Consider the following 57,671-nt stretch of genomic DNA (forward strand, 5'->3'; position numbering starts at 1 on the left):
TCGGGCCGGCCGCAAGACCGGAAAACAAAAAACCCAAGGCCCCAGGCCCAGCCCGAGCCCAACCCCTGAGCCCGAGCCCCTCGGCCCAAGCCCCCGAGCCCGAAGCCCAAGCCCTCAAGCCCTCAAGCCCAGGCCCCGAGCCCCAACCCCAAACTCACGCCCCATACACAGGCGTCGGCGTCGGCGCTTCGTCGATCAACTTCGCCACCACCGGACCGAGCTCGGCCGGCTCCCAGCGCCGACCCGCGCTCGCCTCGGGACCGTGCTGCCAGCCGGTCGCGACCGAGACCTTGTCGCCCTCGACCTCGAACACCCGCCCGGTCACCTCACGCGACTGCGCCGAGCCGAGCCAGACCACCAGCGGCGAGATGTTCGCCGGGTCGTAGAAGTCGAAGCTGCCGTCCTCGGGCTTGCGCACCATGTCCGGCATCGCTTCCTCGGTCATCCGGGTCCGCGCGGCGGGCGCGATCGCGTTGGCGGTCACCCCGTACCGGCCCATCTCCACCGCCGCGATCTGGGTCAGGCACGTGATGCCGGCCTTGGCCGCGGCGTAGTTGCCCTGCCCGACCGAGCCCATCAGGCCCGCGCCGGACGTGGTGTTGATCAGCCGCGCGTCGATCGTGTCGCCCGCCTTGGCCCGCGCCCGCCAGTACGCGCCGGCGTGCCGCATCACCGCGAAGTGGCCCTTGAGGTGCACCCGTACCACCGCGTCGAACTCGTCCTCGCCGAGCGAGACCAGCATCCGGTCGCGCAGGAAGCCCGCGTTGTTGACCACCACGTCCAGCCGGCCGAACGCGTCGATGGCGGTCTGTACCAGGCGCTCCGCGCCCGCCCAGTCCGCGACGTCATCCGCGTTGATCACCGCCTTGCCGCCCAGCGCCTCGATGTCGGCCACGACCTGCTGGGCCGGCCCGAGCGAACGGCCGTCGCCCTGGCGCGAGGCGCCGATGTCGTTGACCACCACGTGCGCGCCCTCACGGGCGAACGCCAGCGCGTGCTCGCGCCCGATGCCGCCGCCGGCACCGGTGACGATGACGACGCGCCCCTCGCAGATCCCACTCATTCCAGGCCCCTCCGGTGTACTGACGACGTGTGCCGACGCGAGTCGGAATACCTCGGAAGCGGCCCGCCGAGAATTCGACGAGCCGCCCCTTGCCGCTGAACCCAAACCCCGACCGAACCCGACCGGGTCCGCCGAAAACCCGGGCCCACCGAAAACCGACGAGATCCCGAGGAATCCCGGCGCGAACCCGACTCAGACCGCGGTCGCGGCCACCCGCCCCTTGTCGAAGTCGAGGTCGAGCATCCGGATCGCGTTGCCCCGGATGATCTTGTAGACCGTCTCCTCGCTCAGCCCGGCAAGGTGCTCCTCGGCGATCTTCTTGGTGTGCGGCCACGTGGAGTCGACGTGCGGGTAGTCGGTCTCGAACGTGACGTTGTCCTCGCCGATCACGTCGAGCGAGTTCACCCCGTGCCGGTCCCGGAAGAAGCACGCGAACATGTTCCGCCGGAAGTAGTACGACGGCGCCTCGGGCAGCACCTCACCGGTGACGGCCCACGCGCGGTGCTCCAGCCAGACGTCGTCCATCCGCTCCAGCGCGTACGGGATCCAGCCCATCTGGCCCTCGGAGTAGGCCAGCTTGATCTTCGGGAATCGGGCCGGGATGCCCGCGAAGATGAAGTCGGCCATCGAGGCCATCGCGTTGTTGAAGCTCAGCGACGCCTGCACGGCCGCGGGGGCGTCGGGCGAGGCGGCGGGCATCGTCGAGGACGAGCCGATGTGCATGTTGATCGTCACGCCCAGGTCCGCGCAGACCCGGAAGAACGGGTCCCAGTAGCCGGTGTGGATGCTGGGCAGGCCCAGGAACGCCGGGATCTCGGAGAAGCACACGGCGGTGACGCCGCGCGCCCGGTTGCGCTCGACCTCCTCGACCGCGAGCCGCACGTCCCACAGCGGGATGATGATCAGCGGGATCAGCCGACCCCCGGAGTCGCCGCACCACTCCTCGACCATCCAGTCGTTGTAGGCGCGCACGCACGCGAGCGCGACCTCCTTGTCCGCGGCCTCCGAGAAGGTCTGGCCGCAAAAACGCGGGAAGGTCGGGAAGCACAGCGAGGCCTCGACATGGTTGACGTCCATGTCCTTGAGCCGCTCGGCCGGGTCGTACAGCCCGGGGCGCATCTCGGCGCGCGTGATGCCCTCCAGGGTCATCTCGTCGCGACTGAAGCCGACGGCGGCGATGTTGCGCTTGTACGGGAAGCGCAGGTCCTCGTAGAACCACCAGTCGGCCGGCGGGCCGTCGGGGTCGGTGGTGATCTTGTAGCTCGCCCCGGTGTACTCCAGCGTGCCGATGCCGGTGGTGACCGGCTTGGGGCCACGCTCGTGGTACTTCTTCGGCAACCAGCGCTCGAACAGATGTGCCGGCTCGATGACATGGTCATCCACGCTGATGATCTTCGGCAGTTCACCGAAGGAGTTTCCGGACCGCGTGGCAGCCTGTCCGGGCTGGTTGGTGCTCATCGGCCCCTCCCGCTCACTGAAATCTGATGGACCGTCAGATTTAGCGTAATCTCTGGGCGGAGGGAACCACAAGCTGACTCAACGTCAGGAGAATCACGGATGGCCCTGCGCCTCGAAGAATTGATCGCCCCCGGGCACACCGCGTTGATCACCCAGGAATGCCAGAACGGAGTGATCGGCGCGCACGCGGTATTCCCCGCGCTGACCGCCCACACCGGGGAGCTGATTCCGGCCGTCGACCGACTCGCGAAGGCCGCCCGCAGGGCCGAACTCCCGGTCGTGCACTGCCTCGCGGTCCGCCGTCCGGACGGTCTGGGCGCCAACACCAACGCCCGGATGTTCGGCGCCGCGGCCAAGGCACCGATCCTGTTGGAGCCGGGTTCACCGGCCGCCGACGTGGCCGACGGAATCGCCGTCGAGCCCTCCGACCTGGTGCTTTCCCGCTATCACGGGCTCGGCCCGATGGCCGACACCGGATTGGCCGCGGTACTGCGGAACATGGGCGTACGCACGATCGTGGGCGTCGGCGTCTCGCTCAACGTCGGCATGCTCAACTTCGCGATGGACGCCGTCAACGCCGGATTCCAGTTCGTCGTCCCGCGCGAGGCGGTGGCCGGATTCCCTCCCGAATACGCCGAGGCGGTGCTCGCGAACACCTTCAACGCGATCGCCACGATCACCACGGTGGACGCCGTACTGGCCGCCTGGAACTGAAACCTGATGCCCCGTCATCGTGTCGGTGACGGGGCATCAGGCGAATCGCGGATCGCCTGATCCGAGAAACATCCGATCCGGGGAACACCCGATCGGGGGAACGCCGATCCGGAGCAGACCCGATCGAAGAGCGCCCGATCGAAGAACCGCTCCGGACGGCTACGGCTGACCGACCGTCAGCGACCGGGCGTCCAGGGCTTCTTGTCGTACTCCTCACGAAGCTTGAACTTCAACACCTTGCGCAGCGTCTCGTTCCGGGGCAGCGCGTCGACCAGTTCCAACTGCTCCGGGATCTTCTGTGTCATCAACCCGGCCTCGCGCAGGTATCCGACCATCTCGGCGAACTCCAGGTCGGCCTCACCCGGTTGCCGCTCGACCACGGCGCACACCCGCTCGCCGCGCTCACGATCGACCAGACCGATCACCGCCGCGTCGGCGACCTTCGGGTGGGCGAAGAGCAGGTCCTCGATCTCGCGGGCCGAGATGTTCTCACCCTTTCGGATGATCACGTCCTTGAGCCGACCGGTGAGCGAGAGGTGTCCGTCGGCCCGCAGCCTGCCCAGGTCGCCGGTACGGAAGAAGCCGTCCTCGTCGAACGCGTCGGCGGTCAGCGCGGGGTCGGTGTACCCCTTGAACACCATCGGCCCACGCAGCCGGACCTCGCCCTCCTCGCCGGTCTCCGCGACACTCCCGTCGGCCCGGGCGATCCGCACCCGGATACCGGTGACCGGCTTGCCCTCGGTGTACGAACGCTGGTCCTCGGAGTCGTGCGGGCCGCCCTGGGCGATCATCGGTACCTCGGTCATCCCGTACCCGTGGCACAGGATCGCCCGCATCTCGTCGCGAACCTCGGCAACCAGTTCCGGCGGCTTGGGCGCACCGCCGCCCGAGACGATCCGCAGCGTCGGGATGATCTTCTCGCCGGGCTGCTTGCGCTGTTCGTTCAGGAACGCGACGTAGAACGCGGTCGAGCCGCCGACCATGGTGACGCCGAGCCGCTTGTACACGGGCACCACGCCGGCCGGGTCGAAGTTCTCCACGATCACGGCCGGGAAGCCGGAGGCGAGCACCGTGACGATGTAGTCCGGGCCCGCGATGTGCGCGTACGGGAAGGCGATCGAGCCCACGTCGGCCTGCGACATGTCGAGCGCGACGGCCAGGCCCTTGCCGCCCGCGAGCAGCGTGGAGTCGCTGTGCTGCACGCCCTTCGGGTCGGACGTGGTGCCGGAGGTGTAGTAGAGCCAGCGCACCTCGTCCCCGTCGGTCGGTGCGGCCGGCAGCCCGGCCGGGTCGCCCTCGGGCAGCTCGTCGTACGCCACCAACACGGTCGGCGGCTGCGCCATGTCCTTCGCGAGCGACTCGCCCATCGCCAGGAAGTCGAAGCCCTTCCAGCCACGCGGACACAGGAAGAACTCGGCGCCGGTCTGCCGCAGACAGAAGCCGACCTCCTTCTCCCGATAGAACGGGATGATCGGGTTCTGCACCGCGCCCAGTCGAGCCAGCGCGAAGGAGACCACGATGGACTCGATCCGCGTGGTCAACTGCCAGGTCACGCGGGTACCGGCGGTGACACCGAGCGCGTGATAGCCCGCGGCCACGCGCTCCGCCCACGCCTTGAACTCACCGAAGGTGACCGTACGGTCCTCCGGGTCGAGCAACATGGGCACATCGGGAGTCGCCGCCGCGCGGCGCTCCACCAGCTCCCAGAGAGTGGTGGCGTCGTAGATCGGGTCAGACACGTGTCCTCCGCGCGGGAAGCCGGGGCCGGGGGTACGGTGCCCGGGCATGGCGGGGCCAGCGCCCGGGTGCTGACCTGACGGTACGTCAGAAGCTTTGCGGGAAGAAAGACTTCGCGTGGTCACGCGCATCACAACCGGATCGTTCGCAAGCTTGATCGAGTGCTGGCCAACCGGCCCGGGACTGCCTAGCCTGGGGCGGTACCGCCTACCCCGGGGGCAAAATGTCACCCTTCCGCCGGGAGCGCCCGCCGGTGTGCCTGGGCCCGCTCACGAGCCTCCCCGAGGACGTCCCGACCCGGGTCGCCACCAGCCCCCCGGTCGCGATCCTGCGCCACGGCGACACGGTCCACGTCTTCGAGGACCGCTGCCCCCACGCCGGCGCGATCCTCTCCAGAGGCACCCTGACCAACGAACACCTCACCTGCCCGGCCCACAAAGCCACCTTCGAACTGGCCACCGGCCGCTCCACCGGCCAACTCCCCTGCCGCCCCCTCCACACCTACACCTCCTGGCTCCAAGACGGCCTCCTCTACCGCTCCCCCACCCCCCGCCCCACCCGCAAAGCCCAAAAGTCCCCCTGCCCCAACCCCACCCCAACCCTCGACTCCCCCTGACCCCCAAACCACGGCTCCCCACCACAAACCAGCAACGAGAAGCCGACGGCCGGCAAGCACCAGGGCCACCCCACTCAGCCCGGCCGGCGTTCGAGGCCACCCCAACCCAACCGACGCCCCACTCCAGCCAAGCCACGCAGCCCGGCCGGCGTTCGAGGCCGACAACGGCGCGCGCTCAGACCGCGGTCGAGTGCGCGGAAAAGGCGCCGCAGCCCTTGGTCCAGGCTCCGGAGAGATCCGCACCCGGTGGAAAGCGGCCGGCCAGTTCCAACGCGACCATGCCGTGGGCGAAGCCCCATACGGCGCGCGCGGCGTCGGCGTCGCCGCCCACGGCTCGCACCAGTGGTGCCGCCGCGCGAGCCTCCAGTCCCGCCGGCAACGCGCCGCGGTCCAGGGGCCGGTCACTCATCAGTCGATACAGATCCGGATGGGCCAGCGCGTACGCGCGGTACGCCCCCGCCAGCGCCGCGATCCGCCCCTCACCCCGAACCACGTCGGCCACACCACCCGCACTCGCCGCTCCGGACGAGCCGACCCCAGCCGCCGCGCCACTCACCCCACTGCCCGCCCCGTCGCCCGCCTCGGCCCCGCCGACCACACCATCGGCCCCCCGATCGCCCGGACCGTCCGCCACCTCGACGGCCTCCAGCGCCTCCGCGAGTTCGGCCATGCCCTGGGCGATCAGTGCGTTCTCGACCGCGGACTTGTCCGGGAAGTGCTTGTACAACGACGGCGCCTTGATGCCGATCCGGTCCGCGATCCGCCGCATCGACACCGCGTCCGGGCCCTCCCCTTCCAGGAGTTCCCGCGCGGCGACCACGATCTCGCGGGCCCTGGCGCTGAGGGGCGGTGACAACACGTCAGACATGCTTGCGGAATCCTTCCGGAGTGCGCAGTCCGTACCCGGCGGCACGGTCCATCGCGATGTGGGTGAGCCAGCCGAGGCCGGCGGTGAACAGTGGCGGCCAGACGACGGGCGTGACGGTGTACGCGACCAGCACGATCAGCGGGACCCATGCCCGGTGCAGCGCGTTGTAGAACGGCACCGCGCGCGGCTGGAGCCGACCGGGCTGGTGCGTACCGTCGCGCGCCGCGTCCTTGGCGCCGATGAACATGGTCAGGTCGGGCAGCACGAAGAAGAGCAGTGCCGCCGCCGAGGTGACGAATCCGTACTTCACGCCCTCGAACACCGCGAAGGCCGCCAGGAACAACGTCAGCGCGATCCATGCTCCGCGTCGGATCCGTCGGACCACGGCCGAGCCGCCGATTCCCGTGTGCGCAATGGTGCTCATGCCGCCGCCTCCGTTCGCCTGAGGCTAACAATGTTAGCCGCTTGCGTCCATCATCCGGCTAACACCGTTAGCCGTCAAGTCTCGACGGCATTCTCGTCCCTTCAGAACGTCGCGCGCGCCCACCGGCTCCCGATCCGGGGACGACGAGCGCCACCGACCCGATCGAAATCAGCAAAGCCGGCGCGAGTCCGATCACCAATCCGGCAATCGGCCACTGCGTCGACCCCACCGGCACCCCTGCCCGCAATACCCCCACCACCGACCGAACCGACTCGGCCGCGTCACCGGAACCACCCACTCGACCGAACTCCGCATGCCCGTCCACCACCGGAACCACCACCAACCGCACCCCCGCATCCACAGCCGGCGCGTCAAACGGCCGCCGCCCGAACCCACCCGACACCGCGTCCGACCCGCCCGACACCACCGGCCCCGGCCCCACCACACTCCGCCCACCGGCGGCGCCCTCGACCAAACCCACTGCTCCGGCCTCCGGCACCGACGCAGCACCCGCCCGCGAATCCGACTTCCCGGCACCGCCAACCGACTCCCGCGAGGCGGCCGCACGCCACCCCGACCCGAGCCACAGCCGATCCACGACTGGATGCGCGACCCCCGCGCGCCCCGCAGCCCCACTCGCCGCAGCCTCGTCAGCCGCCGAGCCTCCACGTCCATCCGGCCGGCCGCCCTCTCCCCCGGCCCCACCCCCCGCGTCGCCCCCGACCCCCACCGACCCCACGCCCACCTGCGAATCCGGCGACTTCGGCACCGACACCCGCTCCGGCACCCACGCCGACGATTGCGGCGGCTCCAACACCAACAACCGCAGCGTCGACCACTTCGACACCGGCGGCTTCGGCACGGGCGGCTTCGGCGGTTTGGTCGCCGGAGGCCGAGGCGGCCGTGGATTCGCCGGTTTCGTCGGCGGTTTGGTGACACCCGCGACCCTCACCACCGGCCCTCCACCACCCCGAGCCCCCTCGAAGCGCTCACTCCCCGGCGCGTACCCGGCGCCCGTCCGCCCGACCCGCACCTCGTACCGCGCGCCCCCCGAACCCCCACCGGACTCGACCTTGACGGCCGCCCGCCCACCACCCTCCGCGCCCGCCGTACCGCAGGCCCCGACAGCCGGCACGCACACACATGCCACCAGCAGACACCGCGCCGCGAACCGAGAGTCGGCCATGGCGCAAGGTTGGCGCCGCCCAGTGGATCACCCCGAACGAACCCCCGAAAATCCCACGTACGAGTGACCCACCCCAGCCCAAGCCCCCGGGCCCGGGGCCGAACAACCGGCACAGCGGGCGCAACGGGCCGGGCCACCCGGCCGGTTCACCCCGACAACCTCACTCGACCACCCCACCCGGCACCAGCCATCTCACCCGGCGACCACCTCACCCGCCCACGCGATCCACAACCTCACGCAGCCCGGTCGCGAATGCCCGCGGGTGGGTCAGGTTGCCGTTGTGACCGCCCGGAAACGACGCCGCCTCAACGCCGACGAGTTCCGCCAGCGCCACCGCACAGCGCCGGGTGAAGACCCGATGTCCCGTGGTCGCGCCCAGCCCCGGGATGATGCGCGTCGTCGAGGAGCGCAGCAGATCGAGCGAGAGCGTGTCGTCGACGACGGCGGGGAATTCCCGGCCGATGAAGAAGTCGAAGTTCGCCACCCGCCGCGCGGTCATCGGCTGCGGAGTCAGGTCCGGCTCACGTTCCTCGACGCCCGGCTCGATGCCCAGGTGCGCCGTGATGGCGGGGAACGCGCCGGCCATCCCGGCCCGCGCGTGCTCCTCCCGGATCGCGGTCAACTCACCGCGATGCGCCTCGCGTTCGGCGTCGGGGAGCAACCACGGCGCGACCGGTTCGTGGGCGATCAGCGTGTCCAGCAACTCGGGTCGGGTCGCGGCCACCCGCAACCCGATCAACCCGCCCATGCTGAGCCCCAGCATCAGCGCCGGCCGATCGGTGAGCTCGACCAACAGCCGCGCCACGTCGTCCGCGTGGTCCTCGATGCTCACCGGTGCGTCCGGGTCGGTCAACGTACTGCGCGAGAGCCCCCGCCGGTCGTACGTCACCACGGTGTGGTCCGCGACCAGACGATCGACCATGTCCACGCTGCGCCCGGCGTCGCCCTCCCCGCTCTCCCCGATCAGCAACAACGGCCCGGAGCCGCGCACTTCGTAGTACAGCTCGGCACCCGGCACGGACAGCGTGGCGCCGGTGGTGATGTGCGCGGCCATCGGATTCCCCCAAGAAGTCGTCGTACGTCGCGTGGAGCCAAGCCGGGCCCGGTAAAGAGCCGATCCGAGCCGAGCAGCCCCGAAGCCACCCATCTCCGCCTCCACACCCACGACCATAATCCATCGAATTCGATACATCAATATCGATGCATCTTTTCCGATGTACTATCCGGCCATGACCTCCCCCATGCCCATGACGCCCGTCGAACTCTTCCTCCTCGGCCGCACCCTGATGAAGATCGGCGAGGACGCACTCCCAGCCCCCGAAGCCGGCGCCGCCCCTCATCCCGGCAGCGTGCGCCCGGTCCTGATCGCCCTGAGCGACATCGTCGCCCACCCGGACAGCGCCATCGGCGAGATCGCCCGCCGCACCGGCCTCCCGCAAAGCCAGGTCTCCACCGCCGTGGCCCGCCTCAAGGAAACCGGTTCGATCGAAACCACCCAGGACCCCACCGACCGCCGCCGTCTCCTGGTCCGCCCGGCCGCCGACCCCTCTCCACGAGTCGCCGAAGTCCGCGCGGCCGGCATCGAAGAGTGCCTGTCCAAGGTCTTGGACCCGACCGATCCCAGGGCCGTCGAAGAGGTCACCGCCGCTCTGGCCACCCTGGCGCGTCACGTCACGCCCGCGACCCTCGCCCGCCTCAACCGCCGCCCGGAACCCGACGCACGGTGACATCGGCTCCGACCACGAAGCCCTTCAGTGGACCGCCCGCCACGCCCACGGGAACCCCGTACGCCGCCCGCGTCTCCAGCCCATAAGTGCCCCCGGCGACGTTCGGCGCACCGAGCACCGTCACGACACCGTCCCCGTCGGAGTCGTCGACGATGACATACGCACCGATCCCCGCCCGCGCGTACGCCCGACGCTTGCGGTCCCGCTCACCGGCCGGACGCTCCGGACACACCACCTCGGCCACCAACACCACCCCGGACGCGAGTGCGCCGATGCCGTCCGCGTCGCCGACGTGGTCCAAATCGTCGGGCGCCACGAACACGTCCGGCATGTAGAGCTCTCGACCGGAGACGACGGTGCCCGCCATATACGCCGCCCATGGCCCGTTGGCCAGGTGCTCGGTCAGCGCGTTGCGCAGTCGGTTGGCGAGCACGGCGTGCCGCCGATCACCCATCGGCGAAAGCACGATGGAGCCGTCGATGATCTCGGCACGAAATCCCTCGGGGACGGTCATCGCCCGCCAGGTGCGCCGGAGGACCCGGTCGCGTTCGGCCATGGTTCGTGTCACGCGCACATCGCGACGGTAAGTCCGCACCCGGCCGAGCCGCGCGCGCTTCCCACGCGCCCGACCCGATCGAGTGAGCCGGGCCGCATCGGCCGGCCCAGACGAGCCGGCCCCACGAACCGCCCCCGATCAGCGCAGCTTCCGCGCCACCTCGGTAGCCCAATACGTCAGGATCGACGAAGCCCCCGCCCGCTTGACCGAGGTCAGCGTCTCCAGCACCACCCGGTCCCGGTCGATCCAGCCGTTCGCCGCCGCCGCCTCGACCATCGCGTACTCGCCGCTGACCTGGTACGCCGCGACCGGCACGTGCACCTCGTCGGCGACCCGCCGGACGATGTCCAGGTACGACATCGCGGGCTTGACCATCACCAGGTCCGCGCCCTCGGCCACGTCCAACAGGACCTCGCGCACGGACTCCTCGGCGTTGGCCGGGTCCTGCTGGTAGGTCATCCGGTCGCCCTTGAGCGTGGATTCGACCGCCTCGCGGAACGGGCCGTAGAAGCCCGACGCGTACTTCACGCTGTACGCCAGGATCGACACGTCCTGATACCCGGCGCCGTCCAACGCCCGCCGGACCACCCCGACCTGACCGTCCATCATTCCGCTGGGACCGACCATGTGCACGCCCGCGTCGGCCTGTACGACGGCCATCCGCGCGTACGCCTCCAGCGTCGCGTCGTTGTCCACCGAGCCGTCCGCGGCCAGTACACCGCAGTGCCCGTGGTCGGTGAACTCGTCCAGACACAGGTCGGACATCACCACCGCGTCGGCGCCCACCTCGGCCACCACGTCGCGGATGGCGACCTGGAGCACGCCCTCGGGGTCGAAGCCGGCCGAGCCGACCGCGTCCTTGACCGTCGGGATGCCGAACAACATCAGCCCGCCGACCCCCGCCGCGACCGCGTCGTGCGCGGCCTTGCGCAGCGAATCGCGCGTGTGTTGCACAACGCCCGGCATCGACGAGATCGGCACCGGTTCGCGCACACCCTCGCGCACGAACAGCGGCAGGATCAGGTCGGCGGGATGCAGCCGGGTCTCCGCGACCAGGCGGCGCACCGCCGGGGACGTGCGCAACCGCCGGGGACGGTGCGCGGGAAACCCTGACGATGCGTCAGCCTGGTACGACATCGGAACTACTCGGCCTTCCTCATGAGAGGTGTGCGGGCCACCCCACGAAGCCTGAGCGCCACTCCACGAGTCCCGAGGGTCACCCCGCGAGCCCCGGAGTCACCCCGCGAGCCCTGAGAGGCACTCCACGAACCCTGAGCGCCACTCCCACATAACCTACTTTGCCTTCCGTCGCGACCCGGGCCGCCGTTCACTCGGGCGGGTGACGGGGTCGCCCGCCTCCACCATGGCGGCCCGCCGTGCCGTGCCGAACTCCGCGAGTGCCTCGGCCAGCGCGGACACCGACGGCTCGGGAGCCATCACGTCCACGCGTAGACCGTGTTCCTCGGCCGTCTTCGCGGTCGCCGAGCCGATACACGCGATCACCGTCACCGCGTGCGGCTTGCCCGCGATGCCGACCAGATTGCGCACCGTCGAGGACGACGTGAACAGGACCGCGTCGAAGCCGCCGCCCTTGATCGCCTCACGGGTGTCCGCCGGCGGCGGCGCCGCGCGCACCGTGCGGTACGCGGTGACGTCGTCGACCTCCCAGCCCAACTCGACCAGACCGGCCACCAGGGTCTCGGTGGCGATGTCGGCGCGCGGCAGGAACACCCGGTCGATCGGGTCGAAGACCGGGTCGTACGGCGGCCAGTCCTCCAGCAACCCGGCGGCGGACTGCTCGCCGGACGGCACCAGGTCCGGCTTGACACCGAACTCGACCAGCGCCCGCGCGGTCGCCTCACCGACGGCCGCGACCTTGATCCCGGCGAAGGCGCGCGCGTCCAGGCCGTAGTCCTCGAACCGCTCGCGCACCGCGCGCACGGCGTTGACCGACGTGAACGCGATCCACTCGTAGCGGCCGGTGACCAGGCCCTTGATCGCCCGCTCCATCTGCTGCGGCGTGCGCGGGGGCTCGACCGCGATGGTCGGCACCTCGTGCGGCACCGCGCCGTACGAGCGCAGTTGCTCGGACAGCGTGACCGCCTGCTCCTTGGTGCGCGGAACGAGCACCTTCCAGCCGAACAGCGGCTTGGTCTCGAACCACGACAGGGTGTCGCGCTGGGCGACCACCTCGCCGACGACCACGACGGCCGGCAGCGTGATCTTCGCGGACCGCACGTCGGACGCCACCTGCGCGAGCGTGCTCACCAGGGTGCGCTGCTCGGTGGTGGTGCCGTTGACGGTGACCGAGACCGGCGTGGCCGGCTTGCGGCCACCGGCGACCAGTTCCTGTGCGATCTCGGCGATCGAGTCGAGCGCACCGCGCAACACGAGCGTGCCGTCGACGGAGCCGACCGTGGCCCAGTCGATCGAGGCCTCGGCCATGTCGAGGACGCGAACGCCACCGCTGCCCTTGGCCGCGTGCAGCGGGATGCCCGCGTACGTGGGAACGGCCGTGCTGACCGGGACACCCGGGACGACCTCGAAGACGATCTTCGCCTTCGCGACCGCGGTGATCTCGTCCGTGACCGACTGGTCCACGCACGGGTCACCCGCCACGGCCCGGACGACCTGCCTGCCCGATCGCGCGGCGACCACGACGACCTTGGCCCGGGCAACGGCCGACAGGAGTTCCCCGTCGTCGCCGGTCACCGGGTCGAGGACCTCGACGCCGCTCTTGCAGTGGAACAGGACCTGGCGCAGCGTCGCCTCGTCGGCGATCACCACATCGGCCTCGGCCAGCACCTCGATGGCCCGCAGTGTGAGCAGTCGCGGGTCGCCGGGACCGGCACCCACAAAGGTCACGATGCCGCTGGGCTTCTTCTTCGCTCTGGGGCTCAAGGGACGCGCTCCCCCATCAAACCGGAGGCCCCTCGGGCGAGCAGTTCGGTCGCGAGTTCGCGACCGATCTTCTGCGCCTCGTCGAGGGTTCCGGTGGCGGACAACCGTACGCTGTCGGTGCCGTCGACATTCGCGACTACGGCCCGCAGGTACAGCTCGGTGACCTGCTCGCCCTCGGCGACCTCACAGAGGGCGCCGACCGGAGCCGAACATCCGGCTTCCAACACGGCGAGCAGCGTGCGCTCGGCCAGTACGGCGGCTCGGGTGTCCGAGTCGTCCAAACCGGTGAGCAGTTCGACGAGGGCGACTTCGTGTGTCGCGCACTCGACGGCCAATGCCCCTTGACCGGGGGCAGGCAGCATGTGGAGCGGATCGAAGGTCTCGGTGACCTCCTCCGCACGGCCCAGGCGGCCGAGACCGGCCTTGGCCAGGACGACGGCGTCGAGTTCGCCGGACGTCACGAAGCCGACCCGGGTGTCGACGTTGCCGCGGATCGGCACGATCTCGTGGCCGAGCCCGAGCAGCAACAACTGCGCGGCGCGGCGCGGCGAACCGGTCCCGATCCGCGAGCCGGCCGGCAACTCGGCGAGCGCGAGCCCGTCCCGGGCCACCAGCGCGTCGCGCGGATCGTGCCGCGGCGGGACCGCGACCAGGGTGATGCCCTCGGGGTCGCCGGTCGGCAGGTCCTTGAGCGAGTGCACGACGAAGTCGACCTCGCCGGCCAGCAGCGCGTCGCGCAGCGCGTTGACGAAGACGCCGGTGCCGCCGATCTGCGTGAGCTGTTCCCGCGAGACGTCGCCGTGCGTGGTGATCTCCACCAGTTCGACGGCACGGCCGGTCAGGCGCGTGACGGCTTCGGCGACATGGCCCGACTGGGCCATCGCCAGCTTGCTGCGCCGGGTGCCCAGCCGCAACGGTGCTTCGGTCACGCCACACCTTCCACTGCGTCGGGGGCGTCCGCCCGGCGGACCACCTCGGGGGTGCCGGGGTCGAGATCGAACAACATCCGCAGCGCGTCCGCGTACGAGGAGCCGCCGGGCTCGCCGGCCAACTGCTTGACCCGCACCGTCGGCGCGTGCAGCAGCTTGTCCACCACGCGCCGCACGGTCTGCTCGACCTCGGCGCGCACCCGGTCGTCCATCTCCGGGACCCGGCCGCTGAGCCGGTCCAGCTCGGCCCGGACCACGTCCGAGCCCATGCTGCGCAGCGCGACCACGGTCGGTGCGACCTGCTGGGCCTGCTGCGCGGTCGCGAACGCCGCGACCTCCTCGCAGACGATCTTGCGCACCAGGTCCACGTCGGCCTCGCCGGCCGTACCGGCGGAGACCTCGGCGAGCAGTTCCAGGTCGATCAGCACCACGCCGTCGAGGTCGCGCACACCCGAGTCGATGTCGCGCGGCAGCGCCAGGTCGATCAGCACGAGCGGCTGCTCGACCCCGCGCTCGCGGCGCGCGGCCAGCACCGCCTCGATCTCGTCCCGGCCGATCACCAGACCGGCCGCGCCGGTACAGGAGACCACCAGATCGACCGAGCCCAGCGCGTCGGGCAGCGCGGACATCGGCACCGCCCGGCCGGCCACCGACTCGGCCAGGTGCTCGGCCCGCTCGTAGGTGCGGTTGGCCACCACGATGTGTCCGACGCCCTCGCGGTGCAGCGTCTTCGCGGCCAGCGCGCTCATCGAGCCGGCGCCCACCACCAGCGCCCGGCAACCCTCGATCGGGCCCATCGACAGCTCGGCCTGGGCCAGCCCGACGGTCATCAGCGACCGGCCGGCCTGGTCGATGCCGGTCTCGGTATGCGCCCGCTTGCCCACCCGCAGCGCCTGCTGGGTCAGCTCGTTGAGGACCCGACCGGCAGTGCCGTGGGTCTGCGCGAGCGCCAGCGCCGCCTTTATCTGACCGAGGATCTGCCCTTCGCCGACCACCATCGAGTCGAGCCCGCAGGCCACCGAGAACAGGTGCTGGACGGCACGGTCCTCGTAGTGCACGTACAGGCACGGGGTCAGCTCGGACACCGGGACGCCGGTGTGCCGCGACAGCAGGTTGCCCAGCTCGGTGACCCCGCCGTGGAAGCGGTCCACGTCCGCGTAGACCTCGACCCGATTGCAGGTCGACAGCAACACGGCCTCGCCGACCGGCTCGGCCGCGATCAGGTCGTGCAGCAGCGCCTCCTGGGCCTGCCCGGTGACCGAGACCCGTTCCAGGAGACTGACCTCGGCCGTCCGATGACTCAGACCGACCGCCAGGACACTCATGGTGTCTTCCTACCGTTGTTCGCCGTGTTCGCGGGCGCGACACCCACGCGACAACCGGTCACGCCGGCATCACCTCGGGGAGGTCGCCGCGTTCCCCCGGCTTCGAGGGTCGCGCCGGAACCGGTCCCGCGACGGGATCGAGACCGGACTTGCGCTGTTCGTGGAAGGCCAGGATCTGCAACTCGATGGACAGATCCACCTTGCGCACGTCCACGCCCTCGGGCACCGAGAGGACCGTGGGCGCGAAGTTCAGGATGCTGGTGATGCCGGCGGCGACGAGCCGATCGGCCACCTCCTGCGCGGCCGGCGCGGGCGTGGTGATCACGCCGATCGACACGTGGTCCTCGCGCACGATCTGCTCGAGGTCGTCCATATGGCGCACCGCCATGCCCGCGATCCGCTGACCGGTGACCGCCCGATCGGCGTCCAGAAGCGCCGCGACCCGGAATCCCCGGGAGGCGAACCCGCCGTAGTTGGCGAGGGCGTGACCCAGGTTTCCTATGCCGATGATGGCGACCGGCCAGTCTTGGGTGAGCCCGAGTTCACGCGAGATTTGGTACACGAGATACTCGACGTCGTAACCGACCCCGCGGGTGCCGTAGGAGCCGAGATACGACAGGTCCTTGCGCAACTTCGCCGAATTCACCCCGGCGGCAGCGGCGAGTTCCTCGGACGAGACCGTGGGAACACCCCGCTCCGACAGCGCACTGAGCGCCCGGAGGTACAGCGGAAGCCGCGCCACCGTCGCCTCGGGGATGCCACGTCCCCGTTGCGCCGGTCGCTCGGTACGCCCTGTAGCCACGCTGCTCCTGTGGGTGGGACCTGGGATTTCGATTGCCAGGTTAGGCTTTTGTGAACGTACGCACAAAGTAGGTGTCCGATTTGCGCGCCTGTCGTGATGCTCGTCACGCCTTGGTTCCGAATCGGAGCGTGAACTCGATCACACGAGGTGACCTTGGCGTGGTCCATGCGTAGTCGTGGTATCCGATCGCGCACGTCCCCTCACCGTACGTGTCGGCGATATTTCCCTCCGGCGGCCCCCTCGCCGGCCCCTCGCCCGGCGTCCGCCACGCGGCCGGGCCCGGGACCGAAGTCCGCTCAGCCGCCCAGTGCGCGACGCAGCCGCCGCTCGTCCACTCGCCAGAAGTCGTGCTGCCTGCCGTCCACCATGGTCACCGGGATCTGCTCCCAGTACTTGTGCTGCAGCTCCGCGTCCTGGGTGATGTCGACCTCCGTCCAGGTCACGCCCAGCTCCCCGGTCACCCGTTCGATGACGGCACGGGCGTCGTCACACAGGTGACAACCGGGCTTGCTCAACAGCGTCACGGTGCGGGTCGCGGCGTCGGTGCGGCGGCGGAAGAGATTCACGTCCTCGATTGTCACCCGCCGAGGGCGCCGGCCAGAAGGCCGCTCCCGGACCGGCTCGATCGGGTCGGCGACACGCCGGACGAGGCCGGGCTTCATCCGGGCGGCGCGCCGCCGCAAGACAACCGCCACACACCCGCAATACGCGCCTACTACGCTCGGCTCCATGGTTCTCTTGCGCCGGCGATCGACGACCAAGAACACCAACGACAGTGCCGTGCGGGCGGGCGAGGCCGCCGCCGCGGCGGCGCACGCGAGCGTCCCGCCACGCGCCCTCGGCGACGACGGCCTGCCACCGCGGATCGGCGCCGCGTTCTTCGACCTCGACAACACCGTGATGCGCGGCGCGTCGATCTTCCACCTGGCCCGGGGGCTGTACGCGCGCCGGTTCTTCGGCACCCGCGACATCGCCCGGTTCGGCTGGCAGCAGGCCCGGTTCCGGCTCGGCGGCGAGCACATGGGGCACGTCGGCGACGCCCAGGAGATGGCGCTGTCGTTCGCAAAGGGCCACACCGTCGAGGAGATCCGGGTGATCGGCGAGGAGATCTTCGACGAGTGCATGTCCGACAAGATCTGGCCGGGCACCCGGGGACTGGCCCAGATGCACCTGGACGCGGGCCGCCAGGTGTGGCTGGTCACCGCCGCACCGATCGAGATCGCCACCACGATCGCCGGCCGACTGGGGCTGACCGGCGCGCTGGGCACCGTCTCCGAGACCCGGGACGGCGTGTACACCGGGCGCCTGGTCGGCGAACTGCTGCACGGCGAGGCCAAGGCGGAGGCCGTCCGCGCGCTCGCGGTGAGCGAGGGCCTGGACCTGACCGACTGTTCGGCCTACAGCGACTCGGCCAACGACATCCCGATGTTGACCCTGGTGGGCGATCCGTGCGCGGTCAATCCGGACGCCCGACTGCGCCGCCACGCCCGGGCGAACGGGTGGCGTGTAAAGGACTACCGCACCGGTCGCAAGGCCGCCCGGATCGGGCTGCCGGCCGCCGCCGGCGTGGGCGCGGTCGCGGGTGCGCTGGCCGCCGGCACCGCCGTTCGGCGTCGGGTGCCGGGCCGCGTCTGAGCGGCCCGCCCGAACACCCCCACACCCCCCGCGACCTGCGGCGAGGGGGTCGTTCCCGGCTGTCCCGGGACACCCGATCGACGGCGAGTTGTCCGCATATAGCACACCCGACCCGTGACAACCCGGCAAACACGCAAAGAGCACACAACAGCGGTCCATCCCGGTAGCTTCACAACGCCGATGGGCACACTTGGTATCCCTTCCTTTACTAAGCGTTATTCTCGATCGGCGCACGGCGGTATCCAAGTTCCCTACTATGGGTGATCGATTCCGCACCGAACGTAATTACCGCTGAAGCAACAGGGAGTCCCGTGCACCGAATCGTCCGGGTTGACGTGTCCGGGCTGGCGACACTGCGTGCGGCGGTGTGCGCGAGCTTTGCCCCCCCGTCCGTCGGCTTCGCCGCCACCGCCGGTTACGGCGCGGGGGTCTGCTACGCGACCCCGGCCGGACCCGTGGGCTTCGCCCTCGCGTCGCGCGCCGGCACCACCGAACCGACCCGTCCGACCCGAGGATCCGGGTACACCCGGGGACCGGGTCCGGACGGCGAGGCCCGCCGCATCATGGCCCTCGTCGAACTCGCCCAGGACGGCGACGGCGACGCATTCGCCCAGCTGTACGACAACTACTTCGACACCGTCTACCGGTACATCTACTACCGGGTCGGCGGCCGCGCCGTCGCCGAGGACCTGACCAGCGAGACCTTCCTGCGCGCGCTGCGTCGGATCGGCACCTTCACCTGGCAGGGCCGCGACTTCGGCGCCTGGCTGGTGACCATCGCGCGCAACCTGGTCGCCGACCACTTCAAGTCCAGCCGGTTCCGCCTGGAGGTCACCACCGGGGAGATGCTCGACGCGAACGAGGTCGAGTCCAGCCCCGAGGACTGTGTCCTGGAATCGCTGTCCAACGCGGCCCTCCTGGACGCCGTGCACAAGCTCAACCCCCAGCAGCAGGAATGCGTGACCCTGCGCTTCCTGCAGGGACTCTCGGTCGCGGAGACCGCACAGATCATGGGTAAGAACGAGGGGGCGATCAAGACGTTGCAATACCGCGCCGTACGGACCCTCGCCCGACTGCTGCCCGAGGACGTGCGGTGAATCACACTTCCGTAACCTTCGGGGTCGCCGGATCGTTCTCCTCGATAGCGACCCCCTTCGGGGATCGTTGCGGCGGGGAGCCGCCCTGTGGCCCCCGACCCGGAGACTTCCCTGGACGGACATCCGGGGAGAGGAGGTGCGGCCTGTGAGCATTGCGGCCCTGGATCGGCGACCCGCGAACGCCTTCGCGCGAGCCCTCGACGAGAACGACCGCAACAACCGATCGGCAGAGCCCCCGCCCGGGCTGGCCCCGCTGCTGCGGACCGCCGAGCTGCTGCGCGATCGGTCCGAGTCGGCACCCGTGCCGAGCACGGACTTTCGAACCGCGCTCCGGCAACGGCTGCTGGACGAGGCCGCGGCGCTGCCCGCGACCGAGGGCAGTGCCACCGTGCCCGCGCCCCGCGGCGCGCACCGGCGCAAGGAGCTCGCGGCCCCGCCGCGCACCGTGCGCTGGCGCCGACGCGCGGCCATCGCGGGCACGTTCGTCGTGGTCACCGGCGGCGGCCTCGGCGGGGTGGCGTACGCCAGCTCCGACGCGCTGCCCGGCGACATGACGTACGGCGTCAAGCGCACGGTCGAAGACTTCAAGATCTCGCTCGCGGACAACGACCACGAACGTGGCGAGCGCTATCTCCAGCAGGCCGAGACCCGGATGGGCGAGGCCGAACAACTGCTCAAGCGGACCGGCCGGACCCCCGCCGACAAGGCGACGGTGCGGCACCTGCGGCAGGTGCTCGACGACTGGCGCGAGGAGGCCGACAAGGGCCGCGCGCTGCTCACCGACCACTTCCGCAAGAGCGGCAGCGAAGGCCCGATGCGCAATCTGGCCGACTTCGCCCGGTCCGGCCACGAGCGCATGGACCGGATCGGCGACCGCCTCCCACCGGAGCTCTCCTCCGAGCGGGACCGGGTCCGTACCCTGCTCACCGCGATCAACGAGCAGGTCGCCCCGATCGCGGGCAGCGCGGGCAAGACCTCGTCCGCACCCGCGGAGGGTGGGCGCTCCGGCGGCTCGCCGGCCGCTCCGGGCGCGAACCCGGGCGGCGCCCCGGGCACCGGGTCACACCCGCTCGCCCCGCAGGCGCCCGGCTCGGGCGGCACCGCGGCGAACGGCGCACCGCAGCCGAACGGCTCGGCGGCACCGGGCGGTTCCGCTCCACAGCAGCAGCCGCAGAACGGCGGCCTGCTCCCGGGGCTGAACATCCCGCTGCTCGGCGGCCCGCCCGCGCAGAGTCCCAGCGCCCAGTCCGGTGGCGCGGACACGACGCCGACCCCGGCGAAGACGCCCAAGGGTCAGATCCTGCCGCCGCTGCTGCCCGGCCTGCCGGGCATCGGGCTCAACCTGCTCGGCCCCGCGGAGGACGAACCGCAGGGCTGACCGACCGGGCCGACCCCGGTCGACCGGTGAAGACGCGAGCGGCTCGTGGACGAGTGTCCACGAGCCGCTCGCGTCGTGCGCCGAAGTCTGCGGCGCGCCCCGGAGGAAGACCGAAGCCGGAGCGCGCCCGCGAAGCCCCGGAACCCGCGGAGCCCTAGAAGAAGACCGACCGCCGCTGCATCAACAACCGATAGATGGTGTGCTGGATGGTCTCGCGCACCTCGTCGGTCAGGTTGAACACGACCATCGGGTCGTCCGCCGCCTCCTCCGCGTACGCGTCCGTGTGGATCGGCGCGCCGAACTCGATCCGCCACCGGGTGGGCAGCGGCACCAGGCCGAGCGGGCCGAGCAGCGGGAAGGTCGGCGTGATCGGGAAGTAGGGCAGGTTCAGCAACCGGGCCAGCGTGCGCACGTTGCCGACCATCGGGAAGATCTCCTCGGCGCCCACGATCGAGCAGGGCACGATCGGCACCTGGGTGCGCAGCGCGGCCGAGACGAACCCGCCGCGCCCGAAGCGCTGGAGCTTGTACCGCTCGCTGAACGGCTTGCCCAGGCCCTTGTAGCCCTCCGGCCACACCCCGACCAACTCGCCCTTGGCGAGCAGCCGTTCGGCGTCCGCGTGGCACGCGAGGGTGTGTCCGCTCTTGCGCGCCACCGAGCCCACCAGCGGCAACTGGAAGACCAGGTCGGCGGCGAGCAGTCGCAGGTTGCGTTGGTCGGGGTGGTGGTCGTGCACCGCCACCTGCGTCATCAGCGCGTCCACGGGCAGCGTGCCCGAGTGGTTCGCGACGATCAGCGCGCCGCCCTTGGCCGGGATGTTCTCCAGGCCGCTGACCTCGATCCGGAAGTACTGCTCGTACACCACCCGCAGCGCGGCCATCAGCTTGTCGTTGAGCTCGGGGTCGAAGCCGAACTCGTCCACCTCGTAGTCGCCGGTGATCCGCCGTCGCAGGAAGGCCAGCCCGTCCGCGGCCTTGTCCTCCCAGCCCGGCCCGGCCACACCGTCCAGAAGTCCGGCGGCGGCACCGCCCACGACCCCGCCCACCGCGCCCGCGAGCGAGCCGAGCAGCGAGCGCCCGGTCCCGGGCGCGCGCCTGGGCCCGGTGCCCGGCGCGTCCTCGCGTTCGCGAACCGTCCGCCCCTCGATCGACCGCACCGGCACCTCGCCCTCGACCGGCTCGGGCACCCGGACCGCCCGCGCGGATCGGGCGGGCCGCCGCGCCGACCGGGGCGCGGGCGTCCGCGCTCCGGAGGCGGCGCCGTCGAAGGGAATGATCCGGGCGTCACCCATCGGGGCTCCTCCTGGTGAGCAGCAACGTGGCGAGTCGATCGGGCACCTGTGCCAGGCGCCTCGGGTCGAGCAGGCCGGCCGAATGTCGACCCCAGGCATAGTCGGCGAACGTCTCGGCCGTGCTCCTGGCCGCGACGAAGCCCAGTTTCTCCCGGGCGCGCGTGGGGTCGACCACCCGCCCATGGGTGAGCAGTCGCACCTGCTCGGCGGACAGGTGCACCGAACCCGCGCGGCGCAAACCCTGATTGACCAGGCCGACCGCGGCGGCCGGGAAGGGCAGCACCGGTCGACCGAGCCGGCGCGCGGCCTGGGACAGGAACAGCACCCCCTCGGCGGCGATGTTGTAGGTGCCCGGCCGATCGGCCAGTACGGCGATCCGAAGCGCCTCCAGCAGGTCGTCCTCGTGCACGAACTGCAGGCGCGGGTCGTAGCCGAGCACCGTCGGCAACACCGGGAGCGCGAAGTAGGAGCCCATCGGCGAATCGGTCCGCGGCCCGAGCTGCGGAGCGAACCGCAGCACCGTGACCGCGACATCCGGCCGGCGCCGGGCGAAGCCGCGCACGTAGCCCTCGATCTCCACGGCGTCCTTGGCCCATCCGGCGGAGGGCTGCACGCGCGGTTCGGTGTCCTCCGCGAACAGCGCGGGGTCGCGCGGCGAACCGCCGTAGACCGCGGTGGTCGAGCGCACCACCAGGCGGCGGATGGAGGGCGCCTTCTGGCAGGCGGCGAGCAACTGCATGGTGCCGATGACGTTGGTCTCCTTGATCGAGACCGCACCGCCCTGGGTCGACGGCAGTTCACTGGGACTCAGGTGCACCACGGTGTCCACCGCCGCCGAGGCGACCACCTTGGCGATCATCGGGTTGCGGATGTCGGCGAGCACGAAGTCCACGCCGTCCGGAGTGGACCCGGGCTCGACCAGGTCGACCCCGATCACCCGGTCGACTCCCGGCTCGTCGCGGATCATCCGCACGAAATCGGCCCCCGGGTCGCCGGCGACCCCGGTGACCATCACGACACGTCCCACGCTGTGCCTCCCCCCGCCCATGTTTGCTCGCCAGATGATCGCCATGCGCTCGAATGGTGACGGAACGCATACGCGAGACGACAGGTTCCCAACGTATCCGTACCGACTACCCACCGGACGCGCGTTTACGAGGCGTTCACACCGGTGGTGCACATAGGCGGATCGGGAAACGCACCGGCAACGCCCCGAAACGCACGACGACCGCCCGTCGCGCCCCCCGGAAGGGAACACGACGGGCGGTCGCCCAAGGCTTCAGCGGCATACGCCGGTGGGATGCCTACTTCTTGTTGCGACGCTGCACACGCGTCTTCTTGAGAAGCTTGCGGTGCTTCTTCTTCGCCATGCGCTTGCGACGCTTCTTGATGACAGAGCCCACCGACAACCCTCGCTCACGTGACGTTCCTACCGCGCGGAGCCGGATCAGCCCGCACAACTGGGGGCCAGCCTACTCGCCGCCCCGGCCCACCTCTAAACGAGGCGGTCCGTAATGCCCCCCTACGCTGTTTCCACGTAGGAGTCTCGCAGGTAGTCGTGGACGGCCTGCTCCGGAACTCGGAAGGACCGACCAACCCTGATGGCCGGCATCTCGCCACTGTGGACCAGGCGATACACCGTCATCTTGGACACCCGCATCACCGCGGCCACCTCGGCCACAGTCAAGAAGTTGACCTCGTTGAGAGGCCTCTCTCCAGAAGCCATGACGCACCGAACCATTCAGCACGCGTCGGGCGCCGGCTTCCCCTCCGGCGACTGCCACACGCACGTGCGTCCCTCCAGAGTAGTGGCGTGTGGTACCAGTGGGGAAGAGGAGTAGTTATCCCACCTGAATCGCCCATCAGGCTGTTTTATGGATTGATTCCGGACAGTCCGGACCGATCGAGTACGTAGGCCATGAGCGGTTTGTACAGGTGTGGCGCGACGTTGTCGTCCAGCGGAACGACCACCTCGACCCGGCCCTCCTCGGCCGCCACGAACAGCGCGGGGTCGTTGCAATCCGCGAATCCGATCGCCGGAACCCCCGCCTGACCCGCGCCGCCGGCCCACCCGTGGTCGCCGATCAGCAGATCCGGGAGCGGCTCGTTGCGGGCCGCCAGTTCGGCCAGCATCGCCCGAACGCCGCGCGCGGAGTGGGTGTGCCGGAAATCTCCCGTGTCGTCGACCACCATCGCCACGTCGCCCCGGTAGCGCACGGTGCGGCTCTGCCCGCCCTCGGCGGTCGGCGTGCGATAGGTCCAGCCCGCGGCGGGGCGCAGGAGCGTACACCCGGCGTCGCGCAGCACGCGCGCCAGCGTGCGGTACCACTCCTGTAGGCCGTCCGGGTGACCCGTCGCGACGATGACCCGCTCGCGGCGCTTCGCGGCGAGGGCGACCCGATCGGCGTAGGCGTCCAGGGCGGCGATGGTCAGGTCCGGGTCGATGGTGTCCTGGCCGCTGCGGTGGGCCGGGTCGGCGACCACTCCGCAACGGCGCGCCATCAGCGCCAGCACGTCGTCCGCGTTCCACCGACCGTCCGGTTCGAGGCCGAACAGATGGCCCGGGTGCCGCTCGCTCATCAGTCGGTAGTGCCGGAGGTTGTTCTCTCTCGACGTCGCCACGTCACCGGCGATCCGGCCGCGCACGAGGTGGGAGCGAAGCTCCGAGGGGGTGGGAACCGCAACGGTCACGCACAGCTCCTTGAGTCACGGGTCGAGGTCACGGGTCGAGGTCACGGGTCGAGGTCACGGGTCGAGGTCACGGGAGGCATCGCGACCACGGGTCACAGGTCGAACATCGGGTCGAGGCCGTGGGCCGGGAAGACCGCTCGGCGGGTGGCCAGAATTGATTGGTCGGTCCGGTCCGCCGGGTCGTACCCCGTGGAGAACGGCCGAAAATCGCCGGTCCCGCCGTCGGTCATCCGCTGCGGCCCCGGCTCGCGGGTGAGCATGCGGACCTCCTCGCGCCAGTCGAGCGGTACGTCCCGGGTCGGTTCGATGGGGTGGCCGGCCGCCTCGGCCACCAGGTGCGTCCAGGTGCGTGGGACCACGTCCACCGCCGCGTAGCCTCCGCCGCCGGTGGCTATCCAGCGCCCGCCGGCGTGTTCGTGCGCGAGCGCGTGCAGCGCGGCGTGCGCCGTGCGCTGCGCGTCCACGCTCAGCGCGAAGTGGGCCAGCGGGTCCTCCACGTGGGTGTCCGCGCCGTGCTGGGTCACCAGCGCGTCCGGGCGAAACGCCGCGAGCAGCGGCGGCACCACCGCGTGGAACGCGCGCAGCCACGCGGCGTCGGCGATGCCGGGCGGGAGCGCGACGTTGGCCGCGAAGCCCTCGGCGTCCGGCCCGCCGACCTCGTCCGGGAAGCCGGTGCCCGGGAACAAGAAGCGCGGGCTCTCGTGCAGGCTGATGGTGAGCACGCGCGGGTCGTTCCAGAACGCCTGCTGCACGCCGTCCCCGTGGTGCACGTCGATGTCCACGTAGGCGACCCGCTCGGCGCCGAGTTCGAGCAGACGGGCGATGGCCAGCGCGGGGTCGTTGTAGATGCAGAAGCCGCCCGCCGAGGCGGGCATCGCGTGGTGCAGGCCGCCCGCGAAGTTGATCGCGTGGTCGGCGCCGTCCGGGTGTTCCGGGCCCAGCCACACCGCGTCGGCCGCGGCGATCGAGGCGCCCGCGATCAGCGCGGACACGTCGTGCATGTCGGCGAACGCGGGGGTGTCCACGGTGCCGATCCCATAGCTCTGATCGGCCCGCCCGGGGTTCTCGGAGGCGGCCCGCACGGCGGCCACATAGGCGGCGGTGTGCACGGTGGCCAGTTGCTCGTCGGTGGCGGTCCCGGGCGTGCACACCCGCAGTTCCGGCAGGTTGTGCAGGCCGAACGCGCGGATCAGGTCGATGGTCAGGCGCAGCCGTACCGGCTTCATCGGGTGCCACGAGCCGAAGTCGTAACCGGTCATCCGGTCGTCCCACATCACCCGCACCGCTCGACTCATGCGGTCACGCTACCGCCCGGCCCGGCTCGCGATCATCGGTCGTGAGCGGGTTCACCGTGCGGGGCGAAGGCACGGGCCAACGGCACCACGGCGAGCACCAGGAACAGCGGTACGAGCATCGCGACGCGGAACGAGGCGAGGTCGGCGATCCCGCCCACGAGCGGGGTGCCGATCAGGAAACCGACGTAGTTGAAGATGTTGAGCCGGGCCACCGCCTCGTCCGCGTCCCGCGGCGACTGCCGGCCGCCCGCGGCGAACGTCTGCGGGACCAGTACGCACAGGCCCACGCCCAGGATCACGAAGCCGAGCAGGCCCACCGCGGCGTGCGGGGCGGCGAGGACCACCGCGAAACCGGCCGCCGCGACCACGGCGCCGCCGCGGACCACGTTGACCATGCCCCAGCGGCGCACGCCGAGGTCGCCGACGCCGCGGCCGATCAGCGTGGTGATCATGTACGCGATGTAGGGGACCACCGCGAACGCCTCGGAGCTGTCCAGCACCTTCTCCAGGTAGACCGCGCTCCAGTTGGCCACCGTCGAGTCGCCGATGTAGGCGAACGTCATCACCAGGCACAGCGGGATCAACGGGCGCCAGGGCAGCTTGTACGCGGGCCGCTCCGGGTCGACGGGCTCGGCGGCCGGCGCCGCGGTGTCCGCGCGCAGGTAGCCGGGGCCGACCACGAGCAGAGCCGGCACGGTGAGCACGGCGGCGCCCGCGTACATCCACGCCAGCGCGACGTCGCCCCACGCGCACAGCCCGGCGACCCCGGCGCCGGCCAGGCCGCCGAGGCTGTAGGAGGCGTGGAAGCCGAGCATGATGCTGCGCCCGGCGCGGCCCTGGATCGCCACGCCCTGCATGTTCATCGTCGCGTCCACCGCGCCCAGGGAGAGCCCGAACACGAAGAGCACGATCGCCAGTTGCCACAACCGATCGCCCGCGCCGACCCCGATCAGGATCGCGCAGACGATCGGCTGGGACACCCGGAGCACGGTGTGGCTGCCGTAGCGCTTGGCCAGCGCGCCGGCGAGCACGCTGCCCACGCCGGCGACGATCGGCACCACCGACAGGACCGCGGTCAGTGTGCCGTCGCCCATGTCGTAGCGGCGCTGGATCGCCGGGATCCGGGTCACCAGGAGCGCGAAGGAGGCGCCTTGGATCAGGAAGCACGCGAGCAGGCTGAACCGCGCGCGGCGCAGCGCTTCTTCATTGGACGGCCCGGCCGCCGGTTCGGTCACCTGCATGGGCGTGCACGCTACCGACGGGTCACTTCCACGGACAGGGGCCGGGAAGATCTTTTGATGAATCGTCAGATTCCCCGGGCGGACAAACCGCCCGAAGCCCCTCGGATGCCCAGCAGCTCCGGCAGGTCCGCCATGTCCTTGAACAGCGAGTCGGCGTCCGCGAGCCGCTCCGGCGGGGTCATCGCGGCATAGCCGTAGACGGTCATCCCGGCCGCCCGCGCGGCCTGGACCCCCAGCGGACTGTCCTCGATCACCACGCACCGCGCCGGGTCGACGCCCATCGTGGCGGCGGCGTGCAGGAACAGGTCGGGCGCCGGCTTGCCCTGCGCGACGTCCTGGCTGCTGAACAGGACCGACTCGGGAAAGTGCCGGATCAGCCCGGTCCGGGTCAGCGCGAGCCGGATCCGCTCGTGCGTGCCGGAGGAGGCGAGGCAGTACGCGACGCCCGCGCGGTCGAGCGCGGCGAGCACGTCGGCGACCCCGACCACGGCCTCGAGTTCGGCCCGGAACCCGGCGAACACCCGCTCGTGGTAGACGTGGTCGAAATCGGCGGGCAGGGTGACACCGTCCCGCTCGCGGACGATCGTGTGCACCCGCGCCATGGTGCCGCCGAGGTAGTCGCGCAGCGAGTCCTCGTAGCTGGTGGGCACGCCCAGTTCGGTGAGCAGCCCGGCGAGCGCCCGGTTGGCGATCGGCTCGCTGTCCACCAGCACGCCGTCGTTGTCGAAGACCACCAGTTCGGGCTTCACTCGAGGCCCTCGGCGATCTCCTGCGACCGGTTGCTCGCGGCTTCCAGCGCGGCCAGCAGCGCGGCGCGCACGCCGTGGTTCTCCAGCTCGCGGATCGCGGCGATCGTGGTGCCGGCCGGCGAGGTCACCGCCTCGCGCAGCAGCGTGGGGTGCTCGCCCGAGTCGCGCAGCATCACCGACGCGCCGATCGCGGCCTGCACGATCAGGTCGTGCGCGGCGGCGCGCGGCAGGCCGAGCAGGATGCCGGCGTCGGTCATCGCCTCGACCAGGAAGTAGAAGTAGGCCGGACCCGAGCCGGACAGCGCGGTGACCGCGTCCTGCTGCTTCTCCGGAACCCGGATGGTCTTGCCGACCGACCCGAAGATCTCCTCGACCCGGGCCAGGTGCTCCTCGGTGGCGTGCGCGCCGCCGGAGATGGCGCTCATCCCCTCGTCCACCAGTACGGGCGTGTTCGACATGACCCGCACCACGGGGGTGCCGGCGGCCAGGCGCGCCTCCAGGAACTTGGTGGTGATGCCCGCCGCGCCGCTGACGATCAACCGGTCGGCGGGTACATGCGGGGCCAACTCGTCCATCAGCGCGGCCATGTCCTGCGGCTTGACCGTCAGGATCAGGATGTCGGCGGCCTTGGCCGCCTCGGCGTTGGTGACCGCCTCCACGCCGTAGCGGCGGCGCAGGTCCTCGGCGCGCTCGGCCCGGCGGGCGGTGACCAGAAGGTCGTCCGGGCTCTTGCCCGCCCGGATCATCCCGGACAACAGCGCTTCACCGATCTTCCCGGTGCCGACGACGGCAACCCGCTGAGCCATGGCCCCACACTTTCTCGCGTTCGTTGGTCCAACCGGAGGCACGGATGCCTCCGGTGGCCACCGTACGGTACGTACACGTGTCCTATGGGGTGCGTCGACGCAGGGTCAGCGCACCGAGCGCGAGGGCCGCCAGGACGCAGCCGGCGATCACCGCGACATCGCGAAGCAGCAGGCCGGAGACCTCGCTGTCGGTGGTCAGCCGGGACATCGCGTCCACCGCGTAGGACAGCGGGAGCACGGCGGAGACCGCTTCGAGCACCGGCTGCATCTGCGCGCGCGGCACGAACAGCCCGCACAGCAGGAACTGCGGCAGGATCACCGCGGGCAGGAACTGCACGGCCTGGAACTCGGTGTGGGCGAAGGCGCTCACCAGCAGCCCGAGGGCGAGCCCGAGCAGCGCGTTCAGCACCGCGACGCACAGGATCAGCCAGGTCGGTCCGGCCACGTCCAGGCCGAGCAGGCCGATCGCGAGCCCGGTGGCCACGACCGCCTGGACCACCGCGACCAGACCGAACGCGAGCGCGTAGCCGCCGATCAGTTCGAGTTTGCCGATCGGCATGGTGAGCAGCCGCTCCAGCGTGCCGGTGGACCGCTCGCGCAGCGTGGCCACCGAGGTGACCAGGAACATCACCACGAACGGGAAGATGCCGAGCAGGGGTCCGCCGATCCGGTCGAACCGCTGCGGTTGGGCGTCGTAGAGCCAGTACAGCAGCGTGAGCAGCACGCACGGCACCAGCAACATCAGCGCGATGGTGCGCGGGTCGTGCCGCAACTGACCGAGCACGCGGCGCGCGGTGGCGGTGGTGGCGGTGCCGGTCATGACGCGCTCCCGGAGGTCGAGGCGGCGACGGAGGTGGCGGCCGAGGTCGAAGCGGCCGGGCCGCCCGCGGAGTCGACCAGTGCGAGGAAGGCGGACTCCGCGTCCCGGGCCCCGGTCCGCTCGAGCAGCGCGGCGGGGGTGTCGTCGGCGAGCAGCGCGCCGTCGCGCAGCAGCAACAGCCGCTCGCAGCGCTCGGCCTCGTCCATCACGTGGCTGGAGACCAGCAGCGTGACGCCGTCGGCGGCGAGCCGATGGAACAGGCCCCACAGGTCCCTGCGCAGCACCGGGTCGAGGCCGACCGTGGGCTCGTCCAGGACCAGCAGATCCGGCTCGCCGAGCAGCGCGGCGGCCAGCGACACCCGGGCCCGCTGTCCACCGGACAGCCGGGCCACCTCGGCGTCCTGGCGATCGGTCAGGTCCACCTCGCTAAGCACCCGGTCCACCTCGCCCGCCGAGGCGCCCAGGATCGCGCCGAAGTAGCGCAGGTTCTCCCGCACGGTCAGGTCCGCGTAGACCGACGGCGCCTGGGTCACGTAGCCGATCGCGCTGCGCAGCCGCTTGTGTCCGGCGGGCCGGCCCAGCACCTCCAGTCGCCCGCTCACCTGTGCCTGCACGCCGACGATCGCACGCATCAGCGTGCTCTTGCCGCAGCCGCTCGGCCCGAGCAGCCCGGTGACGCTCCCGCGCGGCACGACGAACGACACGTGGTCGAGCACCACACGCCCACCACGCACGACCCGCAGCCCCTCGGCCCGGATCGCGTCCTCGGCATAATTCATCATGTGTTGAATATGCGCTCGCCGGCCCGCTTCGTCAAGGCCCTCCGACCCGCCGGGCCCGCCGTGTCGAGGCCCGGCCCGGCAGGCCCCGCACACGACGAAAGGGCGCCCCGGCCGAAGCCGGGACGCCCTTTCGGAAACCGCCGTGGATCAGTCGAACATCGACACGTCGCGCACCGCGCCCCGGTCCGCGCTGGTGGCCATCGCCGCGTACGCCTTCAGCGCCGTGCTGACCACCCGGTCGCGGTCGACCGGGCGGTACTTGCCCAGGTCGTGCAGCAGCCGCTCGCGGCGCTCGGCCAGTTCCTCGAAGGAGACCTCGAGCTCGATCCGGCGGTTCGGGATGTCGATCGTGATGATGTCGCCGTCCCGGACCAGCGCGATCGTGCCGCCGGCCGCGGCCTCCGGCGAGACGTGCCCGATGGACAGGCCCGAGGTGCCGCCGGAGAAGCGCCCGTCGGTGATCAGCGCACACTTCGCGCCGAGCCCGCGGCCCTTGAGGAAGGACGTCGGGTAGAGCATCTCCTGCATGCCGGGACCGCCCTTGGGGCCCTCGTAGCGGACCACCACGACGTCGCCCTCCTTGACCCGCTTGGTCAGGATCGCGTCGACCGCCGCCTCCTGCGACTCGACCACCACGGCCGGTCCGGAGAAGGTCCAGATCGACTCGTCCACGCCCGCGGTCTTGACCACACAACCCGCCTCGGCGAGGTTGCCGTACAGGATGCCCAGGCCGCCGTCCTTGCTGTACGCGTGCTCGACGTCGCGGATGCAGCCCGAGGCCACGTCCAGGTCGAGCGAGTCCCAGCGCTCGGACTGGCTGAACGCGGTGGCCGAGCGCACACACCCGGGCGCCGCGTGGAACAGCTCGACCGCCTCGGCGGAGGGCGAACCGCCGCGCACGTCCCAGGTCTTGAGCCACTCGGCGAGCGAGTCGGTGTGCACCGAGCGCACGTCCTCGTGCAGCAGCCCGGCGCGGTACAGCTCACCCAGCAGCGCGGGCACGCCGCCCGCCCGGTGCACGTCCTCCACGTGGTACGGCGCGTTGTTCGGCGCCACCTTGGCCAGACACGGCACGCGCCGCGAGAGCGCGTCGATGTCGGCCATGGTGAAGTCCATCTCGGCCTCCTGCGCGGCCGCGAGCAGGTGCAGGATGGTGTTGGTCGAACCGCCCATGGCGATGTCCATCGCCATCGCGTTCTCGAACGCCTGCCGGGTCGCCACGTTGCGCGGCAGCACGCTCTCGTCGTCCTGCTCGTAGTAGCGCTTGGTGATCTCCACGGCGGTGCGACCCGCGTCCTCGTACAGCGCCCTGCGCGCGGTGTGCGTGGCCAGCACCGAGCCGTTGCCCGGCAGTGCCAGGCCCATCGCCTCGACCAGGAAGTTCATCGAGTTGGCGGTGAACATGCCCGCGCACGAACCACACGTGGGACACGCGGCGTCCTCGATCCGCTCCAGGTCCTCGTCGGAGACCTGGTCGGACGCGGAGTCGGAGATCGCGGTGATCAGGTCCAGGTGCGGGCGCACCCGACCGTCGACCATCACCGCGGTGCCGGCCTCCATCGGGCCGCCGGAGACGAACACGGCCGGGATGTTCAGCCGCAGCGCGGCCATCAGCATGCCGGGGGTGATCTTGTCGCAGTTCGAGACGCACACCATGGCGTCCGCCTGATGCGCGTTGACCATGTACTCCACCGCGTCGGCGATCAGCTCGCGCGAGGGCAGCGAGTAGAGCATCCCGGAGTGACCCATCGCGATGCCGTCGTCGACCGCGATCGTGTTGAACTCGCGCGGGATGCCACCGGCGGCGGAGATCGCCTCGGACACGATCCGGCCGACCGGCTGGAGGTGGGTGTGCCCCGGTACGAACTCGGTGAAGCTGTTGGCAACCGCGATGATCGGCTTGCCGAAGTCCTCACGCTTGACGCCTGCGGCCATCAGGAGCGCCCGAGCGCCCGCCATTTCGCGACCGTGGGTGACCGTCCGAGACCTGAGTTGCGGCACTGCACACACCCTCTCAGCAATTCACCGGTGGATCCGGGGTGCTTTCGAGCTTACGTCCGCGAGCGCCGACGACGGCGCGGACGTCCACTATGCGACCCCCACGAGCGAACCCGCCCCGGCCCGACCGGGCCCGCCGGCGCTCAGCCGGTCAGGTGCCGCTGGAGGATCGGCGCGAGCCGGGCGGCCACCTCCGCCGCCGGCGTCGAGGCGATCGGCTCCAGTCGCAGTACGTAGCGAGTGAGCGCGGTCCCCAGGAGTTGGCTCACGCACAGGTTCACCCGCAGCGCCGCGTCCGCCCCGCCGACCCCCTCGGCCAGGCGCGCGATCAGCTCCGCGCCGACGAACTCGCGAAAGGCCGGGTTGCCGCCGTCGGACACCGCCGTGCGCAGGATGGCCAGCAGCCGGGTGCCGGTGTCCGGGTGCTCCCACAGCGTCACGAACGCCTCGGCCAGTCGTTCACCCGCGTGCTCGGGGCCCGCCGCGAACACCCGGGCGGCCAGCGCCTCGGGCTCCAACGGCAGGTCCATGGCCGCGATGAACACCCGATCCTTGGAGCCGAAGTAGTGGTGCACGAGCGCCGGGTCCACGCCCGCGCCGCGGGCGATCGCGCGCACCGAGGCACCGGCGTAGCCGCGCGCGGCGAACTCGGCGCGAGCCGCGTCCAGGATGCCCTCGCGCGTCGCCGAGGCGTTGCCGCGCCGACCCGGCGGCCGACCGGGGCCGCGCCGGGTGCCCGCCGACTCGGCGGCCGTTCGCGCCTCAGCCATAACGCCGCTCCGGCTCGGCCTCCGCGGCCAGGTGCAGGCGCGTGTACGCGAGCGCCTCGGCCAGATCCGCCTCACGCTCGGCGCGCGAGGAGCAGCGGCGGGTGTTCACCTCGAGCACGATCGTCCCGGCGAACGAGGTGCGCGCCAGGTGTTCGAGCAGTTCCGCGCACGGTTGGGTGCCGCGTCCGGGCACCAGGTGCTCGTCCTTGAGCGAGCCGCTGCCGTCGGCCAGGTGCACGTGCCCGAGCCGGTCGCCCATCCGGGCGAGCATGTCCATCGCGTCCGAGCGCGAGGTCGCGGTGTGCGACAGGTCGAGGGTGAAGTGGCGGTACTCCTCGTCGGAGGGGTCCCAGTCCGGCGCGTACGCGGCGACCTCCTTGTCCCGGTAGCGCAGCGGGAACATGTTCTCCACCGCGAACAGCACATCGGTCTCGCCGGCCATGCGCTCGATGCCGCGCACGAAGTCGCGGGCATAGCTGCGCTGCCAACGAAACGGCGGATGCACCACGACGGTCCCGGCGCCGAGCCGCTCGGCCGCGTCCCGCGCGCGCACCAGCTTGGTCCACGGATCCGTGCCCCACACCCGCTGGGTGATCAGCAGGCAGGGCGCGTGCACGGACAGGATCGGCATGCCGTGATGGTCGGACAGTCGCCGCAGCGCCTCGACGTCCTGGCTCACCGGATCCGTGGAGACCATCACCTCGATCCCGTCGTAGCCGAGCCGGGCCGCGATCTCGAACCCGTCGGCGGTGGACTCGGGATAGACGGAGGCGGTGGACAGGGCGATCTTCGCGTCGGGGACGCGCAGAACCGCGTCCGGCACTCGCGCCTCGGACGTGTCGGCCCCCGTACCGTGGAGTATGTCGTGGTCGGCCACGTCGCCCAGAGTAGAACCATCGACCGCCGACACGGTGGTATCGCGCGCATCGGTGCGTCCGAACCGGGGGCCGGCCACGGCATCCGGGTGAGCGGGCGGGTCAGTCCATCCAGTCCAGTCGGCGCAGGATGATGCCCTCGCGCAGGGCCCACGGACACACTTCCAGCGCGCTCACGTTGAACAGGTCCAACGCCGCGTCGGCCACTATCGCGCCCGCGACCAGTTGGGGCGCCCGGCCCACGGACACGCCCGGCAGGGCGGCCCGCTCGGCCGAGGTCATCGCCGCGAGCCGGGGCAGCCAGTCGGCCAGTCCGGCCCGGCTGAGCGAGCGCTTGACGTAGGGCCCCTCGCCCGAGGACGGCGCGCCGGCGATCCGGGCCAGTTGCTTGAACGTCTTGGACGTGGCCACCACGTGGTCGGGCCGGCCGAGCCGGCTGAACTCGGCGACCGTGCGCGCGATCTCCGCGCGTACGTGCTTGCGCAGCACCCGCATCTCGTCCGGCGAGGGCGGATCGGTGTGCAGCCAGGCCCGGGTCAGCCGGCCCGCGCCCAGCGGCAGCGAGGCCGCCGCGTCCGGCTCCTCGTCCACGCCCGCCGCGATCTCCAGCGAACCGCCGCCGATGTCGAGCACCAGCAGCCGGCCGGAGGACCAGCCGAACCAGCGGCGCACCGCCAGGAAGGTCAGTCGCGCCTCGTCGGCGCCGGTGAGCACCTGGAGGTCCACGCCGGTCTCGCGGCGCACCCGATCGAGCACCGCCTCGGAGTTGGCCGCCTCGCGCACCGCGGACGTGGCGAACGGCAACAGGTCCTCGACGCCCTTGTCCTCGGCGACCTCCAGGGCCGCCGCCATCGTCCGCACCAGCAGATCCACCCCGTGCGGGGCGATGCTCCCGTCCGGTTCCAGGAGCTCCGCCAGGCGCAGTTCGCGCTTGTGCGAGTACGCGGGAAGAGGCCGAGCACCCTGATGGGCGTCGACCACGAGCAGGTGGACCGTATTGGAGCCCACGTCGAGAACACCGAGTCGCATGGTCACGAAGGTAATCCGTCGCCCCCGGCGCGCGAGCGGGGGCGTTCCCTCGGTTGCCACACCTTTGCCCGACGAACCACCCCGCGCCGAGCCCTAGGCTTGTCCCGTGCCTGAGGTAGACCTGGATTTTCCGCGCGCTTGGTTCGAATTCCCCGACCCCGAGGACGCCGATCAACTCTTTCGTTGCGACCTGACCTGGTTGACGTCGCGTTGGCAGTGCATCTTCGGCGCCGGTTGTCACGGCGTCGTGGCCGGCCGCGCACCGGACGGGTGCTGCTCGCTGGGCGCGCACTGGTCGGACGAGGACGACGAGAAGCGCGTGCTGGCCTGGGCCGAACGGCTGACCCCGCAGACCTGGCAGTTCCACGACCTGGCCCTGGAGCAGGGCGTCAGCGAGTTCGAGGACGGCGACAAGCGCACCCGCCTGGTGGACGGGGCGTGTGTGTTCCTGAACCGTCCCGGGTTCGCCGGCGGCACCGGCTGTTCGCTGCACGCGCTCGCGCTGCGCGAGGGCGTGCACCCGCTGGAGACCAAGCCGGACGTGTGCTGGCAACTGCCGGTCCGGCGCACCTACGACTGGATCGACCGGCCGGACGAGACCCGCGTGCTGATGGTGACCATCGGCGAATACGACCGGCGGGGGTGGGGACCGGGCGGGCACGACCTGCACTGGTGGTGCACCGGGAGCACCGAGGCGCACGGCGCGGGCGAGCCGGTCTATCTGTCGTACGGACCGGAACTGCGCGAGCTGATGGGCGAGGCGGCGTACGCGGTGCTGGTCGCGGCCTGCGAGACCCGGCTGGCGGGCGGGCGGCCGATCGCGCCGCACCCGGCGGATCCGGTCACCTGAGCGGTGCCGGATCCGGTCGCGGGGCCGGGGCCGTTCAGCCGGTCGGCTCGGGGCCGGCGCTCGTGGTGCTCGCGGGCGTCGTGCTCGGCGGGACGCTCGGGGAGGTCGTCTCGCCCGTGCTGCCCTCGATGGTGACCACCGCGCCGCCCGGATCCACCTCCACCCTGGCCACCCACGACCCCCGAGGGGCCCGCTCCGCGTCGACCGAGACGGTGACGGTGTCCCGCTGTCCGGGGGCGAGCGTGCCGTGCGTGTGGCTCGGCCGCAGCCAGGGCGCCGCCGTCCTGACCTGCCAGTCGACCGGCACCGGGCCGGCGTTGCGCAGCGTGACGACCGTGCGATCACCGGTGTGGGTGACCGTGACCAGGGGCGGCGTGGCACTCGGCACGCCGGCCGGCGCGGGCGGCGGCGGGACCGCTCCGGGCGCGACCTCGGCCGGACCCGCGGCGGGCGACCCGGCCGAGGAGATCGGCGCGAAGCCGTGCCCGTGGGGTGTGTCGGCCGCCGCCGGACTCACCGTCGTCGCCGCCGGCGAGCGCGCGGGCCCGATCGGGGGTGTCAGCGCGACGGGGCCGTTCGGGCCGTCCACCCGCGCCGACGCGATCGTGACGGCCTTGGCGCCCGACTCCCCGGCCGACCCACCGGACGCCTGCCACAGGGCCAGCGCCGGCGCGGCGACGACCGCGGCCACCACGACCGCCGCGATCACCGTGGCCCGGCGGCGATTGCCGCGCTCGACCACGCGGGCGCGAAAGACCGGGAAGCCGGCCCGGTCGAACTCGGCGACCCGACGGGCGAGCTCCGGCGGGCGCTGGGCGGAGCGCCCCTTGCCCACCTCGCCCAACACCTCGATCCGCAGCGCCGCCGGCGGGGCGATCAGCGCGAGCCCGACCGGGGCCGCCGCCGCGCCGGTGGTCGGCGCCAGGCAGGTCGCGGCGCGGCGCACGTGCGGTCCGCACCGCCGACACGTCTCGACGTGCGCGATCAGCCGCTCGCGCAGCGCGGAGGTGAGCCGCGCGCCGGCCGGTTCCCGGCCCTCGGCGCACCCGTGCGAGGCCTCGGCGCCCGCGATCGCCGCCCGAGTGCGGTCCACCTCGCGGCCGGCCCCCAGGAGCAGGCTGCGGGCGTGTTGCTCGTCGCAGCCGAGCACGGCGGCCAGCCCGCGTGGGTCGAGCCCGTGCCGCACCGACAACTCCAGCGCCTCGCGCCGCTCCGGGGTCAGGCCCACGGCCTCGGGCCAGGCGAGTTCGTCCAGTTCGTCCAGGTCGCTGTGCCGCGCGGGCGCGCGACCGGCCTCGGTGCCCGGGAACAGGTCGACGCTTTCGTCGGCGTCCGAGGCCGGCGGCAGGCAGCGCTCGTGCGCCCACACCACCCGCACGTCCTCGGGCCGCGCGGGGCCGCTGCCCACCCGCGCGTGTGCGTCCAGACGGACCAGGCACTCGTAGCGGGCGAGCGCGTACAGCCACGGTTTGAGCAGGTCCAGGTCGGGGAGCCGGCCGATGTGACGGTCGGCCAGCACGAAGGTGCTGCGCAGCGACTCCGCCGCCGCCCGATGATCGCGCAGCACCGAGAGGCAGTAGGTGTAGAGCCCTTCGGCGTAGGCGTCGTAGGCGGCGCGTCCCCACGAGAGCACCGCGGCGGGAGGCGCGGAGCAAGGAGCCCCTCCGGGGGCAGCCGCCGGGCCGGTTACCGAATCCGTCACGCTCGTGAACGTAGATGTCCGAGAGCCGCCGACTCAGGTGATTTGCACTTTCATACGCCTTTCGAGGTCGACAATCATACTTTCGAGTGAATGTCCGTCACCTTTGGCCGAATTCTTTCATCGAACGTCCACGCGACGCCCCGGACCGCGGACCGTGAGCGAAACACCCGTCGGATCCGCCGAAACGCTCACTTCCCACGTGGCGGCCGGTGTCCTGTCCGGATTCGCCGAGATCGTGATCGATATCGACTGGCCGTTGGCCAGCGTTCCGGAATTCGGACTCACCGAGAGCCAATCATTTTCCGACACGCCCAGGGACCACGTGACCGGTCCGTTCTCGGCGGTGAGTCGCACGACCCGCGCGGCGCCGTCGGACCCCAGCTCCAGCACCCGGCTCGACCACACGAGCGTGCCCCGGGGCGCCGGATTGCCCTCGGTGGAGCCCAGCGACCGGGGCCGGTTCACCGGAAGCCCGGCCGCCGAAGCCGGGCCGCCCGCCGGGGGCTTGGCGCTCCTGCTGCTCCGGGTGGTCGGCTTCGCGCTGCCGGCGCGCGTGCTCGGCACCGCGGTCGGGCCGCGCGACGCGGTCGGCCCGGGTACGGACGCGCTGCTCGGCGCGGGCGTGGGCACCACCGGCGGGTGCACGGCCGCGGGCTGATCCGGCACCTGGGCCGACCCCAGCGCCACCGGCTTGCCCTCGCCCCCGGACCCCGGCCGCACCAGCACGCCCAGCGTCGACACCAGCGCCGCGACGACCGCGCACGCCACCACCATCGGCACCCGCGAACGGGGCCGCCCGGTCCCCCTCGGGAAGGCGCCGCGGTCGGTCGACGCGCCGACACCGCCCCACCCGCCGAAGGCCGCCGTCCCGTTCACCAGCAGCTCGGTCCGGATCGAGTACGGCGCCGCGGGCGAACCGCCGGCCGCCAACAACTCCCGCGCGTCCACCTCGCCCGGACGCAGCGCCACGCAGTCCGGGCACGAGTCCACGTGCAGGTACAGCGGCGGGCGCAACGTCGCCTCCACCGCCGCGCCCTCGTCCGGCAACAACAACGCGAGCTCGGGGCAGTCCCGGCGCGCGTGCGTGGCCACCGCGTACACCGCCAGCGCGTGCTCGAACTGCGCCCATCCACGGGCCAGCGCGCGCTCCACCCGCCGCTCGGACAGCGCCAGCACATCGGCCAGTTCCGCACCGTCCAGGCCGCGCCGCACAGACAGGTCCAGCGCGATCCGCTCGACCTCGTCCACCGCCCACAGCGCGTACGGGACCAGCGGCGGCAGCCGATGCCGGTCGGGCACCGTCCACGCCGCACCACCCGCGGCCAACACCTGCTCGACCACCCCGGGCCCGCGCCGGCCACCGGCCGCCCGGGCACACTCGGCGCGCGCGAGCGCGAACAGCAGCGCCCGGGTCCGCCCGGCCTCGCGCAGCACCCGGATCCGCTGGGGCCCGACGGCCAGCGTGTCCCGCACCACCCGCGCGGCGACCTCGGGGTCGTGCACGAGCCCCACGCAGAAACCGAACAGGGCGTCGCCATGGGCGTCGTACAACGCGACCGCGTCGGGCACCGCCCCCGTCACGTCCGTCGTCCCCGACCCCTGCCCCGCAACGTCCCCACGCGCCATGCCGCCACACGGTAGGGAGAACGGCCCATGGTCACCATCTCTTTGCCGGCTCGGTGACAGGATCAAGACATTCCGACCATGATCGATCGGCGGCCGGTCATCGATGTCGGCGCGGGCCGTTAACGTTCCTGGCATGGCCAGGACCACCACGAAGGATCGCCCGTCGTACCGCTGCACCGAATGCGGCTGGACCGGGCCGAAATGGCTGGGCCGCTGCAACGAGTGCCACGCATGGGGCACCGTCGAGGAGTTCGGCGCGCCCAAGGCCCGCTCGATCGTCGCCGGCCCGGTCACCACGGCGGCGCTGCCGATCGGCCGGATCGACGTGCAGACGGCCAAGTTCCGCTCGACCGGCGTCGACGAGCTGGATCGCGTGCTCGGCGGCGGCCTGGTCCCGGGCGCGGTCGTGCTGCTCGCGGGCGAGCCCGGGGTCGGCAAGTCCACCCTGCTGCTGGATGTGGCGAGCAAGTCCGCCTCGGCCGCCGCGCGCACGCTCTACATCACCGGCGAGGAGTCGGCCGCCCAGGTCCGCCTGCGCGCGGGCCGGATCGGCGCGCTGAACGAGGAGCTCTACCTCGCCGCCGAGACCGACCTCGCCGCGCTGATCAGCCACGTCGACGCGGTCAAGCCCGCGCTGCTGGTGGTCGACTCGGTACAGACCATCGCCTCGCCCGCGATCGACGGGGCGCCCGGCGGCGTGTCGCAGATCCGCGAGGTGACCGGCGCGCTGATCCGGATCGCCAAGGAACGCAACATCGCCACCGTCCTGGTCGGCCACGTCACCAAGGACGGCTCGATCGCCGGCCCGCGCCTGCTGGAGCACCTGGTCGACGTCGTGCTGCACTTCGAGGGCGACCGACACGCCCGGCTGCGCCTGGTCCGCGCGATCAAGAACCGCTACGGCACGGCGGACGAGGTCGGCTGCTTCGAGCTGCACGACGAGGGCATCACCGGCCTGACCGACCCCAGCGGCCTGTTCCTGACCCAGCGCCAGGAGCCGGTCTCCGGCACCTGCGTCACGGTCACCCTGGAGGGCAAGCGCCCCCTGGTGGTCGAGGTACAGGCACTGGTGGCGCCGTCACAGATCCCCACCCCGCGTCGGGCCACCTCCGGGCTGGACTCGGCCCGGATGGGCATGGTGCTCGCGGTGCTCGAGCGGCGCGGCGGGGTCCGCCTGGAGAAGACCGAGATCTATACCGCAACCGTCGGCGGCGTGAAGCTCACCGAACCGGCCGCGGACCTGGCCGCGGCCCTCGCGCTCGCGGGCGCCGCCGCCGACCACCCGCTGCCGTCCAAGCTGGTCGCGATCGGCGAGGTCGGCCTCGCGGGCGAGATCCGCCGGGCCACCGGCGTGCAGCGTCGGCTCGCCGAGGCGTTCCGGCTCGGCTTCACCCACGCGCTGGTGCCGCCCGACCCCGGCAAGATCCCCAAGGGCATGAAGGTGATCGAGGTGGCCGACATCCGCGAGGCGCTGCGCGCATTCAACCTGGTGTCGCACCGCGAGCGAAAGCCCGATCGCGAGTGACCGGCCGACCCGCCGGCACCCCGGGAAGCGGACCCGAACGGGACACCGGCGGGACGCTCCGATGCCGGCCGACAACTTTCCGGGTGCCCCGAGGAGTGACCGGGCGTCGCCTCGGAGATACTCGACAAGCGGAACGGCATGCGCGACCTGTGCCGAAACACGGCTTCGGGCCGGATAAGGCGACCGGTCGGCGGTCGGGAGGCACTAGACTTTTCCACCGATCTTCCGACGTAGCGGCCGACCTGTGTCGACCGCAGGTCCTGAGGCGCTCCCGGCCGTGCATACCGGAGCAAATGCCCGGGTGACGGCCGATGGCCGGCCGAGGATGGCAACGACCACGGGGAGTTCTGTGGCTACGAATGACCGGACCGACAAGGGCACGAGTGCCGACGCGGCCCTCGTGAGGGCCGCGCTGCAATCCGTGGCCCCGGGCACCGCCCTGCGCGACGGCCTGGAGCGCATTCTCCGGGGCAACACCGGCGGCCTGATCGTGCTCGGTTTCGACAAGACGGTGGAGGCGCTCTCCACGGGCGGTTTCGTGCTGGACGTCGAGTTCTCCGCGACCCGGCTGCGCGAGCTGTGCAAGCTCGACGGCGGGGTCGTGGTCGACCGCGAGTGCACGAAGATCGTCCGGGCCGGCGTGCAACTCGTCCCGGACCCGTCGATCCCGACGGAGGAGACCGGCACCCGGCACCGCACCGCCGAGCGGGTCAACAAGCAGACCGGCTACCCGGTCGTCTCGGTGAGCCAGTCCATGCGCCTGATCGCGCTCTACGTCAACGGCAAGCGACACGTGTTGGAGGACTCGGCGGCGATCCTGTCCCGGGCCAACCAGGCGCTCGCCACGCTGGAGCGCTACAAGCTGCGGCTCGACGAGGTGTCGGGCACGCTGTCCGCGCTGGAGATCGAGGACCTGGTCACCGTGCGGGACGTGTGCGCGGTGTCCCAGCGACTGGAGATGGTGCGCCTGATCGCCCGCGAGATCGACGGCTACGTCACCGAGTTGGGCGTCGACGGGCGTCTGCTCTCGCTGCAACTGGAGGAGCTGATCGCGGGCGTCGAGGACGACCGCAAGCTGGTCGCCCGCGACTACGTGCCCGAGCGCGCGATCAAGCGCGGCCGGACCGAGGCCGACGTGCTCGCCGAGTTGGACGGTCTCGCCCACGCGGACCTGCTCGACCTGCAGACCGTGGCCCGCGCGCTGGGCTTCACCTCGGGGCACGAGGTGCTCGACTCGGCGGTCAGCCCGCGCGGCTACCGACTGCTGGCCAAGGTCCCCCGGCTGCCACCCGTGGTGATCGAGCGGCTCGTGGAGCACTTCGGCGGCCTGCAGAAGCTGCTCGCGGCCAGTGTCGACGACCTCCAGGCCGTGGACGGCGTCGGCGAGGCCCGCGCGCGCAGCGTGCGCGAGGGGCTGTCCCGACTCGCCGAGTCCTCGATCCTGGAGCGCTACGTGTAGCCCCCGGGCCGCACGACACGACGTCGCGCACACGAAGGAGGGCCCCGGCGCACGCGCCGGGGCCCTCCTTCGTGGTTCGGTCGCGGATCGCCCGCTACTTGCCCACCGTCGCGGTGAACACGAACTCGCCGGACGGCTCCAGGCCCGCCAGCGTGCCCTTCGCGCGGTAGGCGGCCTTGTCCGCGGGCGCGGCCTTGCTCTGACCGCCGTTGGTCGCGCACTGCGCGGCGTTGGAGCGGGTCCAGGACCAGTCGCGGGTGATCGAGACGGCCTGCGCGTCGCCCTGCTGCAACTGCCGCACGTCGGTGGCCGCGCCGGCGACGCAGTCGGCCGAGCTCCACAACCGCTCGGGGCCGGAGAGCACCTCGATGTAGGCGCGGCTCGGCGCGAGGTCGACGTAGCAGGTGGGCCCGGTCTGATTCGTGACGATCAGCTTGAGCGCCACGTTCTGCGAGGCGTTGTAGGCCGTCTTGCCCGCGTCCACCGGCTGGATCTGCACCCGGATCATGTTCGGCGTGCACCACGTGCCGCCGTTCGGCGCGGCCTTCCCGCCGGAACTCGCCGTGCCGGAGTTGCCCGCGGTACCCGCGGACTGCCCGCCGCCCGGGACGGGTTGCCCGCCGGGCTGGCCGGACGTGCCCGCCGACGCGCCGGAGGTTCCCGCGCCGGGCGTACCGGTGCCACCGCCCGGGATCGGCGGATTGGCGCCATTGGTCGGGTTGGGCCCCGGCGTGATGGCGCTCGGATCGGGCGAGGCCGAGCCGCTCGGGACCGGCTTCTTGTCCGCGGCGTTCTTCTTGTCGTCGGAGTCCCCACCGGCAGTGCATGCCCAGGCCACCAGCGCGATCAACAGCGCGAGGGCGAGCAGCACGACGACCCGCCGACGCCAATACACGGTTGACGGCAGGTGACCCACGGGACGGCGCATCGAGTCCACGCGCAAACTCTAGGGGAGATCGTTACGCCGTCCGGTGTAGCCACACCGTCCGACGCGTTGGAATTTCTCGCCGTGTCGCGCCCGAAGAAGCCCTGGTCGCAGGCTTATTCCGGCATTTGCGGGCAGAAGCCACCGTCACTCGCCCGAGTGACCTCCCGTAACGTGCGAGGATCGGGGAGAGATGTCACACGCACTGCACGAGCCGATCCTCGACTGGTATTCGGCCCATCGACGCGATTTGCCCTGGCGAACCCCCGACGCCTCCGCGTGGGCGGTCGTGGTCAGCGAGTTCATGCTGCAACAGACCCCCGTGGTCCGGGTGTTGCCGGTCTACCAGGCCTGGCTGCGGCGCTGGCCCACACCGGCCGCGCTGGCCGCCGACGAACCGGGCGAGGCGGTGCGGATGTGGGGCCGGCTCGGCTACCCGCGCCGCGCGCTGCGGCTGCACGGCGCCGCGGTCGCGATGGTCGAGCGCCACGACGGCGAGGTCCCCTCCGCCCACGCGGACCTGCTCGCGCTGCCCGGGGTCGGCGAGTACACCGCCGCGGCCGTCGCCTCGTTCGCGTTCGGGCAGCGCCACATCGTGCTGGACACCAACGTGCGCCGGGTGATCGGCCGGGCGATCGACGGCGTCGAGTACCCGCCGCAGGCCACCACGCCGGCCGAGCGCCGTACCGCGACCACGCTGCTGCCCGCCGCCGCGGAGACCGCCGCGACCTGGGCGGTGGCGATCATGGAACTCGGCGCGCTGGTGTGCACCGCGAAGTCGCCCAAGTGCGTGGGCTGTCCGGTCGCCGCGCTGTGCGCGTGGCGACTGGCGGGCAAGCCCGCGTACGAGGGCCCGCCCCGCCGCGGCCAGACCTACGCGGGCACCGACCGGCAGGTCCGCGGGCGGTTGCTCGCGGTGCTGCGAGAGAGCCCCGGACCGGTGTCGCAGGCCGCGTTGGACGCGGTGTGGGACGAGCCCGTCCAACGCGCGAGGGCACTGGACGGGCTGGTCGCGGACGGCCTGGTCGAGCCGTTGGCGGCGGGCGTGTACCGGTTGCCCGCCGGCCCGCTCAGCGGCAGTACTTCTTCTCCGCGTCGATCGGATTCGTCGGAATCCGCATCGAGTTCCGTTTCACCGACCCGGTGAGGTTCTTCCAGAACCGCGATACCGACATGGGCTCGCGGGTCGCCTGCTGGAGTTCGCGAATACCGCCGCAGTTCAATGCCCGACGGGCCGCCTCGACCTTGGCCGGATCGACATTGCGCAGGTCCAGTTGCGTACCCGGCTGGGTGAAGTCGGCGAGAATCCATTCGATGTAGGTCAGCTTGTCGTGCCCGGACCGGGTCCGATAGTCGAGGTCCAGGTGCGCGCCGAGCGGATTCGCCAGACCGAAGATGTCGATCGCCAGACCCGACGTCGGCACCAGCACCGCGGGCTGCCCGAGGGCGCCGTAGACCACCGAGTCGGTGATCGGGACGTGGTACTTGAGCGGTGCGGAGCGGAAGTCGAAGTTCAACATCCAGAACTTGTCGGGCTCGTGGTAGTAGGTCAGATAGACGAACTGCGCCCCGGGCGTCGCGGTGTCCTTGTTCCACTCCGTGCCGACCCCTTCGAGCCGCTTCACGAACGCGTCCCGGTAGACCTTCGAGGTGACCGGGTTCTCCTCGCCGGTCCAGGTCACGTACCACGAGCGGGTGTCCTCGATGTTCTTCGGCCCGAAACCCTGGTACGGCACCCGCATCGAGGCCGCGCAGACCAGCGACCACGCGGCCAGCCCCGCCGCGGTACCCGCGTACAGCCGCTGCAACGGCAGCACCAGGACCGGCAGCAGGAACGCGAACGTGCCCGGCAACAACAGACGGGCGTGCATGAAGTCGCCGCCGACCACGATCACGTAGCCGAGCAGCACCGTGCCGGTGACCAGGGCGGTCGCGGTCAGCACCCGGACGCGATAGCGCTCGAAGTCGCCGACCGAACGGCCGATCGTGGCAAGCAGCCCGACCGCGACCACGGTCAGCAGCAGCGGTGCCCAGATGTTGTACGGGCTCGCGTAGTCCTCGAAGTAGGTCCATCCGCGACCGACGTCGGTCTTGGTGCCCTCCTTGGCTATCGCCGTGTTGGGCAGCAGGACGCCGTAGTAGCCCATCCGGAAGATCTGGTAGAGCACCGGCAGCAGACCGCCGAACACCGCGAGCACGGCCAACCGCCTGCCGGTCGGTCGCAGCAGCAGCCACGCGGCCACCGCGAACACGATCGTGCCCAGTGCGAGGTCGGGCCGGACCAGCACACCCATGCCGAGCGCGAACGAGGTGCACGCCTGGCGCGCGAACGAGGAGTTGCGGTCCAGCCGGGCCAGCAGGCACCAACTCGTGCCCAGCCAGACGAAGATCAGCCCCATCTCCAGACCGGACGTGGCGAAGTCCCAGAACGGCGGCAGCGCGGCGATCGCCAACGCACCGGCGGGCAGCGGCCATCCGCCGCCCGGGAGGTCGAGGTAGAGCCGTCGGGTGCCCGCGGTCGCGAGCGCCAGGCCGCCGACCGCGCACAGCAGCGAGCCGTACACCGCGATGGTGACCAGGTCGATCCCGGTCGCCCCGCCGACCAGCGCGAGCAGCCACGGCCAGAGCGTCGACGTCGCCGCCTCGGCCCGCTCGCCCACGTTGAAGTTGGGCCCGTTCCCGTCCAGGATCTGTTGCGAGACGCGAACGAAGATCAGTCCGTCGTCGCCGATCCAGCGCCGCCGGAAGGCCGCCAGCCCGAGCAGCAGGGCCGGCACCAGCACGACGGCGATCGCCCATCCGGTCCGCGCGTCGAGCCGCTGCCACGGCCTATTTCGCGACATTTCCGGATCGATATTCGCCGCGCCCTCGGCCTTATTCTTTTCGGCCAAGGTGCTTCCTACGGCCATCGTCCTGCCCCCGAACTCCTGTCGTCCCGCACACCGATCGGCCCGATAATATCATCGGGAAAAATAGCGGTCCGAATTGCCCCCGGCCCACGTTCGACAATGCGATCGAAAACTGTGTCGATCATCCGAGCGGGCGCGGCGACATTTCGACATCCATATCCATTCTTTTCCAACGTAACGAAGCCCGCAGGAAAACGCATTACTGTACCCCGCCTCGAACCGACCGGTGTTCGACCCACGATCAAGGGGCCCGGCGGTCCCCCGGCCGGACGGGTCGCCACCTCGCCGCCCGGACCCACCCGGACCCGCCCGGGAACCTTTTGCCCCGAATCCCGGCGCGCGGCGAGCCACCCGCGAATACTGGACGTACACGCGCCGGCTACGGAACGCGATGCGGCTCGGTCGCGGGCGCACACCGAGGATCGAAGGGGGACGCGGTGACGGAGGACTCCGGGCACGACGAGCCCACGGCGGGCGACGCGATCCAGTGCATGGGCTGCCAGGGCACCGGCCTGGACACCTCCGGCCGGGTCTACCGCAGCCGGCACCGCGAGGTGTCGACGATCTGGGCGGGCACCCGCTGCCCGCACTGCCGAGGCACCGGCTGGCTGCGCAACGGACCGGTCGATCCCCCGGAAGGCTCCCCCGGCGGTCCGTGGCGCACCGGCCGATGAACCGGCCGTTCTAGCGCGCGTCCCCGGAGGCGGATCCGCGCAGGTAGCGGCGAAAGCCCTGGGCCGACTCGCCCTCGAAGCCGCAGGCCCGATAGAACGCGAGCACCTCGGCGCTGTCCGCCGACAGGAGTTGCACCTTGTAGCAACCCGCGTCGGCGGCGACCGTGCCGGCGGCGACCAGCAGGCGGCGGCCGATCCCGCGTCGCCGGTGGGTCGACGCCACCACGACGTTCTCCACGAACATGATCGGGTGCCCACCCCGCGTGAGGTTGGGCAACACCGCGCAGTCGGCGGTGCCCGCCACCATGCCGTCCAGATCGGCGACCAACACCGTGCGACCGCGCTGGGTGGCGATGTCCGCCCAGATCAGATGGGCGTCCTCGATCGGCAGAGGCACGTCGTCGGGATGGAACTCGGCGTATAGCGCGAGCAGCCCGGACAGATCCCGAGCGGTCGCCGGGCGGATCGTCATGGTCATACCGAAAGCCTACAAATCGCGACGGCATCGACCGGGATATACGCGCACCACACATCCGCCGCCGGATCCCCCGCCGAGCACCCCGCCCGCCCACCAGCCCCACCGGCCCCACCGGCCCCACTGGCCCCACCCGTCGCGTCATCCCGCCCGCCCCGACCACGCGGCGGCCTTGACCGGCCGATAGGTCATCCCGAGCCCCTCGTACATCCGTATGGCGGTGTGGTTCCACTCGTCCACCATCAGCGCCGCACCCCCGTGCCTGCCGCGGGCCTCGGCCAGCACGAACGCGCATACGATCCGGCCCAAGCCCCGCCCGCGCGCCGCCGGGGCCACCCCGACCCCGGCCAGGAAGCCGATGCTCGGCGCCGACCAGGCCAGCGCGGCCACCGCCGGCAACGTGCCGTCGGCGTCGCGCACCCCGGCCCAGCGCTCCACCCCGGGCAGGCCCGGCTTGGCATAGGACGACGGGAAGCCGCTCTCGATCAGGGCGACGACCTCGTCCGTCGCGTCCTCGGTCAGCCACCGGACCCGGCGATCGTCCGGCACCGGCGTCGGCGTCGGCGGAATCAGATCCATCCAGCCGAACGAGCCCACCTCGACCAGCTCCGGTACACCCGCCACCAGCGCGGCGATCCGCTCCGGGTCGCCGAACGGCCGGTAACCGGGCCCCGTCTCCGACAACACCTCGCGAACCAGCGGCACCAGCGCCTCGGGCGACCCGTGCACCGCCAGCCGATCGTGTCGGCACAGCTCGGCCCCCGCCACCACCACGGCCGCTCCGTCCGCGTCGGCCCAGGCCCGACGCCCGCCGGTCAGCCCCTGCGCGGTCCAGACACACATCGCGTCACCATCGCAGCGACGCAGCAATTCGTCGTGATCGGTTATCTCCCTCACGGCGCGAATCCTGCCGGACGACACCCCGGCGGATCGCCCCCGGGCCCGGCCCCACGGTCCCGCCCACTCGGCCGGTGACCGGCCGACCCCGGCCGGTCACTCACCCACTCGGGTGAATCCACGGGCCTCGCCCACAATCCATCACCGCTCGAATTCCCGCTGCTGGCAGCCCTTCACGGGCGCCCGGCGGGCACCGCCCCGACCGGCTCCGGTTGTCGCATCGGCCGATTAGCCGTCTGCTGGTGAGCGGAGCTCCCACACGACGACCGCCGTGTCGCGACATCCCCGTCGCGGCGCCGGGAACAGGAGCGTTGGCTCGTGAAGACGAACGTCACCCCGCAGGAACTGATCGGCCGTAAGGTCGTCGATTCCGAAGGCAGCAAGATCGGGACCATCGGCCAGGTGTATCTGGACGACCGCACCGGCGAGCCGGAGTGGGTCACCGTCAAGACCGGCATGTTCGGCGGCCGCGAGAGCTTCGTGCCGCTGGGCCCGGCCGACATGCAAGGCGACGACCTGCGTGTGCCCTTCGACAAGGAACTCGTCAAGGAGGCGCCGAGCCTGGGCACCGACGAGCACCTGTCGCCGGAGGAGGAGGCTCGCCTCTATCGGCACTACAGCGTCACGCCGTCGGCCGGCATGACGCGCACCGGGACCACCGAGGGCACCGGAACCGCCGGTACGGCCGGCGGAGCAGCCGGTGCCGCCGGAGCCGCCGGCGCGGCCGAGACGCGCCGGCATCCGGACATGTCCAAGTCGCAGCTCGCGGGCTCGGACAACGGCTTCGAGGAGTTGACCGGCAAGCACGACCCGTCGGTGCGCACCAACGACCCGCCGACGCGGATCGGTACACCGGCCGCGACCACGGCCGCGGCCGCCGGCACCGCGACCGGTCGGCCGGCCATGGAGACGGACCCCGCCAAGGCGGGCATGGCCTCCTCGACCACGACCCGTTCGACCTCGGCCGACTCGGGCACGGCCCGGGGCGCGGCGATGTCCGCCAAGGCCGGTTCCGACGACGCGATGACCCGCTCCGAGGAGCGGCTGGACGTGCACGTCGAGACGATCGAGGCCGGGCGCGCGGCGCTGCGCAAGGTGATCGAGACCGAGCGCGTGGACAAGGTCGTACCGGTGATGCACGAGGAGTGGGAGATCGTTCGCGAACCGATCGACAACGCCAACCGCCGTGCCGCGCTGGACGGGCCGGACATGCGTGAGAACGCGCACGAGATCGTGCTGCACGCCGAACGTGTGGTCGTCCGCAAGGAGGTCGTCCCGGTCGAGCGCATCCGGCTCGTCTCCAAGAAGGTGCAGAGCGAGCAGCGGGTGACCGAGGAGGTCCGTCGCGAACGGATCGAGTTGCACGACGGGGACAAGGTGCAGGTCCTCGACGGCAAGGGCGAACGGCTGGACAAGAACATGGACAAGAACAAGAACATGAACATGTAGGTCCGTCCGGCCGCCTCCGCGAAGCCCCCGATCGTCTCCCGGTGCCTTTCTCCGGCGGCGTCCGGGGGCTTCGCCCCGCTCGGGGCACGGTTCGGGAAATTCGCGGGAAATCACCTCTTCCACCGGGCGTTACTCGCCAGTAGGGTCCGAGGCATGGACCTCACGGTGTTCGCCATTCCGGCCTTCACCCTGCTCTTGGTCGTGGAATGGGTGTCGTACCGCTTCGCCCCCGACGACGACGAGCGCGGGTACGCGGTGAAGGACACCGCGACGAGCCTGACCATGGGTCTCGGCAGCATCGCGGCCGGGCTCGGGTGGGGGCTGCTGACCGTCCTGGCCTGGGACGGGCTGCACGAGCTGACCCCGCTGCGGGTGGGGAACACGTGGTGGGCGTGGGTGCTGGTGATCGTCGGCGTCGACTTCTTCTACTACTGGGAGCATCGCGCCGGGCACGAGATCCGGCTGCTGTGGGCCAGTCATGTCGTGCACCACTCCAGCCGGCACTACAACCTCTCCACCGCGCTGCGGCAGACCTGGACCGGGGCGCACCACATCGTGTTCATCGGGCCGATGTTGCTGCTCGGCTTCCCGCTGACGATGGTGGTCACCTCCTTCTCGATCAACCTGCTCTACCAGTTCTGGATCCACACCGAGCGGATCGACAAGCTCTGGAAGCCGATCGAGTTCGTCCTCAACACGCCCTCGCACCACCGCGTGCACCACGGCTCGAACCGGCAGTACCTGGACCGCAACTACGGCGGCATCCTGATCCTGTGGGACCGCCTGTTCCGCAGCTTCGAGCCCGAGGGCGAGCCGGTGGACTACGGGCTCACCAAGAACATCCGGACGTACAACCCGCTGCGGGTGGCCTTCCACGAGTACGCGGCCATCGCGCGTGACGTCCGGGCGGCGCGCGGCTGGCGGACACGGTTCGGCCGGGTGTTTCGCGGTCCCGGCTGGCAGCCGGCGGTCGAGGCGGCCGAGCCCGCGAGCGTCGCCGCCCGGGCGACCGCGTGAGGGCACGCGCCCTGGTCGCCGCGTACCTGACGCTCGGCGTCGTCGACACGGTGTTCGCCGCGACCGACGTCGACGGGGCCCGCTGGGTCACCAAGACGCTGCTGATGCCGGTGCTGATCGCCTTCGTGTGCGTGGCCGCCCGGCCCGGCGCCGAGCGCGTTCGGGGGCCGGCGATCGGCGCGCTCGTGGGCGGGTTCGTCGGCGACGTCGGGCTGCTCGTGGACCACGACGCGACCTTCATGGTCGGCATGGCCGGGTTCGCGGTCGGGCACGTGTGCTACCTGATCGCCTTCCGGCGCCTGGGCGGCACGTTCCCGGCCCGGTCGGCCGTCGGGTACCTGCTCGCGTGGGCCGCGATGATGGCGCTGGTGTGGCGCGGTCTGGACGACCTGCTGGTGCCGGTGCTCGGGTACAGCCTGCTGCTCACCGCGATGGCGGTCGGCGCCGCGGGAGTGGGCCGGCTGACCGGGATCGGCGGCGCGTTGTTCCTGCTCTCGGACGCGGTGATCGCCCTGGGCATCGCCGACGTGGACCTGGTGCCGGGTCAGGACGCGGTGGTGATGCCCACCTACGTGGCCGCCCAGTTGCTTCTCGCGCTCACCTGGGCCGCCTGGCCGTTCGCCGGACCGGACACGAACGAGGCGGCGGACCGTCGGTCCACCGCCTCGTCGGGCTGAGTCGGGCGTCAGTCGGCGTACCTCGCCGCCGCCGCGGTGTACTCCGGCTCCGGGTTCATCGCCGCGGCGAGTCGCAGGAACGGCGCCGCCTCGGCGCCGCGACCGGCCCGCTCCAGGGTCCGGCCGAGCGCGTGCGTGGCCCACGCGTCACACGGGTCCAGCTCGATCACCCGGCGCAGCGTCTCCTCGGCCCGGCGCAGTTGCAGCGAGAGGAAGTACGCCCGACCGGCCAGTTGCTGCACGGCCACGTTGTCGCGCTCCTCTTCCAGCGCCGGCTCCAGGAGGCGCAGCGCGCCCAGCGGGTCGCGCCACTCGACCAGCGCCTCGGCTACTCGGTAGTTCTCCAGGGTCAGCGTCACGGTGGCTCCCTTCGCGATGCTCGTGACGGCGTCGGACACCCGACAGAACCGAATACCCCGGCAAGGTATTCCGGCGAGGCGTCCGGGCGCGGCGGCGGCCGGGTCAGGTGCCCGGGACGAGCACCGCGCGGCCGTTGATCCGGCCGTGGTGCAGCCGGTCGTACACGTCCGGCGCCCGGTCGAGCGGGAACCTCTCCACGTGCGCGCTCACCGCGCCGCGCCGGGCCAGGTCGATCAGCTCGATCAGCTCGGCCCGCGTGCCCCAGTAGGGCGTGCTGACCGAGCACTCGAACGGGATCAGGCCGAAGCCGACCGGGAGGGTGCCGCCGCCGATGCCGACGATGGTCAGGTCGCTCTCCGTGGCCGCGCACTTCGCGGCCAGGTCGACGGTGGGTTGCACGCCGGCGAAGTCGAGCACGAGCTGTGCGCCGAGGCCGTTGGTGGCCTCCCGGACGATGTCGGCGGCCTTGTCGTCGGACCTGATCGCCAGGTGTGCGCCGGACGCCCGGGCCAGCTCCAGCTTGTCCTCGCTCACGTCCAGCGCGATCACCTGGGTGGCGGAGAGCGCGCGCAGCAGTTGCACGCCGATGTGGCCGAGGCCGCCGACGCCCAGGACCACGGCGGTGCTGCCCGCGTAGAGCTTGTCCAGCGAGCGCTTGATCGCGTGGTACGGCGTCAGGCCGGCGTCGGTGAGCGGGACGGTTTGCACCGGGTCCAGGTCGCCGATCGGCACCAGGTGGCGGGCGTCGTCGATCAGCACGTAGTCGGCGAGCGCGCCCGGCGCGCCCAGTCCCGGCGGCCGGATGCCCAGTTCGGCGGCGCGAGCGCAGTAGTTCTCCTTGCCCTGCGCGCACGCGTGGCAGGTGCCGCAGCCCCACGGTCCGTAGACGACGACCGCGTCGCCGAGTTCGACGCCGGTGACCCCGTCGCCGAGCGCGGCGACGATGCCGGCGCCCTCGTGGCCGAGGGTGAGCGGGGCGTTGGGACCGAAGCTTCCGGTGGGCTGACTCATCACGAAGATGTCGGAGTGGCAGACGCCGGCGGCGGTGACCTCGAGCAATACCTGACCCGGGCCCGGTTCGGGCGCGGGGATCTCCCGCACCTCGACCGGCTTGCCGAACTCGACGTATTGGACGGCCTTCATGGGTTTCTCCCTTTCCGGCGTACCGGCCCCCAGTGATGACACGGGTGGTGCTCGGGTGGCACGGCGGGCCGGCGACGTCACTTGTCAGACTATTGCCCGCCAACCGAATGGATTACGGGGTGGGGGTATCCGTCGGGCCGGGCTACGGCGCGGTGTAGCCGCCGTCCACCAGGTGGTAGCTGCCGGTGATGAACGAGGCCCGATCGGAGAGCAGGAAGGCGACCGGGTCGGCCACCTCGTCGACCGTGCCGAGCCGGCCCATCGGGTGCAGCCGGGCCAGCGCGGCGTGCGCCTCGGCGTCGGATTCCTCGAGCAGCGGGGTCTCCACGAAGCCCGGTCCGACCGCGTTGATCCGGATGCCGCGCTGCGCGTACTCGATCGCGGCGGTCTTGGTCAGGCCGAGTACGCCGTGCTTGGCGGCCACGTAGCCGACCGCGTTCGGGAAGCCGACCGAGCCCAGGATCGAGGCCATGTTGACGATCGCGCCGCCGCCGGACTCGAGCATCGCCGGGATCTGCCGGCGCATGCCGTAGAAGACGCCGCTGAGGTTGATGTCGATCACCTTGCGCCAGCCGTCCGGCGGGTATTCGCCGGTGTGCGCGTGCGGACCGGTGATGCCGGCGTTGTTGACCGCGAGGTGCAGCCCGCCGAACGCCTCCACCGCCGCGCGCACCAGCAGCGCGCAGGACTCCGGATCGGCCACGTCCACGCGCATCCCCCGGGCGCTCCCGCCGGCCGCCTCGATCTCGGCGGCCACGCGGGTCGCGCCGACGTCGTCGAGGTCGGCGACCACCACGTCGGCGCCGTCGGCGGCCAGTCTGCGAGCGATGGCCGCGCCGATGCCCGAGGCGGCACCGGTGACGATGGCGGTCTTGTCGGCGAAGTCGGCGCTCATGCCTTCGATCCTGCGAGCGCCCGACCGTCGGCGCCCGTCGGACGGACCCTAATGGGGGATGCCGCGGCGGCCACTAGAGGCCGTTCAGGGCCACATCCAGGCCGCGCCGGACGATGTCCGCCTTGATCCCGTCCGGGAGATGGGCCAGTTCGGTGTCGAGCAGCAGCACGCTCAGGCCGTGCACCGCGGACCACATCACCACGTCCGAGTACTCGCGCCGCTCGGCCGGCAGCCGACCGAGCTCGACCAGTTCGTCCAGCGCCTGGGACATCAGCGCGTAGGACTCCTCCGACTGGTCCGGCGTGCCGGGCAGCTGCCCCTCGGCCTCGCCCGCGGCCTGGGCCGCCTGCCGACGACCGACCATCGACTCGCCCTCGCCGGCCCCGTAGAAGATGGTCCGGAACAGACCGGGCTCGGCGAACGCGAAGCGCACATAGCCGAGCCCCGCGGCGCGCAGCCGGCGCATCGCCTCGTCGCCCGGGTCCGAGCACGGCTCGCCGTTCGCCAACTCGGCCCGCATCGCCGCCGCGAGCAGCGCCAGGCCGCGATCCTTGACCGCCACGACCAGCTCGTGGTGGTTGGCGAAGTGCCGGTAGGCGGCGGTGGAGGACACTCCCGTCGCCCGCGCCGCCTCACGCAGCACGATCGCCTGCGGGCCGCCCGCCCGGGCCCGTTCCACGGCGGCCTCGGTCAGCGCGTTGCGCAGGTCGCCGTGGTGGTATCCGCGACGACCCGAGGTGCCGGCGGCTTGCTCGCTTGCCATGGTTCTCCGTTCGATCCAGCCCCATGTTGACACTGCGCACATTCAATGCCAAGTTATCAATGCCAACATTGTTATCGGCGTCAACATCGTTTGCCCAACCCTGGCACCTCCGTCCCCCAGGGACCACATGGAAGGTCGATGATCATGCTCGAACGACTAGGGGATCTCGTATTCCGCCGGGCCCGCATGGTGCTCGTGGTCGGCGGACTGCTGTTGCTCGTCGCGGCCGGGGTGGGCTTCGGCGCCTTCGGCAAGCTCCAGTCGGGCGGCTTCGACGCGCCGAGCTCGGCCTCGACCCGGGCCCAGGACGAGATCAAGGACACCTTCGGCGGCCGACCCAACCTGGTGGTCGAAGTACGCGCCAAGGACGGCTCCGGCGTCGACACACCCGCCGTCGCGGACGCCGGACGTCGGCTCACCGCAGCCCTCGCCGCCGCGCCGGGCTTCGACCAGGTGGCCTCGTACTGGACCACCAACGCACCCGGCCTCAAGGCCGACGGGGGCCGCGGCGCGTTGCTCGTCGCCCATTCGGTCGAGGACGACGTCAGCGAACTGCCCAAGAGCGCCCAGTTGCCCCCGGACAGTCCGCTCAAGGTGCGCATAGGCGGCGACGCCTCGATCGGCCCGGCGGTCAACGGCCAGGTCGGCAAGAGCCTGGCGATCGCCGAGTCGATCGCGGTCCCGCTGACCCTGCTGCTGCTCGTGCTCGCCTTCGGCAGCCTGATCGCCGCCCTGGTCCCGCTGGTGATCGGCTTCATCGCGATCATGGGTACCTTCGCCGAGTTGTACGTCCTCGGCAGCCTCACCGACGTCTCCATCTTCTCGATCAACCTCACCACCGCCCTGGGCCTGGGGCTGGCGATCGACTACGCGCTGCTGATCGTGGCCCGACACCGCGAACTGCTGCACGCCGGCCACGACCCGCACGACGCGGTGGTCGGCACGCTGCGCACCGCCGGTCGCACGATCCTGTTCTCCGCCGCGACGGTGGCCGCCGCGCTCGCCGTGCTGCTGGTCTTCCCGCAGTACTTCCTGCGCTCCTTCGCCTACGCGGGCATCGGCGTGGTGGCCATCTCCGCGCTCGCCGCGCTGATCGTCGCGCCGGCCTTGCTGACCGTGCTCGGGCCGCGCGTCGAGTCGATGCGGATCAAGGGCATCAAGGGGGTCCAGGGCACGGAGGCACCGATGTGGTCGCGGCTCGCCGGGTTCGTCACCCGCCGGCCCGCGCTCACCGCGCTGCCGGTGGTGGCGGTGCTGCTGTTCGCCGCGTCGCCGCTGCTCGGGGTCAAGTTCGGCACGCCCGACGAGCGGGTCCTGCCGACCAGCACCGAGGCCCGCCAGGTCGGCGACACGCTGCGCGCGGACTACAGCCTCGACGACACCCGCACGCTGGACGTGGTGCTGCTCGGCACCGGCGCCGAGGCGCCGGTGGACGGCTACGCCGCTCGACTCGCCGCGCTGCCCGGCGTCACCCGGGTGGACAGCGCGGGCCCCGACCGGATCCGGCCGAACGCCCGCCTGCTGTCGGTGATCACCACCCTGCCCGCCAAGTCGGACGCCGCCCAGGACCTGGTCCGCGACGTCCGCTCGATCCCGGCGCCCGAGCGCACCGAGGCCCTGGTCGGCGGCACGGACGCGCGCCTGGTCGACACCAAGACCTCGATCGGTGACCGGCTGCCGCTGGCCTTCGGGCTGATCGTGCTCAGCACGTTCGTCCTGCTGTTCCTGTTCACCGGGAGCATCCTGCAACCGCTGCGCGCACTGCTCCTGAACGGGATCAGCATCGTGGCCGCGGTCGGCGTCACCGTGTGGGTCTTCCAGGACGGGCACCTCTCCGGCCTGCTGGGCTTCACGCCGCTGCCCATGGACACGTCGATGACGGTGTTGTTGTTCTGCATCGCGTTCGCCCTGTCGATGGACTACGAGGTGTTCGTGACCAGCCGGATCAAGGAACTGCACGACGCCGGCGAATCCGACGAGGACGCGGTCCGGCACGGCCTGGGCCGCACCGGACGGATCGTCACCACCGCCGCCGCGCTGCTCGCGGTGACCTTCGTGGCCTTCCTGACCAGCAGCGTGAGCTTCCTGCAGTTGTTCGGCTTCGGCGCGGCGCTGGCGATCCTCCTGGACGCGACCCTGGTCCGCGGCGTGCTGGTGCCGGCCGCGATGCGCCTCCTGGGTCGGCACGCGTGGTACTCCCCGCGGGTCCTGCGCCGGCTGCACGACCGGGTGGGCCTGCGCGAGTCGGCCGCGGAACCGGCGGAGTCGGCCGCGCCGCCGGCCCGGTCGGGTACCGCGGACAGGGCCGACGAGCACGTGGCCGACGGCGCGCGCTGATCCCTCGCGCCGGGTCGTCGTACCGGACACCACGCCGGTCGCCCACGGCGATCGTCACGCGCACCACGTCACGCGAAAAAGGGGCCGCCCCCGGGAAGTACTTCCCGGGGGCGGCCCCTTCGTCGTGTGCGGTCTCCCGCGGCCGACTACTCCTTGGTCAGGTTCGGGCCCGAGCCGGTCGCCTCGATGGGCGGCGCGTCCGGCAGCGGGGCCTTCTCCATGCCCTCGAAGGTGAACTGCTCGTCCTTGCCCTCACCCTCGGTGTCGACCACGATGATCGACCCGGAGCGCAGCTCGCCGTAGAGGATCTTCTCGGAGAGGTTGTCCTCGATCTGGCGCTGGATCGTCCGCCGGAGCGGACGGGCACCCAGCAGCGGGTCGTAGCCCCGCTTGGCGAGCAGGGCCTTGGCGGCCGGACGGAGCTCGATGCCCATGTCCCGGTCGCGCAGCCGCTCGTCCACCTTGGCGATCATCAGGTCGACGATCTGGATGATGTCTTCCTCGGAAAGCTGGTGGAAGACGATCGTGTCGTCGACACGGTTGAGGAACTCGGGACGGAAGTGCTGCTTCAGCTCTTCGTTGACCTTCGCCTTCATCCGGTCGTAACCGGTCTTGACGTCGGACGATCCGGAGAAACCGAGGCCGAAGCCCTTCGAGATGTCCCGCGTACCGAGGTTGGTCGTCATGATGATGACGGTGTTCTTGAAGTCCACCACCCGACCCTGGGAATCGGTCAGGCGACCGTCCTCCAGAATCTGCAGCAGCGAGTTGAAGATGTCCGGGTGGGCCTTCTCGACCTCGTCGAACAGGACCACCGAGAAAGGCTTGCGGCGCACCTTCTCGGTGAGCTGGCCGCCCTCTTCGTAACCCACATACCCGGGCGGCGAACCGAACAGCCGGGACACCGTGTGCTTCTCGGAGAACTCGCTCATGTCGAGCTGGATGAGCGCGTCCTCGTCGCCGAAGAGGAACTCGGCGAGCGTCTTGGACAGCTCGGTCTTACCGACACCGGACGGGCCGGCGAAGATGAACGAACCACCGGGACGCTTCGGGTCCTTGAGTCCGGCGCGGGTGCGCCGGATGGCCTGGGAGAGCGCCTTGATGGCGTCCTTCTGGCCGATGACCCGCTTGTGCAGCTCGTCCTCCATGCGGAGCAGACGGGCCGACTCCTCCTCGGTCAGCTTGAAGACCGGGATGCCGGTGGCGGTCGAGAGAACCTCGGCGA

Annotated in this window: 54 protein-coding genes (1 of these 54 running past the window's edge); 15 read left to right on the forward strand and 39 right to left on the reverse strand. The window is 71.4% G+C overall.

Annotated elements, in window-relative coordinates; translation table 11 throughout:
- Positions 1-154: 154 nt before the first annotated feature.
- Both OG948_RS16420 and OG948_RS16425 read right to left on the reverse strand, forming a co-directional pair.
- Positions 155-1,063 (reverse strand): SDR family oxidoreductase, encoded by a 909-nt coding sequence (locus tag OG948_RS16420; RefSeq protein WP_395866925.1) that lies wholly within the window; start codon positions 1,061-1,063, stop codon positions 155-157.
- 192 nt (positions 1,064-1,255) lie between these two features.
- Entirely contained in the window at positions 1,256-2,521 is a 1,266-nt protein-coding gene (locus OG948_RS16425; protein WP_406297282.1) for an amidohydrolase family protein, read from the reverse strand.
- A gap of 99 nt (positions 2,522-2,620) precedes the next feature.
- Here OG948_RS16425 and OG948_RS16430 point away from each other — a divergent pair, with 99 nt between their 5' ends.
- The gene (locus tag OG948_RS16430; RefSeq protein WP_406297283.1) at positions 2,621-3,235 is read left to right on the forward strand and encodes a cysteine hydrolase; all 615 of its coding nucleotides are present in this window, start codon (positions 2,621-2,623) and stop codon (positions 3,233-3,235) included.
- Positions 3,236-3,411: 176 nt separating this feature from the next.
- Here the strand turns inward: OG948_RS16430 and OG948_RS16435 are convergent, their stop codons facing one another.
- Positions 3,412-4,974 (reverse strand): class I adenylate-forming enzyme family protein, encoded by a 1,563-nt coding sequence (locus OG948_RS16435; RefSeq protein ID WP_406297284.1) that lies wholly within the window; start codon positions 4,972-4,974, stop codon positions 3,412-3,414.
- 221 nt (positions 4,975-5,195) lie between these two features.
- Here OG948_RS16435 and OG948_RS16440 point away from each other — a divergent pair, with 221 nt between their 5' ends.
- Positions 5,196-5,588 carry a Rieske (2Fe-2S) protein gene (locus OG948_RS16440; protein WP_406297285.1) on the forward strand — a complete coding sequence of 131 codons (393 nt, stop codon included), beginning with the start codon at positions 5,196-5,198 and terminating at the stop codon, positions 5,586-5,588.
- Positions 5,589-5,763: 175 nt separating this feature from the next.
- Here the strand turns inward: OG948_RS16440 and OG948_RS16445 are convergent, their stop codons facing one another.
- The 3 genes from OG948_RS16445 to OG948_RS16455 form a co-directional block, all read right to left on the reverse strand.
- Positions 5,764-6,456: a TetR/AcrR family transcriptional regulator gene (locus OG948_RS16445; protein ID WP_406297286.1), complete on the reverse strand. Its 693-nt coding sequence runs from the start codon at positions 6,454-6,456 to the stop codon at positions 5,764-5,766.
- A complete protein-coding gene (locus OG948_RS16450) occupies positions 6,449-6,880 on the reverse strand; it encodes a DUF4260 family protein (RefSeq protein WP_406297287.1) in 432 nt (143 codons plus the stop codon). Before OG948_RS16450 ends, OG948_RS16445 begins: the two co-directional genes overlap by 8 nt.
- Positions 6,881-8,274: 1,394 nt before the next feature.
- Positions 8,275-9,120, reverse strand: coding sequence for an alpha/beta fold hydrolase (locus OG948_RS16455; protein WP_406297288.1), 846 nt, complete (start codon positions 9,118-9,120; stop codon positions 8,275-8,277).
- A 175-nt stretch (positions 9,121-9,295) separates the two neighbouring features.
- Between OG948_RS16455 and OG948_RS16460 the strand changes: the two genes are divergently transcribed.
- A complete protein-coding gene (locus OG948_RS16460) occupies positions 9,296-9,793 on the forward strand; it encodes a MarR family transcriptional regulator (RefSeq protein ID WP_406297289.1) in 498 nt (165 codons plus the stop codon).
- On the opposite strand, the gene OG948_RS16465 is transcribed toward OG948_RS16460, so the two are convergent.
- The 7 genes from OG948_RS16465 to OG948_RS16495 all read right to left on the reverse strand — a co-directional run bounded on the left by OG948_RS16465 (position 9,762) and on the right by OG948_RS16495 (position 16,872).
- Complete coding sequence (locus tag OG948_RS16465; RefSeq protein ID WP_406297290.1) at positions 9,762-10,367, reverse strand: Uma2 family endonuclease; 606 nt, start codon at positions 10,365-10,367, stop codon at positions 9,762-9,764. The two genes, OG948_RS16460 and OG948_RS16465, sit on opposite strands and share 32 nt — an antisense overlap.
- 120 nt (positions 10,368-10,487) lie before the next feature.
- Positions 10,488-11,486: a porphobilinogen synthase gene (gene hemB, locus OG948_RS16470; protein ID WP_406297291.1), complete on the reverse strand. Its 999-nt coding sequence runs from the start codon at positions 11,484-11,486 to the stop codon at positions 10,488-10,490.
- A gap of 156 nt (positions 11,487-11,642) precedes the next feature.
- Positions 11,643-13,250 carry a uroporphyrinogen-III synthase gene (locus OG948_RS16475; RefSeq protein WP_406297292.1) on the reverse strand — a complete coding sequence of 536 codons (1,608 nt, stop codon included), beginning with the start codon at positions 13,248-13,250 and terminating at the stop codon, positions 11,643-11,645.
- Positions 13,247-14,179, reverse strand: a complete 933-nt coding sequence (gene hemC / locus OG948_RS16480) for a hydroxymethylbilane synthase (protein ID WP_406297293.1) — start codon at positions 14,177-14,179, stop codon at positions 13,247-13,249. The genes OG948_RS16475 and hemC overlap by 4 nt, the downstream gene beginning before the upstream one ends.
- Positions 14,176-15,504 (reverse strand): glutamyl-tRNA reductase, encoded by a 1,329-nt coding sequence (locus tag OG948_RS16485; RefSeq protein ID WP_406297294.1) that lies wholly within the window; start codon positions 15,502-15,504, stop codon positions 14,176-14,178. The genes hemC and OG948_RS16485 overlap by 4 nt, the downstream gene beginning before the upstream one ends.
- Positions 15,505-15,562: 58 nt before the next feature.
- Positions 15,563-16,306, reverse strand: a complete 744-nt coding sequence (locus OG948_RS16490) for a redox-sensing transcriptional repressor Rex (RefSeq protein WP_078976624.1) — start codon at positions 16,304-16,306, stop codon at positions 15,563-15,565.
- A 296-nt stretch (positions 16,307-16,602) separates the two neighbouring features.
- Entirely contained in the window at positions 16,603-16,872 is a 270-nt protein-coding gene (locus OG948_RS16495) for a glutaredoxin family protein (RefSeq protein ID WP_395866905.1), read from the reverse strand.
- Between the two features lie 163 nt (positions 16,873-17,035).
- Between OG948_RS16495 and OG948_RS16500 the strand changes: the two genes are divergently transcribed.
- From OG948_RS16500 to OG948_RS16510, 3 genes are all read left to right on the forward strand, one after another.
- Positions 17,036-17,941, forward strand: a complete 906-nt coding sequence (locus OG948_RS16500) for an HAD family hydrolase (protein ID WP_395866903.1) — start codon at positions 17,036-17,038, stop codon at positions 17,939-17,941.
- Positions 17,942-18,252: 311 nt separating this feature from the next.
- A complete protein-coding gene (locus tag OG948_RS16505) occupies positions 18,253-19,038 on the forward strand; it encodes an ECF subfamily RNA polymerase sigma factor, BldN family (protein WP_395866901.1) in 786 nt (261 codons plus the stop codon).
- A gap of 145 nt (positions 19,039-19,183) precedes the next feature.
- Positions 19,184-20,416 carry a DUF5667 domain-containing protein gene (locus OG948_RS16510; protein WP_406297295.1) on the forward strand — a complete coding sequence of 411 codons (1,233 nt, stop codon included), beginning with the start codon at positions 19,184-19,186 and terminating at the stop codon, positions 20,414-20,416.
- A 154-nt stretch (positions 20,417-20,570) separates the two neighbouring features.
- Here the strand turns inward: OG948_RS16510 and OG948_RS16515 are convergent, their stop codons facing one another.
- The 15 genes from OG948_RS16515 to OG948_RS16585 all read right to left on the reverse strand — a co-directional run bounded on the left by OG948_RS16515 (position 20,571) and on the right by OG948_RS16585 (position 34,763).
- A complete protein-coding gene (locus OG948_RS16515; RefSeq protein ID WP_406297296.1) occupies positions 20,571-21,707 on the reverse strand; it encodes a lysophospholipid acyltransferase family protein in 1,137 nt (378 codons plus the stop codon).
- Complete coding sequence (locus OG948_RS16520) at positions 21,700-22,734, reverse strand: NAD-dependent epimerase/dehydratase family protein (protein ID WP_406297297.1); 1,035 nt, start codon at positions 22,732-22,734, stop codon at positions 21,700-21,702. The genes OG948_RS16515 and OG948_RS16520 overlap by 8 nt, the downstream gene beginning before the upstream one ends.
- A gap of 277 nt (positions 22,735-23,011) precedes the next feature.
- Positions 23,012-23,110 (reverse strand): 30S ribosomal protein bS22, encoded by a 99-nt coding sequence (locus tag OG948_RS16525; protein WP_012854759.1) that lies wholly within the window; start codon positions 23,108-23,110, stop codon positions 23,012-23,014.
- 119 nt (positions 23,111-23,229) lie between these two features.
- A complete protein-coding gene (locus tag OG948_RS16530) occupies positions 23,230-23,433 on the reverse strand; it encodes a helix-turn-helix domain-containing protein (RefSeq protein WP_020549639.1) in 204 nt (67 codons plus the stop codon).
- 146 nt (positions 23,434-23,579) lie between these two features.
- The gene (locus OG948_RS16535) at positions 23,580-24,398 is read right to left on the reverse strand and encodes a phosphatase (protein WP_406297298.1); all 819 of its coding nucleotides are present in this window, start codon (positions 24,396-24,398) and stop codon (positions 23,580-23,582) included.
- 92 nt (positions 24,399-24,490) lie between these two features.
- Positions 24,491-25,693 carry an acetoin utilization protein AcuC gene (locus OG948_RS16540; RefSeq protein WP_406297299.1) on the reverse strand — a complete coding sequence of 401 codons (1,203 nt, stop codon included), beginning with the start codon at positions 25,691-25,693 and terminating at the stop codon, positions 24,491-24,493.
- Positions 25,694-25,725: 32 nt separating this feature from the next.
- The gene (locus OG948_RS16545) at positions 25,726-26,934 is read right to left on the reverse strand and encodes an MFS transporter (protein WP_406297300.1); all 1,209 of its coding nucleotides are present in this window, start codon (positions 26,932-26,934) and stop codon (positions 25,726-25,728) included.
- A 65-nt stretch (positions 26,935-26,999) separates the two neighbouring features.
- Positions 27,000-27,683 (reverse strand): HAD family hydrolase, encoded by a 684-nt coding sequence (locus OG948_RS16550; protein WP_406297301.1) that lies wholly within the window; start codon positions 27,681-27,683, stop codon positions 27,000-27,002.
- A complete protein-coding gene (proC, locus tag OG948_RS16555; RefSeq protein ID WP_406297302.1) occupies positions 27,680-28,489 on the reverse strand; it encodes a pyrroline-5-carboxylate reductase in 810 nt (269 codons plus the stop codon). Before proC ends, OG948_RS16550 begins: the two co-directional genes overlap by 4 nt.
- An 82-nt stretch (positions 28,490-28,571) precedes the next feature.
- Complete coding sequence (locus OG948_RS16560; RefSeq protein ID WP_406297303.1) at positions 28,572-29,309, reverse strand: ABC transporter permease; 738 nt, start codon at positions 29,307-29,309, stop codon at positions 28,572-28,574.
- A complete protein-coding gene (locus tag OG948_RS16565) occupies positions 29,306-30,091 on the reverse strand; it encodes an ABC transporter ATP-binding protein (RefSeq protein ID WP_406297304.1) in 786 nt (261 codons plus the stop codon). Before OG948_RS16565 ends, OG948_RS16560 begins: the two co-directional genes overlap by 4 nt.
- Positions 30,092-30,238: 147 nt before the next feature.
- Complete coding sequence (gene ilvD, locus OG948_RS16570) at positions 30,239-32,092, reverse strand: dihydroxy-acid dehydratase (RefSeq protein WP_406297305.1); 1,854 nt, start codon at positions 32,090-32,092, stop codon at positions 30,239-30,241.
- 140 nt (positions 32,093-32,232) lie between these two features.
- Positions 32,233-32,859 (reverse strand): TetR family transcriptional regulator, encoded by a 627-nt coding sequence (locus tag OG948_RS16575; RefSeq protein ID WP_395866877.1) that lies wholly within the window; start codon positions 32,857-32,859, stop codon positions 32,233-32,235.
- Complete coding sequence (locus OG948_RS16580) at positions 32,852-33,667, reverse strand: sugar phosphate isomerase/epimerase family protein (RefSeq protein WP_406300274.1); 816 nt, start codon at positions 33,665-33,667, stop codon at positions 32,852-32,854. Before OG948_RS16580 ends, OG948_RS16575 begins: the two co-directional genes overlap by 8 nt.
- Before the next feature lie 169 nt (positions 33,668-33,836).
- Positions 33,837-34,763 (reverse strand): Ppx/GppA family phosphatase, encoded by a 927-nt coding sequence (locus tag OG948_RS16585; RefSeq protein WP_406300275.1) that lies wholly within the window; start codon positions 34,761-34,763, stop codon positions 33,837-33,839.
- Between the two features lie 106 nt (positions 34,764-34,869).
- Here OG948_RS16585 and OG948_RS16590 point away from each other — a divergent pair, with 106 nt between their 5' ends.
- Positions 34,870-35,613: a hypothetical protein gene (locus OG948_RS16590; protein WP_406297306.1), complete on the forward strand. Its 744-nt coding sequence runs from the start codon at positions 34,870-34,872 to the stop codon at positions 35,611-35,613.
- 34 nt (positions 35,614-35,647) lie between these two features.
- On the opposite strand, the gene OG948_RS16595 is transcribed toward OG948_RS16590, so the two are convergent.
- Together OG948_RS16595 and OG948_RS16600 are read right to left on the reverse strand one after the other, a co-directional pair.
- The gene (locus OG948_RS16595) at positions 35,648-37,315 is read right to left on the reverse strand and encodes a hypothetical protein (RefSeq protein ID WP_406297307.1); all 1,668 of its coding nucleotides are present in this window, start codon (positions 37,313-37,315) and stop codon (positions 35,648-35,650) included.
- 117 nt (positions 37,316-37,432) lie between these two features.
- Entirely contained in the window at positions 37,433-38,941 is a 1,509-nt protein-coding gene (locus OG948_RS16600; protein WP_406297308.1) for a BACON domain-containing protein, read from the reverse strand.
- A gap of 133 nt (positions 38,942-39,074) precedes the next feature.
- Between OG948_RS16600 and radA the strand changes: the two genes are divergently transcribed.
- Positions 39,075-40,466 carry a DNA repair protein RadA gene (radA, locus tag OG948_RS16605; protein WP_406297309.1) on the forward strand — a complete coding sequence of 464 codons (1,392 nt, stop codon included), beginning with the start codon at positions 39,075-39,077 and terminating at the stop codon, positions 40,464-40,466.
- 349 nt (positions 40,467-40,815) lie between these two features.
- Positions 40,816-41,925, forward strand: coding sequence for a DNA integrity scanning diadenylate cyclase DisA (gene disA, locus OG948_RS16610; protein ID WP_391586461.1), 1,110 nt, complete (start codon positions 40,816-40,818; stop codon positions 41,923-41,925).
- 94 nt (positions 41,926-42,019) lie between these two features.
- On the opposite strand, the gene OG948_RS16615 is transcribed toward disA, so the two are convergent.
- Positions 42,020-42,862 (reverse strand): hypothetical protein, encoded by an 843-nt coding sequence (locus OG948_RS16615; RefSeq protein ID WP_406297310.1) that lies wholly within the window; start codon positions 42,860-42,862, stop codon positions 42,020-42,022.
- A gap of 181 nt (positions 42,863-43,043) precedes the next feature.
- Here OG948_RS16615 and OG948_RS16620 point away from each other — a divergent pair, with 181 nt between their 5' ends.
- Positions 43,044-43,997, forward strand: a complete 954-nt coding sequence (locus OG948_RS16620) for an A/G-specific adenine glycosylase (protein WP_406297311.1) — start codon at positions 43,044-43,046, stop codon at positions 43,995-43,997.
- Here the strand turns inward: OG948_RS16620 and OG948_RS16625 are convergent.
- Positions 43,921-45,693, reverse strand: a complete 1,773-nt coding sequence (locus tag OG948_RS16625; protein WP_406297312.1) for a hypothetical protein — start codon at positions 45,691-45,693, stop codon at positions 43,921-43,923. The two genes, OG948_RS16620 and OG948_RS16625, sit on opposite strands and share 77 nt — an antisense overlap.
- 503 nt (positions 45,694-46,196) lie before the next feature.
- Here OG948_RS16625 and OG948_RS16630 point away from each other — a divergent pair.
- Entirely contained in the window at positions 46,197-46,433 is a 237-nt protein-coding gene (locus OG948_RS16630; RefSeq protein WP_406297313.1) for a hypothetical protein, read from the forward strand.
- A gap of 10 nt (positions 46,434-46,443) precedes the next feature.
- Here the strand turns inward: OG948_RS16630 and OG948_RS16635 are convergent, their stop codons facing one another.
- Together OG948_RS16635 and OG948_RS16640 are read right to left on the reverse strand one after the other, a co-directional pair.
- Entirely contained in the window at positions 46,444-46,911 is a 468-nt protein-coding gene (locus OG948_RS16635; RefSeq protein WP_406297314.1) for a GNAT family N-acetyltransferase, read from the reverse strand.
- Between the two features lie 138 nt (positions 46,912-47,049).
- On the reverse strand, positions 47,050-47,805 hold the full coding sequence (locus tag OG948_RS16640; protein WP_406297315.1) for a GNAT family N-acetyltransferase: 756 nt from the start codon (positions 47,803-47,805) through the stop codon (positions 47,050-47,052).
- A 318-nt stretch (positions 47,806-48,123) separates the two neighbouring features.
- On the opposite strand from OG948_RS16640, the gene OG948_RS16645 reads away from it, so the two are divergent.
- The 3 genes from OG948_RS16645 to OG948_RS16655 all read left to right on the forward strand — a co-directional run bounded on the left by OG948_RS16645 (position 48,124) and on the right by OG948_RS16655 (position 50,948).
- Positions 48,124-49,254: a DUF2382 domain-containing protein gene (locus OG948_RS16645; protein WP_406297316.1), complete on the forward strand. Its 1,131-nt coding sequence runs from the start codon at positions 48,124-48,126 to the stop codon at positions 49,252-49,254.
- Between the two features lie 153 nt (positions 49,255-49,407).
- A complete protein-coding gene (locus tag OG948_RS16650) occupies positions 49,408-50,271 on the forward strand; it encodes a sterol desaturase family protein (RefSeq protein WP_406297317.1) in 864 nt (287 codons plus the stop codon).
- Entirely contained in the window at positions 50,268-50,948 is a 681-nt protein-coding gene (locus tag OG948_RS16655) for a lysoplasmalogenase (RefSeq protein ID WP_406297318.1), read from the forward strand. The genes OG948_RS16650 and OG948_RS16655 overlap by 4 nt, the downstream gene beginning before the upstream one ends.
- An 8-nt stretch (positions 50,949-50,956) precedes the next feature.
- On the opposite strand, the gene OG948_RS16660 is transcribed toward OG948_RS16655, so the two are convergent.
- From OG948_RS16660 to OG948_RS16675, 4 genes are all read right to left on the reverse strand, one after another.
- Positions 50,957-51,307: a tetratricopeptide repeat protein gene (locus tag OG948_RS16660; protein WP_406297319.1), complete on the reverse strand. Its 351-nt coding sequence runs from the start codon at positions 51,305-51,307 to the stop codon at positions 50,957-50,959.
- A gap of 103 nt (positions 51,308-51,410) precedes the next feature.
- The gene (locus OG948_RS16665; protein ID WP_406297320.1) at positions 51,411-52,451 is read right to left on the reverse strand and encodes an NAD(P)-dependent alcohol dehydrogenase; all 1,041 of its coding nucleotides are present in this window, start codon (positions 52,449-52,451) and stop codon (positions 51,411-51,413) included.
- A 142-nt stretch (positions 52,452-52,593) separates the two neighbouring features.
- The gene (locus OG948_RS16670; protein WP_406297321.1) at positions 52,594-53,346 is read right to left on the reverse strand and encodes an SDR family NAD(P)-dependent oxidoreductase; all 753 of its coding nucleotides are present in this window, start codon (positions 53,344-53,346) and stop codon (positions 52,594-52,596) included.
- A gap of 73 nt (positions 53,347-53,419) precedes the next feature.
- Positions 53,420-54,109 (reverse strand): TetR/AcrR family transcriptional regulator, encoded by a 690-nt coding sequence (locus tag OG948_RS16675; protein ID WP_406297322.1) that lies wholly within the window; start codon positions 54,107-54,109, stop codon positions 53,420-53,422.
- Positions 54,110-54,253: 144 nt separating this feature from the next.
- Here OG948_RS16675 and OG948_RS16680 point away from each other — a divergent pair, with 144 nt between their 5' ends.
- Positions 54,254-56,446, forward strand: a complete 2,193-nt coding sequence (locus tag OG948_RS16680) for an MMPL family transporter (protein ID WP_406297323.1) — start codon at positions 54,254-54,256, stop codon at positions 56,444-56,446.
- Between the two features lie 146 nt (positions 56,447-56,592).
- On the opposite strand, the gene OG948_RS16685 is transcribed toward OG948_RS16680, so the two are convergent.
- Positions 56,593-57,671 carry the end of an ATP-dependent Clp protease ATP-binding subunit gene (locus OG948_RS16685; protein ID WP_395866841.1) on the reverse strand. The gene runs 1,444 nt beyond the window's last position, so only the last 1,079 of its 2,523 coding nucleotides appear in the window; the start codon falls outside the window, past its right edge — the gene reads right to left on this strand; the stop codon is at positions 56,593-56,595.

Source organism: Embleya sp. NBC_00888 (assembly GCF_045207655.1).
Lineage (GTDB): Bacteria > Actinomycetota > Actinomycetes > Streptomycetales > Streptomycetaceae > Embleya.

Bases quoted from the DNA above. Each gene is read 5' to 3' on its own strand.
- OG948_RS16430 (WP_406297283.1), top strand. From the start codon at position 2,621: ATGGCCCTGCGCCTCGAAGAATTGATCGCCCCCGGGCACACCGCGTTG.
- OG948_RS16485 (WP_406297294.1), bottom strand. From the start codon at position 15,504: ATGAGTGTCCTGGCGGTCGGTCTGAGTCATCGGACGGCCGAGGTCAGT.
- OG948_RS16445 (WP_406297286.1), bottom strand. From the start codon at position 6,456: ATGTCTGACGTGTTGTCACCGCCCCTCAGCGCCAGGGCCCGCGAGATC.
- proC (WP_406297302.1), bottom strand. From the start codon at position 28,489: ATGGCTCAGCGGGTTGCCGTCGTCGGCACCGGGAAGATCGGTGAAGCG.
- hemB (WP_406297291.1), bottom strand. From the start codon at position 11,486: ATGTCGTACCAGGCTGACGCATCGTCAGGGTTTCCCGCGCACCGTCCC.
- OG948_RS16575 (WP_395866877.1), bottom strand. From the start codon at position 32,859: ATGGCTGAGGCGCGAACGGCCGCCGAGTCGGCGGGCACCCGGCGCGGC.
- OG948_RS16560 (WP_406297303.1), bottom strand. From the start codon at position 29,309: ATGACCGGCACCGCCACCACCGCCACCGCGCGCCGCGTGCTCGGTCAG.
- OG948_RS16500 (WP_395866903.1), top strand. From the start codon at position 17,036: ATGGTTCTCTTGCGCCGGCGATCGACGACCAAGAACACCAACGACAGT.
- OG948_RS16675 (WP_406297322.1), bottom strand. From the start codon at position 54,109: ATGGCAAGCGAGCAAGCCGCCGGCACCTCGGGTCGTCGCGGATACCAC.
- OG948_RS16600 (WP_406297308.1), bottom strand. From the start codon at position 38,941: ATGGCGCGTGGGGACGTTGCGGGGCAGGGGTCGGGGACGACGGACGTG.
- OG948_RS16665 (WP_406297320.1), bottom strand. From the start codon at position 52,451: ATGAAGGCCGTCCAATACGTCGAGTTCGGCAAGCCGGTCGAGGTGCGG.
- radA (WP_406297309.1), top strand. From the start codon at position 39,075: ATGGCCAGGACCACCACGAAGGATCGCCCGTCGTACCGCTGCACCGAA.
- OG948_RS16635 (WP_406297314.1), bottom strand. From the start codon at position 46,911: ATGACCATGACGATCCGCCCGGCGACCGCTCGGGATCTGTCCGGGCTG.
- OG948_RS16585 (WP_406300275.1), bottom strand. From the start codon at position 34,763: ATGCGACTCGGTGTTCTCGACGTGGGCTCCAATACGGTCCACCTGCTC.
- OG948_RS16440 (WP_406297285.1), top strand. From the start codon at position 5,196: ATGTCACCCTTCCGCCGGGAGCGCCCGCCGGTGTGCCTGGGCCCGCTC.
- OG948_RS16455 (WP_406297288.1), bottom strand. From the start codon at position 9,120: ATGGCCGCGCACATCACCACCGGCGCCACGCTGTCCGTGCCGGGTGCC.
- OG948_RS16540 (WP_406297299.1), bottom strand. From the start codon at position 25,693: ATGAGTCGAGCGGTGCGGGTGATGTGGGACGACCGGATGACCGGTTAC.
- OG948_RS16420 (WP_395866925.1), bottom strand. From the start codon at position 1,063: ATGAGTGGGATCTGCGAGGGGCGCGTCGTCATCGTCACCGGTGCCGGC.
- OG948_RS16680 (WP_406297323.1), top strand. From the start codon at position 54,254: ATGCTCGAACGACTAGGGGATCTCGTATTCCGCCGGGCCCGCATGGTG.
- OG948_RS16515 (WP_406297296.1), bottom strand. From the start codon at position 21,707: ATGGGTGACGCCCGGATCATTCCCTTCGACGGCGCCGCCTCCGGAGCG.
- OG948_RS16650 (WP_406297317.1), top strand. From the start codon at position 49,408: ATGGACCTCACGGTGTTCGCCATTCCGGCCTTCACCCTGCTCTTGGTC.
- OG948_RS16620 (WP_406297311.1), top strand. From the start codon at position 43,044: ATGTCACACGCACTGCACGAGCCGATCCTCGACTGGTATTCGGCCCAT.
- OG948_RS16425 (WP_406297282.1), bottom strand. From the start codon at position 2,521: ATGAGCACCAACCAGCCCGGACAGGCTGCCACGCGGTCCGGAAACTCC.
- OG948_RS16530 (WP_020549639.1), bottom strand. From the start codon at position 23,433: ATGGCTTCTGGAGAGAGGCCTCTCAACGAGGTCAACTTCTTGACTGTG.
- OG948_RS16460 (WP_406297289.1), top strand. From the start codon at position 9,296: ATGACCTCCCCCATGCCCATGACGCCCGTCGAACTCTTCCTCCTCGGC.
- OG948_RS16625 (WP_406297312.1), bottom strand. From the start codon at position 45,693: ATGTCGCGAAATAGGCCGTGGCAGCGGCTCGACGCGCGGACCGGATGG.
- OG948_RS16545 (WP_406297300.1), bottom strand. From the start codon at position 26,934: ATGCAGGTGACCGAACCGGCGGCCGGGCCGTCCAATGAAGAAGCGCTG.
- OG948_RS16670 (WP_406297321.1), bottom strand. From the start codon at position 53,346: ATGAGCGCCGACTTCGCCGACAAGACCGCCATCGTCACCGGTGCCGCC.
- OG948_RS16450 (WP_406297287.1), bottom strand. From the start codon at position 6,880: ATGAGCACCATTGCGCACACGGGAATCGGCGGCTCGGCCGTGGTCCGA.
- OG948_RS16565 (WP_406297304.1), bottom strand. From the start codon at position 30,091: ATGATGAATTATGCCGAGGACGCGATCCGGGCCGAGGGGCTGCGGGTC.